We start from the raw sequence: 57,671 nt of genomic DNA, 5'->3' as shown, positions 1-57,671 counted from the left end.
ACTTTCCGGTAATCCTTGAGCCCAACCAATTCCAGCACGCGTTCGCCTTCTTCGTTGCGAGCCTTTTTCGGAACGCCGCGGAGGGTGAGCGGCATCGTCACGTTGTCCAGAAGCTTCGCCCAAGGCAGCAGGGTGTGCTCCTGGAACACAAAAGCGATTTCGTTCTGCTTCCGCGCTTCGCGCGGCGTCGTACCGAGGACCGAAAGCTGACCGGTCGACGGCTCGGTCAAGCCGGCAATCATGTTAAACATGGTCGATTTTCCACATCCCGACGGTCCGACAAAACAGAGGAACTCACCCTCCCCCGCTTGCAGATTGACCTGCTGAACGGCAATCGTTCCATTCGGGTATACCTTGCCGATCTGGTCCATGCCGACCAAAAGCTCGGGAGCGCCGGGACTTCCGGGCGGCTGCGGATTTGCTGCGGTTTGCTGTGCTGTATACATTTCCAGCCCTCCTCCAATCCTTTATGTAATAATAAATAACATCTATACCTATGCCGCTCAATGAATATCCGTTGTTTTTGTGGTTAATTACAATAAAACGTAATTCTTTTGGGTTCATTTACGAAAGAGTGCGATCATCAATGTCATGTTATCTAACACAAAAAAAGCCCGGAATTCATCCGGACTTTCATGAAATACCTCGGCAATCGATGCCACCCTCTGCCGTTACCGGTTATTTTAAAAAACTTTGGGCCTTCAGGGCCTCCGCGCACAGCGCCACGCGCCGTCCGAGCCGGCCGGCCATCACCAGTTCGCGTTCATCCGGCTTGAGGCTGCTGTCAGGACCCGCCAATGTGGAAGCTCCGTAAGGAGAGCAGCCGATCGGATCGGCGGTCAAGTATTCCGGATTTTCGGAATAGGGCAGCCCGACCATGATCATGCCGAAATGAAACAGCGGCACCATCGACGTCAGCACATTCGCTTCATGCCCGGTATGGATCGATCCGGTGCTCGTCAGCAGACCCGCCGGTTTGCCTTCCAGGCTCCCGTCGGCGCACAGGTCCCCGGCAAATTCCAGAAACAGTTTGACCTGCGCGGGCATGGAGCCGTAATACGTCGGAAATCCCCAGACGATGCCGTCCGCCCATCTTAAATCTTCGTTCGTCGCCACCGGTATGTCCTGCTGCCGTCGCATTGTTTCTTCGTATTTGGCGAAGCGGTCAACCGTCTTAAAACGGGTCTTCAGCTGCGAAGTTTCGCCTGGCTCCCCGGTGGAGTGCTTATCCTGATAAGGGGTACGGTTACGCTCTGATTCCAGCTCTGGGATACGGCAGATGCGGACATCAGCCCCCGCCCTGCGCGCTCCATCAGCGGCCGCCCGCGCCATGTCCAAAACATGGCCGTATGCGCTGTAATAAAGCACCAATGTGCGGCTCATCCTTATACCTCCTCATTGCTGCATGGTGGAAACGGAGCATGCCTTCAAACGGATCGAATCATAGCGTGAGCGCGCGTTTCTGGACAAAGTCGACTCGTTCGCACGAGTCTTCCCAATAGCCCTGTAACAATGTGGAGCTCCATTTCTCCTTCGCCGGGGCTGCTTTCAGGCAGCTGCCGCCGCGCCATACCCAGCGGCGTTCCGGCAGCATGGTCAGCAGTTCCTCCGGCGTCCTGGCATCGAGCGCCACAAAATGGGCCGGGTTCCCCGGCAGGATGCCGTAACCGTCAGCACCCGTTACCTTGGCCGGGTATTCGGTGATCATCCGCAGCACTTCGCGCATCTCGGCAGGACTGCCCATATGGGCGGCATAGGCAGTGACCAGGCCGATCAGCAGCAGGTCGCCCCTTCCGAATGGATGAAACGGGTCATGCATATTGTCTGAAGCCGCCGCCAGCGGAATGCCGGCCGCCAGCAGCTCCTTGACTCGGGTGACTCCCCTGCGCACTGGGAAGGCGTCATGCCGGCCTTGCAGGTACAGATTCGCGCCGGGAAGCGTAACGGCACCCATGCCTGCCTCGGCCATAAGTCCAATGATCATGGTGGCATCCTCGTCCTTCATGGCGGCTAAGGAGCATAAATGCCCTGCCGTGACCTTTCCCCTCCAGCCGTATTCCATCGCGCGCCGGGCGATATGGATTGCCGTCCGCTGGTTCGGATCGTCGCTCTCGTCCGTATGCAGATCAACCGGGCAGCCCAGCTTATCGGCCAAGGCGAACAGCCTGTCGATGTCGGGGGCCGGGTTGGGAGAAAGATGAGGGGCGCCGCCCAATCCCGTCACGCCCATCGCAACCGATTCCTCGGCCGTATCCAGCGCCGCTTCACTGAGCTCAAAATAAGGGAGCAGCGGGAACAGCTGCAGCTCAGCATACGGCTTCAGCTCCTCTTTGACTTCGAGCGCAGCTTCGATGGTACGCATCGCGACGTCTTTTCCATGCTTGATGTGAAAATCGAGATGGCTGCGCAGCACCACCGTTCCATAAGAAATGGACTGCAGCGCCGAGCGCATGATGCGTGCTTTGATCTCCTCCTTGGAAAACCTCGGGGCGGCTGCGGCGTAATTGACGACCGCTTCGCCAAGCGTGCCGGAGACATTCCCGACCTGCGGGAGCGAAAAAGCTTTATCCAGATGCATATGGGCATCCACGAAACCCGGCAGAACGATTTTTCCCTTTGCGTCGAGCAGCAGCCGCGCATCCGCAGAGGATCCGTTCCATTTGTCCAGGCACACCGCTTCAGGAGCCTCCACTTCACCGGTTTGGGCCGTCACCGACGTCCACTTTCCGCCGCCGATGGCCAGCGTGTACAGCGTCTCTTCCGATTGCAGCGGCAGGGAGGCGTTGAAGATCACCACTTCTTGTTCCATATCAATCCCGCTCCTTTCATCCGTCGGTATTTATGTTATCTACTTCTGCACTCTCGTGCGCCAGGCTCTGAGGACATAAAGGGCGTATGCGTTCGACCCGGCTGGGCAATAACCGTTTGAATGCAAGCTCCCGCTCCGTTTGTCACGCAATGGTTCATTTCATAGTCCGCTTTATTCCGAGGTGTCACCAAAAATCGGCAGCTGAAGCCACGAGGCGCCTCCACTGGCATCCACCGCCACTGTGGCAATCTGCAGCGCATCCGGCCCTTGGCTTGCGGCTTCCTGCAGCGGAATGCCGTTGGGGTGGCGAAGCAGCAGCGGGTATGCGCTGCCGCTCAGCTCCAGCCGGAGCATCGAACCGGCCGGGAGCTCGGCGGCCAGCGGCCGCATCCGGATCGTCGCCGTCTCCCAGCCGCTGATGCCACCGGATGCGCCGATCTCCGTGCGCCCCACGGACAGAAACCTCGCTTCGCCCGCTGGTGTGACCTGTGTGAGGATGGCGGTAAGGTCGGTAGGACCGTCCATTACCTGGCAGGAGACGGTTACCTCAGGGGCGCCGAGGATCCGCAGCGGCGCGCCGGCAGGCTCCCCGGTATACACCAGGATTTCGAAGCGGTCCTGCTGGGCGCTCCGGTCCTGCGGCAGCACCGAGCGAAGCGGCATCGGCAGGCGCGCGTCGTAGACGAACACGTCCGCCGCCCGGCCAGGCTCCACGCCTGCATCCGCAGCGAGCCGGCCGCCGCCGGAAGCCCCGTTCGCAGGCAGCCGCGTTCCGGTTAAATACCACCGGCTGTCGCCCTCCGCTCCGGCCGGATACGCTTCGGCTTCGACCCAAACGCCGCTGCCGGCTTCATAATAACGGACCGGCTGCCGCTCCTTCAGGGCTGATCCGCCTTCGCCCTTCAGCCAATAGTCGAACCAGGCAAGTTGTTCCAGGTGGATATTGCCGTCCGCCTTCGGTCCGTAGTCCGTTCCGCCGGCTTTGCGGCCCCACGGAATATGCGTCCATGGCCCGACCACCAAACGGTGGAAGCAGTCCGGCTTGCCCTCCTGTGCTTGAAGTGCATTGTAAGACTGCAGCGTACCTTCCAGCAGAAAATCGTACCAGCCCGCGATATGCAGCGCCGGAACCGGCTGTTCCTTGAAGGCGTCCAGCCAGTTCAGCCGGGACCAATACTCATCATACGCGGGATGGCCCAACCAATCGAAATAAGCGGGGAGGTAGGCTTCGAGCAGCGGGTGCCCCTGCGCCAACGGCAGTTGGGCCAGCACACCGGAAGGATCGCTCATCACGCGGGAACACGCCGCTTCGGCTTCCGTGTCGCCCTTCCTTCTCGCCGTATCCCTGGCCAGCTGATAGGCCCAGGGCAGGCAGCTCTGCAGATCGAAGCTGCCGAATGTGTACATCCAGCCGTGGTACAGGTCGGCCGCAGTCATCGCAGGCGCGATGGCAGCCAAATGCGGCGGATGCTGCGAAGCGGCAGCCCACTGCGTCGCTCCCTGGTAGGAAAAGCCGTACATGCCGACCTTTCCGCTGGCCCCTTCCAACCCGGCGGCCCATTCGACCGTATCATAGCCGTCTTCGGCTTCGCTCACGAATGGCGTGAACTCTCCCTCCGAATCCCCGCGTCCCCGTACGTCCTGAATGACGACGATATACCCCCGCGCAGCATACCAAACGGGATGGGCGTATGTAACCGTTGAGGCGATTTTCCGGCCGTACGGCTGCCGCATCAGCAGTACCGGGTATGTTCCTTCCTCCGCCGGACGGTAAACGTCGGCATACAGCGTGATGCCGTCCCGCATGACGCAGGCTGCTTTCCTCTCCACTTTCACATGTCCGAATTCCACGGCTGTCCCCCCATTGCGATTCTGTTTTTCGTTAGATGTTACATTTTATAACAGACAATACAGGAGTCTACAACGGTTCAGAAGGCATCTTTGTGACGAAGCACAATAAATAGGCCGATATTTGGACATCGGCCACAAGGAATCCGTTTATCTATGTCATATTTCATAACTTCTTTATGATATGGTGAATTACCAGCCGATCGCCGCTCCGTCGGAGCGGGGGTCCGAGCCGCCGATCCGAAAACCGTGAGCGTCCAGAAGGATCGCCTGCGCATGCCCGGTCAAGGCATCCCAGTCGCCGATTTTTCGAACCTCATGCCCCATGGCAGCTAGCCCGCCGAGCACCTGCTCCCCCACCCTGGCTTCCATCTTCAGTTCCGTGGAGGCTTCGCCCCATGTCCTTCCCCACACCCATCGAGGTTCGTTAATCGCTTCCTGAGGGTCCATTCGGTAATCGACGATCCGGGTCAGGAGCGCCGTCTGCGTCTGCGGCTGCCCCTCCCCTCCCATCGAGCCGTAGAGCAAATAAGGCTTCTCGTCCTTGAGCGCGAGGGCAGGCATCAGGGTATGAAACGTCCGTTTCCGCGGTTCAAGCCGGTTGGCGGAAGACTCGTCCAGGGAGAAAAACGAGCCGCGGTTCTGCAGCAGAATGCCCGTTTCCCCAGCCGTCACGCCCGATCCAAATTCAAAGTACAGACTTTGGATAAAAGAAACGGCGTTGCCGTCCCCGTCCACTACGGCGGCATACGCCGTATCGCTGCCGAGCGGTTCGGCGGTGAGCGGAGCGGCCGAATCGCGGTTTATGCGTCCCGCCAATTCCCTGCAGTAGGCCTTATCCAGAAAGCGCTCCACCGGAATATTTCGGAAATCCGGATCGGTGAGCTCGAGGTTGCGGTCGCGGAAAGCCAGCTTCACCGCCTCGACCAGTACGTGGTAAAATGCTACCGAACCGTGCGGAATACTGTTAAAATCAAAATGTTCGAGCATTTGGGCGATCACGATGCCCGTAAACCCTTGCGAATTCGGAGGAAGCTGATACAGCTCAAGATCCCGATAGGAACCGGTGAGCGGGGTAACCCAATTGCCCTCATGATCGGCGAAATCGTCCGCCAGCAGCAGCCCGCCGGACTTCCGGATGTATGACGTGATGTCCCGGGCTAATCCGCCCCGGTAAAATTCGTCCCGGCCATTCGACGCGATCCGGCGCAAACTTTGGGCCAATCCGCTTTGGATCCAGCGGGTGCCTGCCGGCGGGACACCGCCGCCTCGCAAATACGCTGCAGCCGAATAGGGATTCGCTGCCAGCAGCCCGGCGCACAGCTTCGTATTGGCGTACTGGCTGCGGGATACCGGATAGCCCGCTCCGGCGTAAGTCATTGCCGGCTCGAGGACGTCCCCAAGCGGCAGGGTACCATACTCGCGCAGAATAGCGCTCCAGCTGTCCACCATGCCGGGAACGGTCAGTACGCTGCGGATCCCCCGCGTCGGGATGGCCTGCTCGCCGGCATATGCTTCCGGCACTGCCCTATACCCTGAGCGGCCGCTTCCGTTGTAACCCCGGACTGCACCCTCTCCGGGACTGTACAACAGCCAGAATGAATCGCCGCCCAGCCCGGTCATATGCGGATACACGACCGCCAGGGTACTGCTGACGGCAACCGCAGCGTCGAAGGCATTCCCGCCCTTTTCCAGTATTCGGGCACCCGCGGCTGATGCCAGTGCATGGGGGCTGACCACCATCGTTTTCGTGCCGATTGAAGCCTGCCTCATCATTCATCCCTCCTGCATCCTTAAATTGTTAACTAAATTAACATGCATCAGGATTTTTTGGCAATAACTACTTTTCATCCTGAAGGAAAACCGTTATAGTGTAAATTTAAATAACATCAGTGCCGCACGGATGATCATCAGCATCGGAACGGTCCAGCTCCCTTTCCCATGATGCCAGAGCTGTGCCTATAGAATGCGACCCTCGCATCCTACCCGAATCCGAGATGAAATGTCAGAATAGTTGATAGACAAGGAAGGAAGTGCACCATGCTGAAAACATACGCAGAATTATCCCTCGCCATGTTCCGGACCGGAATTCTCGGGTATGGCGGCGGTCCGTCGACCGTCCCCCTCATCCGGCACGAGGCCGTCTCCCGGTACAGGTGGATGGCTGATGAGGAATTCGGGGAGGTGCTGGCCATCGCCAACACGCTGCCCGGTCCGATCGCGACCAAGTTGGCCGCCTATCTCGGCTACCGCCTGAAAGGGACGCTCGGTGCGCTGGTCGGGCTGCTCGCCCATATTCTACCCACTGCGGTTGCAATGATCGCCCTAGTCTCTTTTATCGACGTATTCAGTTCGTCCCGCATCATCCATGGCATGATCGAAGCGGTCGTTCCGGTCGTGGCCGTCATGCTGGGTCAAATGTGTTACGAGTTCGGCGAAAAGGCAGTCAAAGGCCTTGGCAAATATATGGCGCTCGCCTGCGGGGTCATCGCGTTTGTCCTGCTGGAGTGGGTGCAGCTGCACCCGGCGATCCTGATTGCGATCGCGCTGGCCTATGGCTCGGTACACTTTATAGTTATGGGCAAGCTGAAAGAAACCCGCAAGCGGAAGGAGGAACGCCGCCATGGAGACATGGATTGAACTCCTCATCGGCTTCTTTCTAGCCAACGTATTCGGCTACGGCGGCGGCCCCTCCTCCATCCCGCTCATGTACCGGGAGATCGTGCCGCATTACCACTGGCTTTCGGGCGCCGAATTTTCCAACATGCTCGCTCTCGGCAATTCGCTCCCCGGACCGATCGCGACGAAGATCGCCGCTTACGTGGGCTATGATGCGGCCGGATGGATGGGGGTGCTTGCCGCCGAAGCCGCCACCGTCGTGCCTTCCGCGGTCGCCTTGATCGTATTGATGCGAATTTTGCAGAAATACAAGCAGTCCCAGGCCGTCAAGGGCATGACGCTGCTCGTGCAGCCTGTCATCGCCGTCATGATGCTGCAGCTCACCATTCAAAGCTCCAAAGAGTCGATACTCTCCATCGGCTGGATCCAATTCGGCGCTATCGCCCTCATCTCGTACTGGCTGATGCAGCGCCGCAAAGTTCATCCCGCGCTCGTCATCGTGGGCGCTTTTGTTTACGGAGGCATCTTTCTGGGGAGATAGTCCTCCCCTCCGTAACCTGAGCGAACCCGGACGGCCGTCCGATTCTATCCCCTGTTGCAGTAACCGCCTTTCCCGATGATTGAATTCAATCCGGTACAGCCCTTCCCCAAGGGCTTACCTTGTACGTTTCGGGTTTCGACAGAGTTCAGTTGCGAAAGGATGATGACTGTATGTATTTGACCATCGAAGATGCACTCACCATTTACCCGCTTTCTGAAGGTAAACTGACCGCAGGCCGCAGTGGTTTGAACCGCATCGTCAAATCGGTCAACGTGATGGATGCACCCGATATTTCGGACTGGGTCCGGGAAGGGGATATCTTGTTCACGACGGCCTATTTGATCAAGGACAATCCCGCGGATGGGGTCCGCCTGCTGCAGAAGCTGGTTGACAAAGGGGCGGCGGGAATTGGTATCAAGCTTGGACGGTTCTGGGCTTCGGTCCCCGACGAAATGCTTCAGGAAGCAGACCGCCTCGGTTTTCCCCTTATCGAGCTTCCCTTTCCGTTTACGTTCTCGGATCAAATGAAAGGCTTGTTCAATGCCGAACTGCAAAAGAACACGCTCCTCCTGCAAAACGTCCTGGACAAACAAAAGGAGCTCATCCGCTTCGCCCTATCCCCTGTTGATACGGGCCGCCTGTTTGACCGGATCCGCGAGATTCTCGGCGTGCCTCTGGCCGTCACCGGCATGCGCGGCCAAACGCTCTTCAGCACCCTGACCACAGACGAAATGCAGCTGCTCAAAAAACGCCAGCTCAAAGATACGCCGCAGTGGCTCCGCTGCGAGCAGGGAAGACTGCTGTGCGTGCCCCTGAAAAGCCCCGGCCAGGACCATGATTTTAACAGCCGGGCGATTTTCCGGCTTCCTCCCGGCATTCCGATGAAGGAGGAGGAAGGGCTGTACCATCAGGCGGCCGAAATTATCGGCTACCATTTGAACGCGGTCGAACGCAACGATCTCACCCAATCCACCCAGAACGAATTTGCGGCAATGCTGAAAAACTACCTCAAGCAGCAAGTCTCCGCCGAAGAGCTCGTTGCCTGTGCTTCCAGCCACGGCATCCCTTTCGGCAGCGGTTCTTTCCAATGCGTGCTTACCACATGCGATCCCGAATACACCGGCCGGGCCGACCATCTGCTCAAGAGCGTCAAGCAGGAATTCCATTATCATCCGATGCTCAAGGATTTATCACCTTTGCATTTTCAACTCGAGGACACCATTCTCTCGATCTTTCCTTCTGAGCTCCCGCGAAGCTCCGGCAAGCTGCCTCAGCTGTTGACACGTGTCTTTTTCGAGCAGGCCGCCAAAGCCGGCAGGCATCTGCGCATGACGGTGAGCCATATCAAAACCCGGCCCGATCAGTTGGAAGCGGCTTACCGTGAATGCCAGAACGCCCGCGACACGGCCGCTCGGCTCAACCTGGACGCTTTTGTCGTCGAGTTTGCCAACGTGGAAATCTCTTATATTTTCCAATCCGTTCCGGTTCATAAAATGCGGCAGTTCGTCGAAATGGCATTGGTCCCGCTTCAGGACCGAGCCCCCGACTCCGCCCAAGAGCTGCTGCGAACGCTGGAGCTTTACATGGCGAACAACGGACAGATCCACGAAACCGCCAAGCAGCTGTTTATACACCGCAACACCGCCGCCTACCGGCTCGAGAAAATCAGTGAGCTGCTTCAGGTCGACTTCAAGGATTATCACCATCTACTGCGGCTGAAACTGGTCCTAATGTTCCGGGATATGCTGCGCACGTAAACGGAAGCGGGACGGTCCCGCTGCCCCACAAGCAAGCACGTTATAAATTCGCAACAAAGCATCCCCTTAGACCGGCCGCTCCGGTCAGGAGGATGCTTTTGCGATAAGGCGGTAAATATCAGGCGCCAGCCGCCTTTTTTTCCGGTATAGATCCGCAGAAATGATGTTTTAGGCAGGTATGGTCTAGATACGAATATGATCATGTTTACTATTGTGAATTTTTCATATATTGATTTTTTAATATATTTAATCCGGTTAGTCCTTAGTGATCGTCGCGTTCATGTGTCGGATCAAGCGGCTGAGCACGTTCACCGTTGTTTCGTATTCTTCCTTCGTGATCGGCGCCAAAGAAACATGACCGTTGTAGCTATCAGTAAATAAACCGGAGTATATAAGCTGAAAAAGGCAAGCGTATGAAATACGCTCGCCCCTTAAGCTGATATTGTTGTGAATTTTTCACATAATGCTATATTAACACCGTATCCAGCTGCGATCACTTTCCGATGCTTGATTCTGAATCTGTTTTTTTCATATCCTGACAGTTATCGGAGTCAAGCCTCACCGCTCAAACGCTTCCAATCGAAGCCGATTGCCTGCAGGAAGGCTCGTGCGATCAGCATGTGGCCGGTCAGGCTCGGATGCACTCGGTCCGATGCGATTGCAGTAGGATGTACGTAGCCCAACATCGGCTCAAACACCGCTTGTGTGTCCACGAATAACGCACCGACGCGCTCGGCAACCCTCTGGGCCGCCCGGCCGTACTCATCCATCCGCCGTCTCATCCCGTCTCCGGAGTTCGGTTCGATATAAAACGGAGTCATGATGACAAGCCCTTTGAGGCCTGGGAGCGCCTGCTCCGCCAATTCCACCAAAGTATGTTCATACTCTTCCAACAGCACATGCGATTCCGGAATCGCCGGCTGGTCGAACTGCCGCCACACGTCGTTGATACCGATCATAATGGACAGCCAATCCGGCTTTAGATCCAGTACGTCCGTCTGCCACCTTTCTTTCAAATCCCTGACCGTGTTGCCGCCGATTCCCATGTTCGTGACCCGCAGGTTCAGCTCCGGATACGCTGTCTGAAGCAAGGTGTCCACGAGCGACACATACCCTTTGCCTACGCCTTGAAACAACCCTTCCCCGTAAGGGAATTTACGCTCGCAGTCCGTAATCGAATCGCCGATCATGACCAGGCGCTGTCCTTTGTCCATCTTCATCTTCGCGCTTCCTCCCATCTTTTGTTTTCCTTTTACACCCTTTTCTACGCATCAAGCAGCACAAGCCGAATCGTTTTCACTTCAAAAGGGCGGAAATCCAGCTTCAGCTTCCCTTCAGCAACCGGCAGATCGGCCGTCACTTCCTCCAGCATATTGGTTTCGTACGCTGTTTTGACAGGGAGGTTAAAGGTGAATCCGCATGATACGGTGGCACCTTTGCACTCATAGGCCCGGATGATCCAGTCTCCCGATCCGTCTTCGGCAAGCTTGACCGTCTCTGTAATTACGCTGGCTTGATCCGTTTGCAGGAAAGATTTATGACCCGCCTGGTTTCCGCTGTGCACGAGGCTTACCGGATAGTTCAGCTCATACGCTTCCTGAACGACGGGGCTGTCCAGAAATGACCCATTCCATACAAAGAATCCGTACGTAAACTTGTGCGTTCCCTGATCCGACGTTTCGTCCGGATGCGTCGGCGAACGAAGCAGCGTCAAGCTCATCGTGTTGTCCTGCACGGCGATCCCGTACTTGCAATCGTTCAGCAGCGCAAAGCTGCGGTTACTCTCCGCAAGCACCGCCCACTTATGCTGGCATACTTCGAACCGGTCGGCATCGTGGGGCCTGGAAGCATGATTCGGCCGTTTGACGTAACCGAACTGAATTTCCTGTAACGATTCGTTCGCATGGACACGTACAGGAAAATCGACCCGCAGCATTTTGTTCTTCTCATGCCAATGTACCGTCGTATGAAACTCAATGCGGCGGCTGCCGGCCCGGATCCGGATATCCTGAATTAATTTGGATTGATGAAGCATGCGCTCAACGCGGATATTGGCAAACAGGGGCCCCTCAGCGGTGACATAGACTTCGGCCTTCTCATCCAACGCGACCGGAGCAGTCTGATAGCCGCGGTCGATCTCCCACGCATCGAACGCCGACGGCTGATCGCGGTACATCTTCATGGCGTTGCAATGTCCCGCCGTCCATTCCGTTCCGGTCTCCTTGTCCAGGATGCTGACGATCTCACCGTATTCATTTATCCCCATGGCTAAGTATTCGTTCTCAAGATGCGACTTCGTAGCCGTTAGGACAGCTTGTCCTGGCGCTTCCGGCGTTACGTCACCCGCAGTAACCGAGTATGCCGCCCATCCCGCAGACGGCGTCTCGACTTCGGCGTAACGTTTGCCGTCATGCCGCTGCACAGGGAGCGTTTTTCCGTCCCGGTCCGCGATACCTTCTACGCCTTCGGGCAGGACAACCAGCTCTTTCCTTGCCCAGGAGAGCGAGTTAAACACCGTAACACCGGAGCGTCCGCTACCCGCAAGCACCTCTCTTGAGCCGGAAGCCATCGCATCGACTTGCCCGTTCAATTCCGTCAACTCTGCCTGCGCTTCCTCATGGACGCGGTGAATGGACGTGCCCGGCAAAATATCATGGAACTGATGCAGCAGCAGCTTCTTCCACAACCGGTCCATCTTCTCGTACGGATAGGCCCGGTGCTGAAGCAGGCTGGCTGCGGCACCCCATATTTCAGCCTCGTGAAGCCCGACCTCCGCCTTCCGGTTTAGCCGCTTGATCTGAGCCTGCGTCGTATAGGTTCCCCGGTGCGCCGGATAGTACAGCTCCCCGACATATTTGGCATCCGGAACACCTCTTTCGATCTGATCCTCAAAATAGTCAATCGGCGAGCCGTGAACCATACGCGGCACGCCCTCCAAATTTTCAAGCCGGCGGAGGAATTCCAAGTCGTCCCGGTTCGCCCCGCCGCCGCCATCGCCGTGGCCGAACTGTACAAGTCTTGTCGCAATGCCGTCCTTCTGCACCCGATCATTCCATTGCCTGATGAGAAACGAAGGATTGACCCGAATCGGAAAATCGCCATAATCCAGCAGATGGGTCAGCACCTGCGAGCCGTCGATCCCTTCCCAAAGAAAGGTATTGTACGGAAACGGGTCCGACACGTTCTCGTACGTCTGGAACATTTTCACGGAAGCAAAGTACCGGAGCCCGCAGCCCTTCATAATTTGCGGCATGTTGCCGGAGTATCCGAACACGTCGGGAAGCCACAGCATTTCGTTTTCCTTGCCGAACTCCTCCTTGAAAAAGCGCTTGCCGTGAAGTATTTGCCGGATCAGGCTCTCCCCGCCGGGCAGATTCGTATCGGATTCCACCCACATGCCGCCTTCCGGAATGATCCGGCCCTCGTTCACCGCTTGTTGGATGCGCGCGTATAACTCGGGATACAGGTCCTTGGCAAGCTGGAACAAGTACGGCTGGCTCTGGACGTAGCGGTAATCGGGATATTCCTCCATGAGGGCAAGCTGATTGGACATCGTCCGGGCGATTTTCCGCTTCGTTTCCTCCATCGGCCACAACCAGGCGATATCGAGATGGGACTGCCCCATGAGGTACAGCAAAGGCGCCGTCGATCCGTTTACGCATTCCAGGAGCGGCGCCATCCGCTGCCGGCACTTGCGAACGTTATCCGTCAGCGCATCCTTCGCAAGCCCCCAGTCGATCGTCCGGACGACCTCCGTCAGCCCGCGGTCGATTTCCGCCGCGCGCAGCGAATCCGGATCGATATGATTTCTGACCTGAACCAAACATTCCAAATCGATATAAAATTGATAGATTTCCTCTTCAAAAAGGCAAAGCTGCGATTCCCCAAGCACCGGCTGGATGCCCGAATGGCCGGCATACGCCTCGGCAGCGACTTCAAACCGCTCGCCGGCCTTAGCGATGCGTGTTAACGTCACGTCATGGTGCTGAAGATCCAGCGCCCCCCGTACGATTCCGTTCACGTAGACCGTCGCCTCCGAACCGAAATCGGCCCGGATGACCAAACGTTTGCCCTCGGCTTCCATGGGAGCGGTAACGGAAGAGCGGAGCCATGCATACGTCCAGTCTCCGCCCCACCGGTCGCCCGGCTCGATCGCCTCAAATCGTTTACTCTCCATTTCCCTGCAGGATAGCCGCTCCTTCGTGACAAAGCAGGTAAAATCGACCGGCGAGACCACGGTATACATGTAACGGTTTTTATCCTTCAGCAGCTTCTCAACATGGTATAGAATCTCTTTTCTCATATCCAAATGACGGATCACATCCTATGAATTGATCTGGGTTGCAGCGGATGCCGCTGTACCGTAGCGTGGCGAGACCATGCTGCTGCAGCGACAGGTTCACACGAGAGGTCTGGTCAGGATCCAAGGGGCATATGCCCCTGAATCCCGCCATGGTATCCGTGTACAAAATACGATGTTACCGCCCGCTCCATCGGACTCATCTGCCTCCCGCACCGATTCCGGCAGCGGAGAATACGCGATCGAACCCGGCTTTGGAGCGGCGAATCAGCTGTTCCGGCGTGTCTTCCGGCATGGCCGGCGTCAGCACTTCCTGCGATACGATACCGTCATATCCGATGCGCTGCAGCCCTCTTAAAAAGCCCTCCAGGTCGATGACGCCTTCCCCAGGGTACAGACGCCCGTTATCCAGCACGGCCTCGACCGGCAGATCCGGTGCGTCGTTGATATGCACATGAACGATCTGCTGCGGCTGCAGCCGCTCGATGTCGTCTACGGAGAGACCGTTCGTATACCAATGATACGCATCCAGCAGCAGGCCGACATTCGGCTCACCGATCGCTTCGACCCAATCCAGCGTCTCTTCCATCGTCCAGATAAAAGGGTGTTTCCACGCCGTCCGCAGATGATGCGGACCAACGAATTCCAGTCCGAGCCTGATGCCATAGGCGCCGAGGATTTGGGCGCAGATGCGGAGGCGCCGGGTGGCGATCGCCATGAAGTGCGCCGGTTTGGCGTCGGTCGATGGCAGAATGTACGTGCAGCAGCGCGTACAGCCCAGCGCCCGGGCTGCGGCAGCAGCTTCCGTCAGGCCAGGCAGCCCGGCGAGGAACTCGTCCTCGCCCGCCCTCCATTCCACAGGCAGGCCGATCGCGCCGACGACGACTCTGTGCCGCTCAAGCTTAGCCGCAGCCCCCTCTGTTCCCAGCCGCTCGATCAATCCCCGGGCATCGATGTCAACCGCTTGAAAACCGCCCTCACCCGCCAATTCGATGAACCTCTCTTCACTTTCGACTGCTCCCAAACCGGCAAGCGTCAATCCCTTCAGCATGTGATATTCCTCCTCACTGTTGTTTGAAAAAAATCTCCATCCCAATGCAATCTGCCTGAGCAGCCCGGCGCTCTATGAACCACTCGTTCCCTGGACCGGCGTCAGCCCAAGCTTCGGATTGGCCAAGTCGAGCTTATACATGACCTGATTGTAGTTATAACGCGGCGTCGGGACATGATTGGTGAACGTATTCGTATACGTGCCCTCGAAGTAGATGATCCGGCCGCCCTCCTTATTGAAAAACTTATGCTGGGCCACGTTATAAAAAGTATAGTTGTTATGCGTGACGATCTTTTTAGCCGTGGTCCAAGGTCCTTGAGGCGCGGGAGCTTCCGCGTACCAGATTTCTCCGAGCACGGAGGACTTGCCTTGCATCTGCTGCCCGATCATCACGTAACGCTGCCGGTAATCGTTCCATTCGATGGAGCTTGAAGCGATTTGAACCTCTTCGCCGGTATCGGCGTCTTTTAATTGAAAGTAGGTCGGATCGTCCGCCTGAATCAGCCCGGCATCGATCAGCTCCTTCTCTTGAACCTGGGTGAGCGGCGGGGTGTTCTTTTTCCAGCCCCATACGAGCTTGCCGTCCGCGCCGCGTTCAAGGGATGTTTGGGCCCCGTTGTAAGTCGTTCCCGGCGTCAGGCACGTAAACGACTCGTATTGGGTATAGTCGGTGATGGCATCATAGCTTGCCGACACGCGCAGGTTCGGCATCCGGTGTTCGGTAAAGAGCCAGTAGCCCTTGCCGTCCTCCTCGTAATAAGCCGCCTGGCCGCCAGGATGGCGCCAATCGTCTTTGGAAGGGAACTGAACGACCTGCTCGAACTCCTTCTTCTCGTCGTTAAAGGCAAGAATGCCGAAGGCGCTGAGCTCGGGATTGTGCGTGCTGTAACCGGCGAGCAGGCGTTCCTGCCCGCTGCCGTCCTTGGCGGTCATCAAGCCGAACACCCAGGCGATGCCGGCACCGTCAGGCAGCTGGGGAACCAGGCTTTTAACGAAACCGTCCTCTTTCGTAAAGTAATCCAAATCGATGCCGGTATCGGGATCGAGACCGCCTTTTTCCGGCAGCTTCGAAGTGGCACCCGTCACACGAAAGTTCCCGAGGGGATAAGCGGGTCTGTCCGTATCGCCCCAGAACCAGTACAGCCGATTGCGGTACTTTATCGTTTGGACGGAGTCCTGACCCATCACGAGCCCGTTCAGGAGCGGCTCCTTGACCGGCGGCTTCTGGCCAAGCAGGACGCTGTCCCGGTAGATGCCTTGACCGGTGACCCGGTATAACCGCTCAGCAATGTTGACCCGGTCCATTTTCAGCGTCACGCTTCCACCGGGCGTCACTTCAACAGCCTGGCCGCGGTAACCGAACATGTCTGTCGGCACCTCATAGCCGTCGCTCGACATATGGAAAAAGACCGTTTGATCCATCAAGCCCGGCTCATTGAAAGCCACAACACCTGCGCTGTCCGTATAGTACAACATATTGTTCGTCGTCTTCAGCTCGACCAGCGGGATCCCCCGACCCGTCTCGGCGTCCACGACTTTGATCATAAACGGCTTCTGAACCACTTTCTTAGCGCTGCTTACATCCGGCATGGCGCTATTCCCTTCCGCCTGAGCCGCCATCGCGGCGCCGGGCGCCGTCATGACCGTCAGCATGACACAGGTCCAGATGCCCGCGCTTTTCCAAGGCTTCCATTTCATTTCGTTTACCTCCTGGGCGGAGTGCCCTATTGGGATCAGCGAATCATGTCCGCTTCCGCATCAGCCATCACTTGCGGTTCTGAACTGGCTCAAGACCCAGCCGCGGATCGTCAAGATTCAGCTTGTACATGACCTGGTTGTAGTTGTAGCGCGGTGTTGGAGTATGGTCTGTATACGTATTCGTATAGGTCGCCTCGAAGTAAATGACGCGTCCGCCGTCTTTGAAGAAGAACTTGTGCTGGGCCGGGTTATAGAAGGTATAGTTGTTATGCGTAATGATCTTCTTCGCCGTCGTCCAGGGGCCTTGGGGCGAGTCTGCTTCCGCGTACCACATTTCCCCGAGAACTGAAGTTTTGCCCATCACCTGCTGCCCGATCATCACGTAACGCTGCCGGTAATCGTTCCATTCGACGGAGCTTTGGGCCAGCGAAACCTCTTCGCCGGTATCGGCATCTTTCAGCTGATAGTAGCGCGGGTCGTCCGCCTTGATCAGGCCAAACCCGATCAATTCTTTTTCTTGATCCTGGGTCAGCACCGGGGTGTTCTTCTTCCAGCCCCATACCAACTTGCCGTTCTGGTCGCGCTCGAGAGACGTATTCGCGCCGTCATAAGCCGCTCCCGGCGTCAGGCACGTAAACGACTCGTATTGGGTATAGTCGGTGATGGCGTCGTAGCTGGCGGCCACACGTAAGTTCGGAATCCGGTGCTCGGTAAACAGCCAGTATCCCTTGCCGTTCTCCTCGTAATAGGTTGCCTGACCGCCCGGATGGCGCCAATCGTCCTTGGAAGGGAACTGGACGGCCTGTTCAAACTGCTCCGTCTGATCGTTGAAGACCAGGATGCCGCGCGCAACGATGTCGGGATTTAGCGTCGTGTATCCAGTTAGCAGACGCTCTTTTCCCGTGCTGTCCTTTGCCGTCATCAAACCGAAAATCCAAGCCATGTTTCCCCCGTCGGGAAGCGTCGGCACCATGCTCTTGGCAAATCCGTCCTCTTTGGTAAAATACTTCAGGTTCACACCGACATCCGGATCAAGTCCGCCGTTTTGCGGCAGCTCCGACGTCGCACCCGTCGTGCGGAAATTTCCCAGCGGGTACGCGGGTCTGTCCGTATCGCCCCAGAACCAGTACAGCTTCCCGTTGTATTCGATCGTCTGCACGGAATCCTGGCCCATAATCAGACCGTTGATGACGGGCTGTTGAATCGGCGTATTCAAACCGAGCAGCAGACTGTCACGGTAAATGCCCTGGCCGGTCACCCGGTACAGCCGCTCGGCGATGTTGACCCGGTTCATCTGCAGCGTGACACTGCCGCCAGGCGTAACCTCGACTACCTGCCCGCGGTTGCCGAACATGTCGGCGGGAATTTCGTAGCCGTCGCTGGACATATGGAAGAAGACCGTCGTATCCATCAACCCCGGTTCGTCGAATGCCACGACGCCTGCGCTGTCCGTATAATACAAAATGTTATTCGTCGTCTTCAGCTCCACAAGCGGAATGCCCCGGCCCGTCTCGGCATCCACGACCTTGATCATGAACGGCTCCTGTACCTCTTTCAACGTGCTGCCTGCTTTTTGCTCGGCGCTGTTTCCTGCAGCCTGGGCCGGCGTAACACCCGGTGCCATTGTAACTAACAGCAGCGCGGCGCAGGTCCATGCACCCGCCTGCTTCCACATTTTCATCTTCAATACCATCTCGGCTTCCTCCCGACTTCTTGTCGATTTGTCATTGGTGGAATGGTCTCGATGCTGTTGGTTAGGACGTTTTGGACAGGACTCTTTGGGCCGCATCGTTGTAAATTTTCAACACTTTATCGATATCGCCCATTTTTTTAACCTGATCGATAAATTTCGGCCAGTTGTCAAAGCTCTGCTTCCCGGCAACAAACTTTGCCTGCTCTTCCGTAACGAATGTTTTGATCGGATTCATGATCTCGGATATTTCCTGGCTTTCGTCCGGTGTGAACTGGATGGCCGGCTCGCTGTACCACGAAGGGACATAATCATTGTTCGGCATTGGCAGACTTGTCAGATAAGGCGACTTTTCAAGCGGGACTTCCTCATACTTGCCGTTAAATACGGTATAATCCGTTGCGGCAAAATCTACGAATGCTCTGGCATCGTTGACCATTTGCAAACCCGGGTTATAATTTTTGCTTGCCCGGATCCCGTACTTATCCCCTTCCAGCCATGGATCCTTCGCCGTTTTAAACGAATCCATAAAGGTCGGATTGCCGTCTTCTCCGATTTTGTAGGTCGTTCCTTCAATTCCCCAAGTCACGAGCCTGATGTTTTCGTCGGAATATTGTAAATCGATCAGCTTGATTAATTCTTCCGGATTTTTGGCTTTGGAGCTGATGCAGAACGTGGCCCAGCCCAGGTCAGGGGTATTTCCGTTCGTCGCTTCCTGCCACGCCTTTCCGTACTTCGGATTGTCCGGGTACAGCGAAACTGCAAATATTTTGCCGTCATCCGCGTTTCTTGTGTAATCTCCCGGCTCCGTAAACCACTGGGTCAGCCACATGAAAGTATCGCCATTCATCGCCTTCTTCCGGATCGTGTCGTCCGTATCGATCGTGTACTCGGGATCCAGCAGCTGCTCCGAATACAGCTTGTTCGCGAACTGAAGGGCGTCTTTATATCCTTCATTAAAAATGCCGTACACGTATTTGCTGCCATCCCAGTAAATGTCGTCCTTGATGTGATTCGCGGAGAAGAGCGATCTCAAACTGTTCCACTTCGTATCCACCGGGTACTTATCGGGATACAGCTGTTTCAGCTTTTTGGCCGCGTCATAAAATTCATCCAGCGTTTCCGGAATTTTGATGTTCTTCTCCTTGAATACATCGTATCTGTAGGCGGATACGTTTTGAATCAGCAAGCCTTTATCCTGAGGAAATCTGGGCGTCGAAGTTTCCTTGAAAGAGTACATTTTTCCTTCAGAGTTGGTCACACGCGCCATGCCGTTCTTCACCTTGCTGAGATAGTTCATATAGTTGGGCATTAAATCCTTATACTGGCTGAGCTCAAGAATTTGGCCTTGTTCAGCCATGTCCGTGATATCGTAAAATAATGGCGTGACGAAAAAATCCGTCAAATCGTCGCTCGCAATCATGAGCTTTACTTTTTCGTCATATTCCGATGACGGAATATAATTAAACTTAATATTCAGTTTTTTGCCCAGTTTGGCTTCCATCTGCTTTTTCCATTCCTTGCCGATCATGCTGTTCTCGTTGTCCACCCCGCTCGACGGAAGCGTTACGGAAAAAGATAACGTGTCGCCATCCGCAGAATCCTTGGAAGTCTCGTCGGACTTGGAGCAGGCCGTTACGGAAAAGGCCAGCATGCAAGCCAGGATCAGGCTGAGCATTTTTGCTTTTTTAACCATCCCAATTCCTCCTATAACATTGTTTATTAAATATGGCGTAAAAGAATCTTTCCTCTTACATCATGTTGAAAATATCTGTCAGCCCTTAATCGCTCCCACCAGCACCCCTTTCGTAAAGTGCTTTTGAAAGAATGGGTAAATCGCCATAATAGGGAACATCGTAATGATGATGACGCTCATTCGGATCGCTTTCGGATCAAGTGAGGAGCCCGATGAATTGATAGCCACGTTGCCGGCGCCCACCCTGCCTTGGATCGCGTTGGTATCCAGCGCAAACAAATAGTTTCGCAGAATCATCTGCAGCGGATACTTATCCTGATCCTTAAGATAGATGAGCGCTTCAAACCAGCTGTTCCAGCTTCCTACCAGACCAAACAAGGCAAATGTCGCAAGCAGTGCCTTCGACAAAGGCAGGACGATTCGGAACAGGACAACGACATCGTTGGCTCCATCCATGACCGCCGATTCTTTCAGCTCTGCCGGCACATTCGAAAAGAAGGTCCGGAACAAAAACACATTGTAAGCTCCAACCGCGCCGGGAAGGATCATCACCCACACCGTGTCAAGCAGATGCAGACTGCGCATCAGCAGGTAAGTAGGAATTAAGCCCCCGCTGAAAAACATCGTGATCATCAGAAAGATGGTGATAAATTTCTTTCCCGCAAATCCGGGAATGGTCAGCGGATAAGCCAGCAGCGAGGTAAACAGCAGCATAATACCGGTAGAACCTACCGCGTAAAGGATGGAATTCAGATACCCCTTATAAATGAGCGAGTCTTTAAATACGTCTGCGTAAGCCTGTACGGTAAAGCCTTTCGGCCAAATCGTAACGCTTCCCGAGGCGATGTACTTCCCGCTGCTGAAGGAGGTAGCGATAATATTCAGAATGGGGTACAGCACAACGACAAGGATCAACAGCATGATGAAAATATTAAAGGCGTCAAACACTCTGGAACCGAAGCTGATTTTTCTCAAGATTATCCCCCCTAAAACAAACTCGTCTCCGAGACTTTGCGGCTGACCCAATTGGAAATGTATAAAATGACAAAGGAGATGACCGACATAAATAATCCGATGGCCGTGGTATACTCGTATCTTGCGCCGAGGATCCCCTGACGGTATACATACGATCCAATGACGTCAGCCACGCTGTAAGTTTCAGGCGAATACAGCAGAATAATTTTCTGAAAATCGGATCCGAGAATTCCGCCCAAGGCGAAAATCAGCAGGATGATCGTCGTCGGTTTGATCGAGGGCCAGGTAATGTGCACGATCTTTTTCCACCGGCTCGCTCCGTCCACTTCCGCCACATCGTAATAGGTCGGATCGATCCCGCTCAAAGCGGCAAGGTAGATGATTGTTCCAAAGCCAACTCCCTGCCATACGCCGGAAGAGATGAAGATCGTTCGGAAATATCCCGGCTCCAGCAGAAACATGATCGGGGTGCCGCCGAAGTATGTAATGATTTGGTTGAAGAGGCCGTCTCTCGCCGTAAAGTCCTTCAGCATCCCTGCAACGATCACCACCGAAATAAAATGCGGGAAGTAAGAAACGGTTTGGACGAATTTTTTAAAATGCTTATTCCTCAGTTCGTTAAACAACAAAGCGAGGATAATAGGCGCAGGGAACGACCACAGCAGCGTATACAGCCCCAGAAGCAGCGTGTTTTTTAATACGCGGAAGGCCATCGGGTCATGAAAAAACGTGGTGAAATATTTAAAGCCGACCCAAGGGCTTCCCATGATCCCCTTTGATGCGTTGTAATCCTTGAAGGCGATGGTGATTCCATACATCGGAAAGTAGCTGAAGACCAGCACCGTGATCATACCGGGCAACACCATCAGGTACAGATATCGGTGTTTCCACAGTTTGGACCATCGCTTTTTATTGGTTGCCGCCAACATAAACACCCCTTTTCTAGTTACTTCAAATCATCGCTTGAACTCCGGCCGTTCTTCACCGAAAAACCGCATCGGATACGTTCATCTTTGAAAGCGCATTCAATACATGCTGTTAAATACCTACTCCCCGAGATCGAAACGCTTTCAATTAGGTGTGCAAGCTTGAGTCACTACAACGGTAAAGACGGTTAGACATAACTTAAACGTACTCATCAAGCAGGTAAAACCATATGCATTTTCCCCGGAGTTATTATGCTAAGCGAAGGATAACACATACTAATTTGGTCGTCAATATATAGATTTATGTTTTTAATACAACGTTGTTAGTATACTATCCATTCACACCAGTACAAATCTGATATTTCCGGATAAAATCAACAAATTTCAAGATAAATCGCATAGATACCCCATCTGCTTAACCCAGATTCATACAATAAAGTTGAGTTAGTACGCACTACTTGGTATACTATTTAACAAACAACGCACGATAAGTAAGTATATGTCTATATAAGAGGTGACCCTGCATGAGCAAGAACGATACAACATTGCCCAAGTACCAGCTGGTGAAAGATTATGTACTGTCGCAAATCGAGAATAACGAGCTTGGCAAGGATGACCGGATTCCGAGCGAATCGGAGTTCTCCAAGCTGCTGGATGTCAGCTCCATTACGGTAAGGAAAGCATTGGCGGAGCTCGTCAATGAAGGCGTCATCTACCGGATCAGGGGAAAAGGCAGCTTTGTCGCCAATCCGGCAGAACCAGTCAACCAAACGTCCAATTACGTGACCTTTATCATTTCCGGCAACGATATGTACGACAGTTCGTATATGAAGATTATCAAAGGCGTGCAATCCTTTCTGAACCAGCAGGGATGCAAACTTATCATTGAATTTGTGGAAAATGATGTCGAACAGGAGCGGGAGCTGATCCTGAAGCTGATTCAGTCCGAGAACCGCGGGCTGCTGATTTATTCCGCCAATCCCGACGCGGCAAGGGAGTACCTCAACGAAATCCGGAAGAAGTCGATCCCGTTCGTCATGCTCGACCGCTTTCCTGCCGGTTATCCGGTCAACTGCATTACATGCAATAACCATGACGGCGCTTATGAGGCTGTTGCGTATTTAATCGCCCAGGGCCACCGGAAGATCGGCTTCGCCGCATATGATTTTCATCTGAGCACCGAGGTCGAACGGTACAACGGATACCGCCATGCTATGGCAGACGCTTCGCTCGGGCCGGATGACGATGTCTTGTTTCTTCAGCGGGAATTAGATTATGCGAAGCTGCTGCGGCAAATTGAAAGAGGCGAGCTCACCGCCCTGTTTTGCGTCAACGACAGACGCGCGCTCGAAGTGATTGGGCAGCTTACGCAGCAAGGGGTCAGCATTCCGGAGCAAATATCGATCATGGGATTCGATGACGTAGAAAGCTCGAAATATGCCAAAGTATCTTTGAGCACCGTCAATCAACCCTTCGAGATGCTGGGCTATGAAGGGGCAAAACTGCTGTTTGAGAGCAGCAAAGACTTGTCCGGCGGATCCAAAAAAATATTGCTGTCCACAGAGCTCGTCATCCGCGAGTCGATCCAGTCCAACGTAGAGCCATGACGCTCTGCTTTTCTATTATGAATTTTTCACATAATGAATTGAGCCAACCATAAATTAAAAAGGGAACGGCCGCCTAAGGCCGTTCCCTTTTCCCGTTCAGAAGATGTCTTCCTACTCTATAAGATAAGTTCATATAATACTGTCTTTCTCGCAGGAATTAACTTTGTTCGCTTTAACCAAGCTTTGCCTGATCCGCCAGCGTGACGGACGGCTGCCGCGTACCGTGCAGCTCGAACAGTATGATTTCGTTCCGGCCTTCGCGCAGCAGCGGTGCCGGGATATACAGTGTGGACTGCGGCCCAACCTCCCAGTACCGGCCGAGGTTAAACCCGTTAATATAAGCGACGCCTTTTGTCCAGCCTGTGACGTCCAAGAAGGTATCGGCGGTTCCGCTTACCTCAAAGGTGCCTCTGTAAAATGTAGGGGTATTCTGGCTTGCAGCATCTAAGCCGGCGGCCTCTTCTTCCTTCAGATGCGGAACAAAGGCCAACTGGTCCAGGTTGTTCAGCGGAAGCGTGTGGATCGTCCATCCGAACAAAAACTGGTTGCCTAACCGGACCCCTTCGGTAATCCCTTTCGGGTCGTGCATGTACGGCCCGTAATTGACCCTTCCGAGGTTCTCCACCAAAATTTGCAGCTTCGCGCCGCCGGCCGGAATCGTCAGCTTCAGGCTGCGCTGCTCATCCCAGCGCTGCACGACGCCCCGGTACTCCCCGTCGACAAAAATGAGTGCACGGTCCCGCACCTCCTGCAGGATCAGGTCGGCTTCGCCGCGCGGCCCGGAGACGAAGGTCGTGTACAGGATAAAGCCGTAGTCCTGATCCAGCTGCTCCATCGTTTCCGGCACAGCCCGCTCCACCGCGTTCGACAGGTCGGAGAGCGAGTCGAATAAGCCGACCCGGTCGGTCAGGCGGACCTCGCCGTAGCTCTTCCGCTCGATCGGATCGGGAAGCTGCAGTTCCGGCAGGTCCACGTACTTCGATAGAACGTCCCGGACCGCATAAAATTTCTCTGTCGGCTCTCCCCATTCATTCAGCGGAGAATCATAATCATAGCTGGTGACGGTCGGCGCGTACCCTTCTTCCCCGCAGTTCGCGCCGTTGTAAAAGCCGAAGTTCGTCCCGCCGTGGAACATATAGAAGTTGACCGAAGCGCCGGCCGCCAGCATGTCCTCGAACACGCGCGCAGCATCCGCCGCATCGCGGGTATGATGCGGCTTGCCCCAATGGTCAAACCATCCGTTCCAGAACTCCATGCACATATACGGCTTGTCCGGCTGATAGGCTTCAAGTTCCTGAAAGGCTTCAACCGCACGGGACCCGAAGTTGACCGTCTCCAGCACACCCTCCACCATGCCGCCCTGCAGCATAAAATCTCCCGGCCCGTCCGAGGTGAACAGCAGCACGTCCACACCGCGGGATGTAAGCCCTTTCTTTAAATGGTTCAGGTACGCCTTGTCATTGCCGTAGCTGCCGTATTCGTTCTCGATCTGCATCGCAATGATCGGCCCGCCGTTCGTGCTGAGCAGCGGAACCAGCTTCGGAATCAGCACGTCATAATAAGCATCGACGTGGCTCAAATACCGGTGGTCATTGCAGCGCAGCCGGATACCCGGTTCCTTGAGCAGCCAGGCGGGCAGACCGCCGAACTCCCATTCGGCGCAAATATACGGGCTGGGTCTTACGATGACATGCAGGCCGAGTTCACCGGCCGTTTCGACGAAGCGGACGAGATCCGCCCCGTGATCGAACACGAACTCCCCTTTTCTGGGCTCATGGATATTCCAGGCCACATAGGTCTCCACCGTGTTAAAGCCGCAAGCCTTCAGCTTCGTTAACCGGTCCCGCCAATACTCGGGAACGACCCGAAAATAATGGATCGCCCCGGAAACCAGGCGGATGGGCTCGCCGTCCCACACAAACTGCTTGCCTTGAACGCTTAGTACACTCATCGTTTCGCCTCTCTCATGAATGGGATTTGGAGGTTACTTGCTTTCCATTTTTTTATGATAAGCCTCTGTCATCTCATCCGCAACCTGTTTCAGCGTCGGATCGCTTCGGAGCTGCTCGATGAGCTTGTCGTAGTTTTCGATCGTATCCTTGCCGATGATCACTTTGGTGCGCATATCGCTCACTTTTTTCGAAATTTCCGGATAGTATTTATTGTAGGCTTCGGAGTACAGCTCGTTGCCCGGGTTCGGTGTCTTGATTTGTTTGCGCTCATTGACGATTTCCACATTACGGTTGTATACGTCGTCCGGCATGCCGACCGCTCCGATCGACATATCGTCGCTGATGAGGTGGATCAGGTTGTTCATGTTGCCGTCGCCCACCTGGTCCTTGGCTGCCTGCGGCGTCGGGATTTTGCGGCCGTTCTCGACCGTGTAGTCGACGCCTTCAATGCCGTAAGTTGCCAGCTCATTGCCTTCCTTGCCGTAAGCGTAATCGAAAAATTCAAGGATTTTCTTCACCTTGGCTTCCGGCACTTTTTTCGGGATCAGGTACACGCCGTAATACGGCGATCCGGATGGCGTATATTTTTCCCCTTCCGCGTTTTGCAGATAGGTGATCGGCATGTAATCGGCCGTAGGCACCACTTCCCTGATTTTGGAGCCCGTCACCCAGGCGTGGTTCATCGACTGCGACGTGCCGCCCGATTTGCCGCCGCGGATCAGGTCGACCGTCTGGGAGTACTTCAGGATCGCGAAATCTTTCGGGAACAGTCCGGCGTCATACGCTTTTTTGATCCAGAGGAGCGCATCCCGCGACGCGTCTTCCGTAATCGTCGGCACCAGCTTGTCATCCTTCAGCTTCCAGGCACCCTGCACGCCGTTGAACACTCCATACACAAAGCCCATCGTATCGCTGTTGGCGGCATACGGAATTTCGTCCGCCTGGCCGTTTCCGTTCGGGTCCTTCTCCTTGAACGCCTTCAGCACGTCGAAAAATTGGTCCATGGTGGTCGGGGTTTGCAATCCCAGCTTGTCCATCCAGTCCTTGCGCAGAATCGGGAACGCCCCTCCTCCATAGCTCGGGTAATAGCGGGGAATGCTGTAATTTTTGCCGTCGACCTTCGAATCCGTCCACATTTCGGCGAGCGCGGGCTGGCTCAGATTCGGGTAATCCTTGATGAACGGGGTCAGATCCCAGAACACGCCTTGGCCTATCATTTTTTGCAGCTGCGGATTCAGCAGCGATTCCACGAACGTCACCTCCGGCAGATCGCCGGATGCCAGCATGACGTTGATCTTCTCCTCGGACGTTGTCGGCGACAGCCAGGTAATATCCAGCTGTGTGTTCGTGCGCTTCTCAAATTCCTTCCAGATCGGATTCGTATTGTCGATAAACTCCGTCGCGTAATTCAGCGTTTGCATCTGTATCTTGGTCGGGGCCGAAGAATCCGCCGAGCCGCTTTTACCCCCGCCGCCGCAGGCGGACAGCAGCAGGCTGGTGCCCACCGCCACAACGAGCGTTTTGATGAACCATTGCCTTGCTCTCTGTTCTGCTTGTCTTTTCATAGAGAATAACCTCCTTTGGATTTACCCTGTACTATATCTTCATTCCTTGACCGAGCCCACCATCGCCCCTTTGGCGAAGTGCTTCTGGAGGAACGGATATACGAGCATAATCGGAATCGTCGCAATGACCACCGCGGCCATTTTGAGCGTCTCCGTCGGCATCTGCCGGTTCATCGTAACGCTGATATTGGCGTTCTCGCCGCCGCCCATCGTCGTCGGATCGACGAGCATATTTTGCAGGAGCACCTGCAGCGGCCATTTGTTCTGCTCATTGATGAACATGATCGCGTTGAAATAGGTGTTCCAGTACCCCACCGCAAAAAACAGCCCGAAAGCGACCACCGCCGGCAGCGACAATGGAATGATAATCCGCCAGAACACGCTGATTTCGGTGCAGCCGTCGATCCGCGCGGCCTCTTCCAGGCTGTCCGGGATGCTGTCGAAAAAGCCTTTCATCAGCAGCACGTACCAGCCGCTCGTCAGCGACGGCAAAATCAGCGACCAGACGCTGTCAATCAGGCCGAGGTTTCGGACCACCATGTACAGCGGCACAAGTCCCGGCGTAAACAAAAACGTAATCAGGATCATGACCATCATCGTCTTGCGGAACCGGAGCCGGCGGACCGAGATGGCATAGGCCAGTCCCCCGGTCACCAGCAAGCTCAGCAGCGTGCCCACGGTCGCCAGAAACAGGCTGATCAGCACCGAATTGACGAACAAGCCGTTGCTCAGCAGATAGCGGTATGCATCCAGCGACCAGTGATGCGGCCACAAAATCAAATCCCTCGTATAATACTCCGTCGGATCCGTAAACGAAAGCACAATCGTATAATAAATCGGAAACACCATGGCCAGGCTGAACAAAATCAGCAGCCCGCCGTTGGACAGGCTGAACAGGCGGTCTTTCCAGGTCAGGGACAGTTCCATCCGCTGCAACTCTCCTTTCGAAGTTTTACCTTAGTACAAGCTGTCTTGACCCAGGCGTTTACCCGCCTTGTTCGCAAGGACGACCAGGATGACGCCGACGACCGATTTGAACAGGCCGATGGCCGTGCTGTAGCTGAACTCGCCTTGGCGGATGCCGACCCGGTATACATAGGTATCGAACACTTCGGCCACCTCCGTTACCGCCGCGTTCATCATCAGGTACACCTGCTCGAAGCCGGTATCCATAATCGTGCCGAGGCGCAAAATGAACAGGATCATAATGACATTGCGCATCGCGGGCAGCGTAATATGCCACATCCGGCGGAACCGCCCGGCACCGTCCATGACAGCTGCTTCATACTGCTGGGGATCGACGCCCGCGATCGCCGCGAGGAAGATGATCGTACCCCACCCTACTTCCTTCCAAATGGACTGAACCGTCAGCATGCCCCAGAAATAATGCGGATTCGATAAAATATCGACGGTGCTCCTCCCGCTTGCCTCCAGCAGCTTGTTGATCAGCCCTTCTGATTGGGAGAACATCAAATACGTCAGCCCGTAAATCAGCACCCAGGACAAAAAATGCGGAATATAGATCAGCGACTGAACCGACCGCTTCATGATCTGATTTCTCACCTCGTTCATCATCAGGGCCAGAATAATCGGAGCCGGGAAGAAAAACACCAGATTCATCAGACTGATGCCCAGCGTATTGCGGAGCAGCATCCAGAAATCGGGGTTGGAGAAAAAGCGGACAAAGTGCTCAAATCCGACCCACTTGCTGCCCATGATCCCAAGGTAAGGAGAATAATCCTGGAAGCCAATGACCAGATTCGTAATGGGGATGTACTTAAAAATAATGAAAAACAGCAGCCCCGGCATGGCCAGTAAATACAAATACTTGTCGCGCCGAAGATCCGGCCACAGCCTCCGCTTCTTCAGCGTGATCTCCCTTAGCGGAGCAGATTTCCCCGGGGCGGATCGCCGCTCGGACTGCCCGCCCATCGATGTTTCGCTCATCGCGCTCCCTCTCTTTCGTCATAAATGTCGGTCCCCTGCTAGCTGATCCGCGGCAATCGGGATGGCTGGCTGCTGCCCGGGTTGATATCCATCCGGTGGTTATGAGCCTGCCGCCCTGCGGCCGCTTATGTGAATCATGTTAGGGGACCGCCGGATTTCCGGCAATTCGATTTTCTTTCCCGTCAGAACAGGCGCCACACCCTTGGACATGTCCAATTCTTTAAGCGAAGCGGCTGAGGCCGCTTTTGATCAATCATTTCCGTGTGTCCGTTTCTGGGGATTGCACTTTTTTGACTGGCGGAAATTCATGGGTTACAGGTCTATTCAACCCCGCTGCCGTTCGTTATGATAGACATACTATCGTTATGATCAAGATTCAAAGCGGAAGCAAACGAGCGGGAGTGGTTACCATGTTGAGAGACTACTTGGCGAAAAGGTTCGCATCGAAAGGGACCGTATACTGGAGAAGCATCGCGCTTGCGATCCTGCTGACCTGTATTCCGATCACGATCGTCAGCTGCATTGGCGGGTATGTCGGCAACCGGTACCTGATCCAGCAGTATCAGCAAAATAACGAGATCATGCTGCGGGAATCGGTGCGCAGAATCGACGGCCAGTTCGCCCAGCTGGTACAGTACGCCCTGCACATGATGGCCAACCCCATCTTTAAGCCTGCGATCGCGGACATGAACTATGTCGATGAGTTCGAAAAGACCCAGGAACTGCTGGACACGATGTCGCTGATCGAAAACGGGGAATCGCTGATCGATCAGGCTTATTTGTACATACCGAAGCAGAATGTGCTGCTGCAGCCGGTCCTTGGCCTGCGCACGCTGGACGATCCGGCGGATCGTGCCGTTTGGAACAGTCTCATGAACGGGGATAAGGGCATTTTCTGGACGAATCATCTCACCCGGCCGTTTGGGCGCAGCGGCTCCAAGCATGCGATCGTCATGAAGCTGCCTTTTAACGGCCAAACCTCTTACGGGGCGCTCGTCCTGTACGTCAACCCGTCCATGCTCCAATTGAACGTGACCCCAGACCAGGCCGCTTATGTTCTCGATGGCAGCGACGTGGTCATTGGTCAGTCGGATGCCGCCAAGTCGTATCCCGAGCTGCTGCCGCGGATCATGGAACAGCTCGGCTCGACCAAGCGCACGTATGACAGCCAGTCGCGCTTTCAAATCCGTGCGGATCATGAGCAGTTCCTCATGAATGCGGTTTCTTTTGAGAAAATGAACCGGATCTGGACCTTTGTGACGGGTACCCCGTCATCCAAAGTCACCGCGCCCAACAGTGCCTATACGCATGTGGTGGTCGTCTACTGGGTTCTGTCTCTCATCGCCGCGCTCGGGCTGAGCTGGTTTGCGTCCAACCGCTTCTACCAGCCGTTCCGCAAAGTGATGGATCTGGTCAGGGACGGCAAAACGGATGAAGACGCCGACCCGTCCGACGAAATGGCCTACATTGAGGCAAAATGGCAGCAGTACCGGTTTGCCAACGAGTCGCTGCAGAGCCGGCTGGATCAATCCACTCCCAAAGTCAGGGAAGCGCTGATCAACCAGTTTGTCCTGGGACAAGCCGCTCATTTATCGGAGACGGAAATGATCGAAAAACTTCGCGCCCTGCAGCTCGACGTGACAGGCTGCCTGTTTTCGGTCGTGGTCTGCCAGCTGCACGGACTTGACGGTCACAAGGCCCCCCTGACAGAAAAGGACAGCCAGCTCATCACCTACGCGGCCATCAACATCGTCGGCGAAATGTCGGAGGCGTCGGCAACCTATGTGCATACGCTCGATTTGCTCGACGGTTCGATTGCCGCGGTGCTGATATTTCCGGAAACCTCCGCCATGGATGCCCGGGATGAACTGCTTCGGCTTGGCAGGGATATGCTCCGTGCGCTGGAGCATGTGCTGCGCATGCCGTCGACGATCGTCGTGAATGGCCCGGCGTCGCTGTGGATGGACATTCCTTACCTGCTGGAACAGTCGCGCAAAGCGCTCAGCTACCGCACGTTTACGTCGGAGAGCCAGCTGCTGGATGCAACCGCCGTGCTGGAGCAGGCGAATCCCGAAGTCGATTTTCCGTACGATCTGGAGCAGGAATTTACGCATACACTGAACCTCGGGCTGGAACGCGAGGCAGCGGACATCCTGGAGCGGTTCGTGACCGCGCTAAAAAATGAAGGCGCGCCCGAATGGGTCGTCCACCAGGGACTGATGCGCCTGAAGAGCAGCCTGTACCGGTCCATGCTGCAGTCGGGACATAACCCGTACGCCCTCTTTGACGGCGTCCAGCTGGAAGAAGAACTGAGGACGCTGAGGGACGCTGAGGCGTGTATCCAGTGGTTCGGCAAACGGGTAATTCGGCCGTACATCGACATGCTGTCCAAGAGCTACCAGCATGCCATGAAGGATATCGTCGATCAGGTGCTGGCAACCATTCACGACAATTACATGTGTGATATCTCCCTCGAGACGTTCGCCATGGAAGCCGGAGTCAGCGTGTCGCATCTCAGCAAGGCGTTCCGCCAAATGACCGGCTCGAATTACATTGATTATTTAACGGCGCTCAAAATCGGCCGCTGCAAAAAGCTTCTGCTGACGACCGACCTCAAAATGAACGAAATCGCCAAATCGGTAGGCTATCAGCCGCCGTATTTCAACCGGATGTTTAAAAAGCTTGAGGGAATGACGCCAGGGCAGTACCGTCTTCAATTTAGCGAAACGAAGCTCGGAAAGGCCGAATAAGAGTGGTTCTCCCGGTCTCCAGGCATGCAAAAAAGGCTCCCTTCCGGAACTTGAAGTGTTCCAAGGGAGCCTTCTCTATCGGGCAATTCATTAAGGTTAATTGCGCTTCGTCATGAGCCGTTTAGCCCCGGGACGCCTTACGTCAGGCCGATCTCTTACGTCAGACCCACCCAGTCCCGCGGGGCCACTTCCTTCCAGCGCGCCCGGATCTCCTGGTACTTGTCATGGCTCAGGCTCGTGCTTGCAAGCATCTCAGCGTTCTGCGACCAGCGCCCGGGCTTGTTCGTTCCCACGATCGCGGTATCCACCCCGGGCGTATCCAGCGTAAAATGAAGGGCATCCGCCACCGCCTGTTCGTTGTCCCTCAGAAAGTCATACTGCAGCTCCTTCAGCCGCTGCCAGTATTTATACGGGTAGGCGTTCTCGGGGAGCTTGTCGTAAGTCCAGGCTACGTTGGCGATCGGCCGCTTGGCGATGATCCCCATTCCCCGCTTGCGGGCTTCCGGTAGCGTCAGATCGATCACTTCCTGGTCGGCGATATTGAGCGACACCATCAAGCTGTCAAACACGCCGGTTTGCACCGCATACAATGCGTCAATCGAATCGCCGCTGTATCCGATAAACCGCGTCTTTCCCTGCTGCTTGGCCTTTTGCAGCACTTCGATCACCGCGCCCTGTCTCAGCACATCCTCCGAGCAGCTGTGCAGATGGATGCAGTCGACATAATCGGTCTGCAGCCGCTTCAGGCTGCGGTCGATGCTTTTCTCCAGCAGCTCAGGGTCCCAATCTTTATAATCCAAGCCGGAGGCATGTCCGCACTTGGTGAATAAATAATATTCGCTGCGGCGGTTCGCCATCGTTTTGCCGATCAGCTCCTCGCTGTCGCCGTAGCACTCCGCCGTATCGATCATGTTCAGGCCCGCATCAAGAGCGCTGCCCAGCAGCTGCTCGACTTTGGAAAGGTCCGTTTCCTTGCCGATCTCCGCTCCGCCAAAGCCCAAAATACTCACTTCCATGCCTGTCTTGCCGAATGCCCGTCTTTCCATAATGAAATCCTCCCTGGTTTCATAATTGGATACGTTCATAGATACGAAGTGACTTTTACGCAGTATATGAGATGTTTACCCAAAACGGAGGGCCGCCAAACCGCTGGCATGGACGGTTCTTCCTCCCCGGCCCGCTCCGATTCAAGAAATGCTCGCTTCCCAGTCAGCGAGAGCCTATGTATTCAGTTCCATCTATAAACTGCTAAAATATTGGCTGATATTGCCATACTGCGGGTGAACCTTTTCCGAATACCGCTCGTTCGTGTAGCTGCCGATCACTTTCCGCCAGAAGGCCTGAGCCGGCAGATTGTTTTTGATCTGGGTCACTTTCCATCTGCCCTTGAACCGATCGAACAGCGACTGCGCAGCCCAGGTTCCCATGCCGGTGCGGCGGTATTTTTGCATAATAAAAAACTCCGTCATGTAAAAGTCGCCTTCGACCGGGTCGTACAGCCGGTCCACCAGCGCAAAACCGGCCGGCACCTTATCGTACGAAATCAAAAAAGCATGCTTGCCGGTTCCCCTACGCCAGTACTCGTCGATTCCCGGGTACTCGGGAAATTTGCCGTTATCGTCCACCACGATATCCTGGTAGCGGGAAAAATCGTACATATACAGCTGCATCAAATTGTAGATCACTTGCCTGCGCTTGTGCGGAACCAGGTCCAGCCTGAACTCCATTAACTTCACCTTCCTATTTTCCTGTTCACGATCCTAAACTTCATTTCCACTATATAACTTTGTCAACGGACGGGCAAGGTTATACACGGACGGATTTCCTGACATATACGTAATTGAAGCGGACATCTGTTCGCCCATTGTGTTAATATAAAAAGATACGAAGAAAAGGAAAGATGAGGGATGACGATGAATGTTCAAAAGGAACAAGACCGGAAAAAGCTCGACGACAAAGTGCTGATCATGCCTTGGTACGTCCAGCAATTTATCGATTACAAGCTGCCTGATCTGTCGCCGTCCACTTTGCTTGAATATATCCGGGATTACGAAACGTTCTTCAACTGGCTCCGGGCCGAAGGATTGTCCGCTGCGCCGGACATCGGCAAGGTAACGCTGGAAGAGCTGGAGGTGCTGCGGATGGAAGACGTCGTCAGCTACCGCTTGTATTTAACGACCCGCCGGGAGAGTGCCAACTCCAAAATTACCGTCTCCCGCAAGCTTTCTTCCATGCGCTCCCTGTTTCATTACTTAAGCCAAATTGCCGAGGATGACAACTTTTATCCGCTCCTGAAGCGCAACATTATGGCGAAGGTGGAGATCAAACGGATCCACAAACCGAAAGACACGGCCGCCAAACTAAAAGGGAAGATCCTCGAGGAAGACGAGCTCCTGGAGTTTATTGGTTATATTATGGACGGCTACGCCAAGGATGTCGCCAATAACAAGCAGGCGCTCTACGCCCATGAGCTGAATAAGGAACGCGATGCCTGCATTGCCAGCCTGATTTTGAACTCGGGGCTTCGGGTGTCCGAGGTCGTTAACCTGAATGTCGATGATCTGGACATGAACAACAAGATGCTGTATGTGTACCGGAAGGGCAATAACGACGAGACGTTCAAGACCCCGGTCTATTTCCGCGAGCAGGCAAGGGATGATTTGGCCCAGTACCTTAACCTGCGTCAGTCCAGATACAAGGTGCCCAAGCGGGAAAAAGCGCTGTTTGCAGCGCTTCCGAACGGGCATCAGGAAGGCGGACGCATGACCAAGCGGGCGATCCAGGCGATGATCATCAAGTATGCCAAGCGCTTCGGCAAGCCTTATCTCACCGTACATAAGCTCCGGCATTCCTTTGCCACCGACTATTATTTGCAAAACGATATTTACAAAACGAAGGAACAGCTCGGCCACGCCTCAACCGAAACGACGGAGGTGTACGCCCATCTCACGGACAAAACGATGTCCGAGGCGATTGAGCGTAGGCTTGAACCGTAACGGCTTTAGGCGAGGCCACAATAAAAACAGCACTGCCGCATCCGGTATATCAGGAAGGGCGTGCTGTTTTTTATTGCAAAACGGTTAGTTTCCGTTCATTCCGTCGTACCGTGCTTACTATGGTGAAGCAGCCATTCCGTGATCCGGCCGGTGTCATTGACGCCAAATACCGGAACGGAACCCGGATGCACATCCATGTTCCCCCTCACCTTGTCATCGGTAAGCCAGGAGACGATCGCATTCACGGATGTTAATTCGGAAACGAGCGAATGATCTTCCTGGCTGCGGACCATCACGAGTTTGGGGTACTCCGCCTGCTTGAAGCCCTCCACTAAAATCATGTCGTATGCGGAAAACCGCTTGATGAGCTCGTCCAGCCCGGTTTCCGCTTCCTCGATCACGGCCGTACGCTGCGAGGACACAAGGGCGACTGCACCCGCCCCCGATTTCCGGTGCCGGTACGAGTCCGTTCCCGGATGATCGATGTCGAAATCGTGAGCGTCATGCTTAATCACCGCTGTCCGTATGCCTTTGGCCGCAAGCCTCTCGACGAGACTGCAGACTAGCGTCGTCTTGCCGCTGTTCTTATACCCGACGATTTGCCAGACGGGCGGTTTCACATCTTGCCGGCTCATCTCGATCCCTCTTTAAGCAGCAAAATTTGCACCTTGGATCCTGCCGGTGTGACTGCCTTGGCGGGCGGAATGACGATCAGGCAATCGCTGTCCTTGATCGTCACCATGACGCTCGATTCGTCCACCGCTGCCGGAACGGCATACACCAATCCATCGCGGACTTCCATTCTTCCGCGAACGTAGCGGGTAAAGGCGTTCACCTTCGTATAGTCGACGTCCAGGACGGCTGTCCACTCCTTAAGGTAGGCATCCTTTCTTCCCATCATGCCCTGGATTGTCGGCCGGACGAACAGCTCAAAGCCGACGAAGCAGGCGCCGGGATTGCCCGACAGCGCAAAGAGCAGTTTGCCGTCTTTTACGGCCGCCGTTGTGACGCTGCCGGGACGCATGGCGATTTTGTTATACAGCATCTCCACCCCGCCGCCGCGGACGAGGTCGCCCATAATGTCGTAGTCGCCGACTGACACACCGCCGCTGGTCACGACGGCATCATATTCCCGGAGAGCCGACTCGACCCGTGCTTGTGCCAGCTGCAAATCGTCCATAATGGCTTCCAAGATAAAGGGCTCGCCCCCCGCTTCCCGCACCTGGGCCGCGAGCATGTACGTGTTGCTGTTGCGGATTTTCCCCGGCTGCAGCGGCTCTTCGACGGACAGCAGCTCCGACCCCGTCGAGAAAATCGCGATCCGCGGCTTGCGGTACACCGGGACACGGTGAATGCCGAACGTCGCCAGCACCGAGATTTCCCCGGCCGAAATCCGGGTCCCCGGGCTCAGCAGCAGCTGTCCTTCCTGAACCTCCAGGCCGATCGGGGTTATGTTTTGCCCCTCCTGGATTTTTCGCTTCAGTCCAACCCGGGCACGTCCGTCCTTTTCCTGCTGCTCCGTCATCTCCAGCATGACGACGGCGTCCGCGCCGTCCGGCACTTCGGCGCCCGTCATGATCCGCGCAGCCGTCCCCGGACGGATCACTTGGCTGGACACGCTGCCGCAAGGAATCTCGTCGATGACTTCCAGCCAGACCGGATCGTCCGAGCTGCAAGAAGCGGTGTCGGCAGACCGAATCGCGTACCCGTCCATTCCGGAGCGGCGGAACCGCGGAAACGGATGCGGGGCGGTAACGGGCTCGGCCAGAAAGCGCCCGACGCTCTCCGCCAGCGGTACCGTTTCTACAGCGCCTGCCTCTACATACCCGGCGATCAGCCTTTGGGCATCCTTGACCTGCATCGGTTTCCGGTGAAATTTATCGTAATCGGTTCGTGTCTGATCCATTTATGTATCATCCTTCCGTTGCTGAATGTCTCCACTGTCTATCATGACACAAAAAAACGCACGAATCCATGCTTCGTGCGTTTTCGTCCGCCGTGAACACGGCATCAGGTTATTCGCTTGCGGCCAGCCGTCACCTGCGCCTTGTGATCTTGCCTGACCCGACGCGGGTTTTCGGCTTCGTATACGAACGCTTCGGTGCATCAAACAGGCCGGAGCCGCTGCTGCCGCCCCTTGAAATGCTGCCCCTGCTCGGAGTCTTGGTATCTTTCTTCCGGTCAAAAATGCTGCCTCCGGAACCGACGCTCGGATTCGTGTCGCTGTTTTTGCCGCGGCGGAGAATCGAGCCCTTCTTCTCAACCGTCAGCGGCGGCGCCACCTTTTTATCGTTGGTCGTCGGAGTATGGTACGTTCCCTGCTTCGGCTGATAAATGTCTCTGCTCGTATACCCCCGGTAAGAGCCTCCCCCGCCGAACGAATCAAAGAGTTGTCCGATGAGCGCGGCCGTCAGATAGCCCTGAAGAAAGCTTGAATCGTAATTCCGCTGCACATACTGCTGCGAGTCGATTTCGATCAGCGTATCGCTTGGCTTGGCGGTATCTTTCTGCAGATGGTACCATTCGTTACCGTACACCAGGAACATCCGGTCAGCATCTTCCGGCGACATCTGGTCGGGCTTCTTCTCGTCCGTCAGCTCCTTCGCAACCTCGGGAACCGTCTTGTCTGCGGCCCGATACACATACGACGTAGCGTTACCGTCGCGGTTCACCGACTCCAGCGGATAGGTCTCCTTGACGTTTGGCGAGCCGATGCCGCATCCGGTCAGCAGAGACAGCACAAGGCTGGCGACAAGCAGAAGCTTCAGGCCTAGAAACCTGCTTCTCTTCTTACCCATCATGTGCCCCACCTCTAATTGGCCCGGATGACTTTCACATCACCTGGGATTACTTTCTCTCCTTCATACAGCATAAAGCGTCCGTTCTGCCACTCGATCCGCAGCAGATGATAATCGTCGGATTGGTACTGCCATACGTGCTGCTCTCCCCCTTGCGTAAACGGGGTTTTGCCTTGAATTAACACATGACCGATGTATTCTTCTTCCATATAGTAAACCCGGTCGTCCAGGTCGATCTCGGTCGGTACTTCTGCAGGATTGTCAAGCCGGCCGTCGATCGGAGCGTACAATTCATACTCCACGGTCTCGCGCTCTTCAATATGAAGGTAAGCGATCGTGTTCCCGTCCCGGAGCGTGAGCAGAACGGCGTTTCTTCCGCGGTTGTGCACGCGTCCAATGACTTCGTACGTGACCAGCGATACCTCGCAAATATCTCCCGGCATGAGCGCCAGCATGCTTTTCTCCGGTTTCGGCGGTTCCGGCTTGGCAAACAGGTTGCCGATTCTTTTAAATACACTCATATGCTATAACTCCTTAGGTAATCAAACTTTAATATATATTGGGGTCGTGCTACAGGCAGGCGGTAATGATGAGGGCGCCAACCAAATGGATTGTACCGGCAAACAGGCCGTAACCCACTTTGCCCTGCTGTGTACCTGTATCCAGGTCAAGCTTTGCCCACCATCTCATCAAGACGCGCACGATCGCTTCCAGCACGAGTAAGATCAAGAAGGAGACGATCGATACGACAAGCGCTTCCAGCAGGTTATTCGAGGTCCGAATCGAAACGGACAGAATGTAACCCTGGGACAGCAGCTTGATGACCAGGCGCGAGGTGACCGCCATGTTGCCCGCCTTCACTTCTTCAAAATCTTTGTACTTGGTAAACAGCGAATCCACAAACATCAAAATAAAGAGCAGGATCGCCCCGGAACCTGTCCATACCAGAATCCCTTTAATGATATTAAAATCCATCTACCTTAGCCTCCACATCTTCTCAACGTCTCACTCATACATAATAAAAGCGAAGGAGAAATATGACAAATGTTCCCCTTCGCTATTCATCATACCCGGTTTATGGCAGATTATTTGTTCTCGTACTGCTTCATGAGCGCTGCCAGCTCATCTTCAACTTCTTTGTCCTTACCGAGCTGTTCGAACTCATCGTCGAGCGATTTGCCTTTGGCGGACATTTCGTTGCTGGCTTCGGCTTGCGCCTCCATCTGCAGCATCTTCTCTTCCATCCGCTTCATGCCGTTCGTCGCAGAATCCGTGCTGAAGCCGTTCATCGCCTTGTTGATTTCGGTTTGCGCTTTGGCCGCATTATAGCGGGCTACCAGCGTCTCTCTTTTGTTCTTCATTTCGGTGAGCTGCTTGCGCATTTCCTCAAGCTTGGCACGGAGATTGTCGGCCGAAGCCTTGTTCTGGTCGTAGCTTGCTTTGTATTCGTTCATTTTCTGCTCAGCCGATTTTTTCTCTTCCAGCGCACGGCGGGCCAGCTCAACGTTTTGTGCCTGGGCTGCGGTGTGTGCCTGCTGGGTACGCTTCTCAACGAGCGCCTGCTGCTCTTCGTACAGCTGCTTGAATTTTTTCTCGATGGCGATTTGAGCGGCTACAGCCTTCTCCGCGTCTTCCAAATCTTCGGTCATATCGCGGATGTATTGGTCCGTCATCTTGATCGGGTCTTCTGCCTTATCGATAATCGCATTAATATTGGACATTGTTAAATCGCGCAGTCTTTTGAAAATAGCCATGGTTTCTTGTTCCTCCTGAAAGGTTAATGTGTTCTTCTTGATACTCTTTTACGCAGCAGTTTTAGGACCGTTTCAAAAATCGCCAAAATTTTTTCGGCGTTTGTTCATCTTCCATAATATAGCAGCAAGGAGTCTTCATTCAAGGGTATGTTTACCGTTTAAAAAACGCGGGAGCCGATCCTACGGATCTGACTCCAGCGTTTTGTTGTGAATGCTTGATTAGCTTCATTTCCGCAATGCCTAGGTTAAAAAGCTCGCAAGTACTGTTTCGGGATCTTCTGTTCTCCGTTCAACTCTTGGGCCGCATGAAGCGCCCAGTAAGGATCCTTCAGCATGCCTCTGCCGACTGCGACCAGATCCGCCTTTCCTTCCAGCACCACCTGCTGCGCTTCCTCGTAATTTTCCAAGCGGCCGACAGCGATTACCGGTACATCCAGCTTTGCCTTCATTTGCTCCGCCAATTCCACCTGGTACCCCGAGCCGGCCTTCGGTCCGCCGTTCGATCCGATATGACCTTCACCGCCGGAGGAAATATGGAATACGTCCACGCCCGCATCCCGGTATCGTTGGCAGATTTCCGCGCAGTAATCGACGTCATAACCGCCGTCCACGTACTCCTTGGCTGACACTCTCATCAGAACAGGCATGTCTTCAGGGACCGCCTTCTTGACGGCTTTAACAACCTCTTCTCCGAACAAGGCCAGGTCTTTTCCATACGCATCGTCTCTTCGGTTGGTCAGCGGAGAATGGAACTGATGGATTAAATAGCCGTGAGCGCCGTGTATCTCCACGGTATCAAAGCCGGCTTCCACCGCGCGCCGGGCCGCTTCCCCATAGGCGGTAACCAGACTCTGGGCCTCTTCGGTGGACAAAGCTCTCGGAATTTTATATTTCTCGTCAAAACGGATGGCCGATGGGGCTACGGGCGGGTTCGCGTCCTCCGCCTTGCGGCCGGCATGGCCCAGCTGGATGCCGATCCTTGCGCCATGGGCGTGCACTTCGTCGACGATTTTGCGGTAAGCAGGGATCTGCCCGTCATCCCATATTCCCGTATCCCGGTTCGTAATCCGTCCGTCCGGGTGAACCCCCGTCATCTCTACGATAATCAATCCGGCTCCGCCGACTGCGCGGGATATATAATGGACATAATGCCAATTGTTAGGGATCCCGTCCTCAGCCTGTACCGAATATTGGCACATCGGAGGCATAACAATCCGGTTTTTCAGAGATAATCCTTTAAGTACATAAGGTGTAAATAGATCTGCCATTGCTTCGTGTCTCCTTTATGTTGTATGTGATTAAGCCTATATGACAACAGGGTTATATGATTGCAGCGCCGCCGTTTATCGTCCATACCTCGCGGTTACGGCCAACGTACAGCGACCGTAATCCATCAGTTCTATTATACACGCTTTGCCGAACGATATGAAAATGTGGCCAAGCAACTGATTTAAAGTAACATAATTGCATCAACATATGGACATAACAAGGATAAATCATGCTTTCGCTGTTTGTCCGCGGTGGAAAGGAGTCGAGACGGATGAAAAAGAAGCTGTTAAGCACATTGCTGTCTTCCCTGCTGATCTTGTTGTTGATCTGTCCTTGGCAGTCCGGGTGGCCGGCAGCCGCCGCTCAAGGCGGTGAACCCCCGGAACATCCGTCAGGTTCCGAACCTGCACGGGAAACCAGCAGCCGGGAGGCGAAAGAAAAGCGGAAGGAACAGCAGATCCTTACGCTCGGCCAGCTGATCAAAAAATATCCCGAAACGTTCAAAATTCACGGTCCGCGCGTCAAAGAGGTGGCCCTAACCTTTGATGACGTGCCGGATCCCAGATTTACTCCTCAGATCCTGGATGTGCTCAAAGCCCATCATATTAAAGCTACCTTTTTTGTGATGGGCAGCCGGGCGAAGAAGCATCCCGAGCTGGTCGAGCGCATCGTCCGTGAAGGACATGTGATCGGAAACCACTCCTATAATCATCCCGTGTTTCACAAATTAGAGATGGACGAATATGTAGCCGAGATTAAGCGGACGGAGAACACGCTTTACGGCATCGTCGGCTATAAGCCCAAGCTGATCAGGCCACCTTATGGAGACATCACGGAACGCCAACTGCGCTGGGCCAAGCAGCAGGGCTACAAAATCGTAAACTGGAACGTCGATTCGCTGGATTGGAAAGGAATCAGCAAGGAAGCGGTCAAGCGCAACGTGCTGTCCACCGTTGGGCAAGGCTCGATCATTCTTCAGCATGCGGGAGGCGGAACCACGTCCAATCTCAGCGGTACGATCGATGCCCTTCCGGACATTATTCAGACGTTGAAAAATAAAGGCTATTCATTCGTCACGCTGCCGAGGTTACTTCACGTTCCAAAAGACAAGTAACGCGCTGAGCGTACAAAAAAACCGGCTTGAGTACAAAAGCCGGTTTTTCCGTGTTATTATGAAAAGCTTGAACTATTTAATGAAGTACAGCTCAACGTCCTGGAACCCGAAGGCACTAACGCTTTCCGGGCTGCCCGGCACGAAAATGTCGATGCGTTTCCCCTTAATCGCACTGCCGGTATCCTTAGCTGTCGCTACGAAGGCTTTCTTCGGAAGGCCTTGGAAGCTGTGACCGGTAACCAGCACTTTCGTTCCCAACGGGATAACGGAAGGGTCAACCGCGATCGTTCCCAGCTTCAGCGGGTTGCCGAAGTAGTCCACTGCGCCCCACTTGCCGTTTTCGCTAGCGGCAGATGAATAAGCCGTAGCTCGGACGTCGAGTGTTTTGGAGTAATTGAAGGTTTTACCCCATGCTTCCACAACTTTGTCATCGCCGTTGACGTTCAGGGAAGCTGCTGTGATGATGGAGCCGCTGTCCTCTGCGGCAAATGCCTTGGCTGTGCTTGCTCCTGGAACGTTTAATTTCAGGCCTGGATAAATATTGGTTGCTTCTACGCTCGGATTTGCATTCATCAGCTGATTCAAATTAACGCCATATTGTTTAGATAATGTATAGAAGGTATCTCCATCCTTCGCTACATGGACCGAGTCCGCAAACGTGGGTACCGCTTGTACCGCCAGAGAAATGCCGATGATGGCTGCAAGTGTCTTGATTCCTTTAAATCTTTTCATGGTTCCTCCTTAAGTCGTGATGCCTGCGAAGTTAGCTGTCGGATTCGGATTGAGGAGACAACCCTACGCCCTATTGGTGCGATTCACCCCAAGCGTACTATGTACACAAATTACATCCCCCGCACTTTACCTTAGAAAAGTTTCGGCTCAACAAATATATCACAATTTTGTAACCTGTGCGCATGAAAATGTTACCAATCCAAAAGCCTTGAATTATCAGGCTTTATTTAGGGTTGTTAGCTGACTTAAGTAAGGGAGCAGCAGCTCAATTCCTTTTAAAATAGTTACAAAATCCTCATTCATTTTAACAATTTATTCATGAAAAGGTACATAAAAAGCCCTGGATGAGTAATATTCTCGTCCAGGGCTTTATCATTTTTATATGCAGGCACTTTGTCAAAGAACCTTGCTCAGAAAATCTTTCGTGCGGCTGTTTTGCGGGTTACCGAACACTTCCGCAGGCGTCCCCTGCTCGACGATTTGTCCGCCGTCCATAAAGACGATCCGGTCGCCGACTTCCCGGGCAAACCCCATTTCATGGGTTACGATAACCATCGTCATGCCGCCCTCCGCAAGCTTCTTCATGACCTCCAGCACTTCGCCGACCATTTCCGGGTCCAGGGCCGAAGTCGGCTCGTCAAAGAGCATGACGTGGGGCTGCATGGCCAGCGCCCGCGCGATGGCGATCCGCTGCTTCTGCCCGCCTGACAGCTGGGACGGATACGCATCCTTCTTGTCGGATAATCCGACCGTGCGCAGCAGGTCAAGGGCAATCCGTTCCGCCTCGGCCGGCGGCTGCTTTTTCACCTTAACCGGGGCCAGCATGAGGTTCTGCAGCACCGATTTATGCGGGAACAGATTGAAATGCTGGAACACCATGCCCATTTTTTCGCGGGTGGCATTGATGTTGTGGCGTTTGTCCGTAATCGGCTCGCCTTCAAACGTGATCTGCCCCCCTGTTGGCGTTTCGAGCAGATTCAGGCAGCGGAGAAAGGTACTTTTCCCCGAGCCGCTGGGGCCAATCACGACGAGGACCTCGCCTTTGGCGATGTCGATGTCGATCCCTTTCAGAATCTCCAGCTTGCCGAACGATTTGCGCAGATCTTTAACGCTGATCATCGGTATTCAACCTCCTTTCGAATACCCCCAGCAGCTTGGACAGGGTGAACGTCATAATGAAGTAGATGGCCGCAATGACCAGCAGCGGACTGAGGTAATCATACGTAATCCCTTGGATAGCCCCCGACTGGTACATCAAGTCGGTGACGCCGATAAACGATACGATGGATGATTCCTTGATAATCGTAATAAACTCATTGCCGATGGCCGGCAGCACGCTTTTTACAGCTTGGGGCAGCACGATGTACCGCATCGTCATGCTGCGCGTCATTCCCAGGGAACGGGCCGCTTCCGACTGGCCCCGGTCCACCCCCTGGATTCCGGCACGGAACACTTCCGCAAGGTACGCGGAGCTGTTAATGGACAACGTAATTGCACCGGACTCGATCGGCGTAAATTTGACCCCGAAGGCCACGAGGCCGTAGTGAATAATAAACAGCTGAACAACCATCGGGGTACCGCGGAGAACTTCCACCCATACCGAACCGATTAGCTTCGGCAGCCAAAAGCGGGACATCCGCATCAAGGATATAATAATGCCCAGCACGAAGCCGCAGATGACACCGATGGCCGCCAGGAGCAGTGTATACTGGATACCTGTCGCAAAATACGTCCGGTAATCCCAAAAAACGGAGAACATATTCATAAAGACCCAAGAACCTCCTTTGTCATCATACCTGCCTGTCCCATCCTTTCCCTGTATACAACAGATCGGGACATATTTGAAACAAGGTACCCATCATTGAACAGAAAAAATAGCGAATTCGCTTCGCTATTTTATCCGATGTATAAAATGAGAACAGACAGCTTAACCTCTATTTCTGTGCAGCCAAATCGCTCGCTTCGGCGACGTACTGCTCAATCTTGTTTTCGGATTTCAGACGGTCCAGCGTTTTATTGATTTGGTTCACGAGCTCGGTGTTGCCTTTTTTGATCCCGATCGCGTAGCCGTCTTCCTTATAATCAGGAACCGCATCCGCAATTACCAAACCTTTGACGTTCTTGATGTATGCTTCGGCAACCGGCTTCTCCATGATGGAGGCATCCACGCGGCTCGAATTCAGCTGCAGCACGATGTCGGAAATTTTGCCCAGGCCGGTGATCTTCGCCCCCGGAATCGTCTTGGCGATGTCCTCCTGGATCGAACCCTTCTGAATGCCGAGCGAAGCTCCTTCCAGAGCTTTCATCGTGCTGTATTTGTCTTTGTCAGCCTCTCTGACGACGACGGCCTGCTCTGCCTTATAGTAGTTGTTCGAAAAATCGATTTGTTTCTTGCGTTCTTCGTTTGGTGTAAGGCCTGAAATGACAAAATCTACGCGGCCGGTGGACAGCTCGCCGAGAAGCGCATCAAAGCTCATGTCCTTGACTTCAAGCTGCGCCCCCATGTCTTTGGCGATTTCCTTGGCGATTTCGATATCGAAGCCGACGATTTGGTCCTTGCCGTTCACCATTTTATGAAATTCGTACGGCGGGAAGTCCGCGCTAGTACCAAGCACGATCGTCTTGCCGCTGGCCGGCTGTTCGCCCGCTGCCTTGCCGCCCTCAGTCGAAGGTTTGCTTCCGCACCCGGCAAGCAGGGAGCCTGCCAGCAGAATGCATGCCGTTAGAATACCCCATTTTTTCATATCTATCTCTCCTGTCCATTTCAATGATACTTATTGTTGTTCAAAGGCATGATCCGTATCCGGCCCAGCCCGAAAAACCACGGTTCTAATCATACAATAAAAATGCATGATTATGCAATGACATTTTCATACAGTGGTCAATACATTTCAAAATAGCCAGAATAATGCGGATTATAGCTTTTTAATACCATTTATCCCCAGTTCTATTGTTTCTTTTAGTCACCTCCCCTTCTTTATCGGAATAAATATGTATTTACCGTTTCAAAGCCCGTCTCCTTCCTAATCCGATGCATAAATCCCTTCAAAAACCTGCACCCTTTGAAAGAAAAGCTTCTTATTATGTAATTACACGCAATGGGGACTCCTACGCAAAAAGTTCACCGAAACGTCAGATTAAGGCGGCAGCCATGGTTCATCATTCCGGGAATGAGGTATTAAATAGCTAGATATTTAGTGGAGGTGTAGTCATGCTGCTGGAAGCTTTATACCATGTCCCCCGGGACAAATGGGCCTATGCATACGATCCGAAGACGATACATCTGCGTGTCCGCACCAAACGAAACGACGTGGATACGGTGGTTGCGATGACCGGAGACAAATACGACTGGGATTCGACCTATTTTGAAATTACGATGGAAAAAGCCGCGACCGACGAGATGTTCGATTATTGGGAAGCTGCCGTGCTGCCTAAATACAAGCGTCTTAGCTATGCGTTCCGGATCACTTCCGGCAAAGAAACGATTTACTTGCTCGACAACGGGCTGTACCGAAATTGTCCGGCGCCGACGGGCGGCTATTACGAATTTTCTTACATACATGAGATCGACGTATTTAAGGTGCCGGATTGGGCAAAGGATGCTATTTTTTACCAAATTATGCCGGAACGTTTTGCGAACGGGGATCCAAGCAATGATCCGAAAGGGACACAGCCTTGGGGAGGACAGCCGACAACAGACAATTTCTTCGGCGGCGACCTGCAGGGCGTCCTGGATCATTTGGACGACCTACTCGATCTGGGCATTAATGCGATATATTTCACACCTTTGTTCACGTCGCCGTCGAACCATAAATACGACATCGTCGATTATAAGCAGGTTGATCCGCATTTTGGGGACAACGAGCTGCTCAAGCAGGTCGTGGAAGCCTGTCACAGCAAAGGGATCCGCGTCATGCTCGATGCCGTGTTCAACCACTGCAGCGAACTGTTTCCACCGTTCCAGGACGTCCTGAAGCATGGGGAAAAGTCCAAATACGCCGATTGGTTTCATATCAACCAGTTTCCGGCTCGGGTTGAGAACGGGATCGCCACGTATGACACGTTTGGTTTCTTCGGCAATATGCCCAAGTTCAACACGGCCAATCCCGAGGTGAAGCAGTATTTGCTGGACGTTGCCGAGTACTGGATTAAGGAAATCAAGCTGGACGGCTGGAGGCTGGACGTGGCGAACGAGGTCGACCACCATTTTTGGCGGGACTTCCGCATGGTCGTCAAAAACGCCAATCCGGACGCATATATCGTCGGAGAAGTGTGGAGCGATTCCCTCGCCTGGCTGGTGGGCGACCAGTTCGACTCTGTCATGAACTACCCTTTTGCCGACAAGGTGCTGGAGTTTTTCAACGGAGGCATGGACGGACTGACGTTCGCCAACAAAATGGGCACCATCCTGATGCGCTATCCGCAGCAGACGAACGAAGTGGTGTTCAACATGCTGTGCAGCCATGATACGCCGCGCCTCCTGACACGAGTCGGCAACGACAAGCGCCGGATGAAGCTGGCGGTCGTCTTCCTGTTCACGTTCATGGGGACGCCATGCATCTTCTATGGCGATGAGGTGGGCCTTACCGGAGGCGGCGATCCGGACTGCCGTAAATGCATGGAGTGGGATCCGAAGAAGCAGGACCGCGAGCTGTACGATTTTTACAAGCTGCTCATCGGTCTGCGCAAAAAAAACAAAGCGCTCCGCGAAGGCCGCTTCCGCTTTTTGAAGGCGGAACCGGGCAATCCCAACATTATTTACGAGCGCATGGACAGCCGGGTTCATTTCACCATCTGGATGAACAACACTGACAAGCCGCAAGTGCTGTCCCACCCGATGGTTACGAATGACTGGAAGGACGCCTTATCGGGCGACAATGTGCCTACACAGAACGGAACGATGAACGTCAGTCTGGACCCTTACGGGTACCGGATTTTGTACCGAAATCTCACCAAATAAATCGGTTTCTTCATAACGAAAGCCTTCCGGAGTTCCGGAAGGCTTTTTCCATATGGATTCTTAGCGGCTGTGAATATGACCACGGAGCCGGCCTGGACCAGCTCCGTTTGCTTTAAACGATGACGCGTTCATAAATGTCCATATACTCCTTGGCGGACATGTTCCAGCTGTAATCCCCGGCAAAGGCATTCTTGACGATTTTGCTCCAATGCTCCGGCTGTTGGTAAAACGCTGCTGCTCGGCGGATCGTATGCATCATGTCGTGGGCGTTGAACGCCGTGAAGCTGAAACCGTTGCCCTCGCCCGTAAACTCGTTGTAAGACTGCACGGTGTCGTTCAGCCCCCCGGTCTCGCGAACGATCGGGATGCTGCCGTACCGCAGCGCCAGCAGCTGGCTGATGCCGCATGGCTCGAACTTCGACGGCATGAGGAACATGTCGCTGCCTGCATATATTTTGCGTGACAGGGCGTCGCTGAACGTAATCTGCGCCGACATGTTGTCCGGATGCCGCCCTGCCGCTTCGCGGAACCAATGCTCGTAGGCGGAGTCGCCCGTGCCGAGCAAGACGAACTGGAAGTCGTCGTGATCCAGCATTTCGTCCAGCACCCGCGTCACGAGATCCAGTCCCTTGGACTCCACCAGCCGGGTCACCATTGCAATGAGCGGCACGTCCGGTTTAACCGGCAAGCCGAGCTCCTGCTGGAGCCCTGCTTTGTTTTCCCTCTTTTTCGTCAGGTTCGACCGGTATTTTACGTAGAGGCTCGTATCGTTAGCGGGATTGTAGCTCTTCGTGTCTACTCCGTTTACGATCCCGCTCAGCCGGTCACCGAGCGAATACAGCAGCCCTTCCAACCCATATCCGTAATGGGCCGTCTGAATCTCCCTGGCGTAGGTCGGACTTACCGTCGTCACGTGATCGGCGTAGACGATCCCGCCTTTCATAAAGTTGACATTTCCGTAAAACTCAAGGCCTTCTGGCGTAAAATATTGATGCCCCAGCTCCAGCAGTTCGCCAAGTACCTCGTAAGGGTAAATTCCCTGGTACAGCAAATTATGTATCGTAAACACGGTACGGATGTGCTGGTAGTACTCGTTATGGCGGTAGTGCGCCTGCAGCAACACCGGAATAAGCGCCGTATGCCAGTCATGGCAGTGGAGCACGTCCGGCTCGGAACCGATCAGCGGAAGCACTTCAAGCACAGCCCGGTTGAAAAAGGCGAAGCGTTCGCCGTCGTCCATGTATCCGTACACGCTATCCCGTCCGAAATAGTATTCGTTATCGAGAAAATATATTGGAATGCCGTCGTACACGAGCTTTTCGATGCCGCAGTATTGATTTCTCCAGCCGACTGGCACTTTGATTTCCGTGAGATGCTGCATTTCATCCCTAAATTGCTGTGGTATCCCTTTATGTTTGGGCAAAATGACCTGCACATCCGCGCCGCTTCGTTTGAGCGCTTTGGGCAGGGCGCCGATGACATCGGCAAGTCCCCCTGTTTTAATAAACGGTGTCGATTCCGCTGCTGCAAATATGACTTTCATCTCTCCTGCCTCCTATTCATTGATCCGCGGGCCGTCTTCCGTCACCGGTTTCCTTCCGGTGCCTCTGCCCGATCTTTTCTTTGTCTCTGCAGTAGGCATCTTTAACCCTTCCTTGGCTTTGGACGCCGACACCCGGGTGGTTTCACCGGATTTGCCGGACTTTGACGCGGCACTTCGCTTGCTTGGTTTACTCTCTTTACCCGGAACCGCCTTTTTCGTACGAGGCTGCTCCCTTTTATATATCAGCATACTGAGCGGCGGCAGCGTTAATTCCAGACTGCATGTTTGTTCATGCCAAGGAATCTTCTCCGTCTGCACGGGTTCGGCGTTAAACTCGCCGCTTCCGCCATATTGGGAATCCTCGCTGCAGAACACGGGCACGTACGTGCCGGCCTTGGCAATCCCGATCCGGTAATGCTCGCGCCGCACCGGTTGAAAATTAATAATGACGACAAGGGTGTCACCGGCTTTCTTCCCTTTTCTGAGGTACGAAATGACGCTTTGCGTGTTGTCATGCGGCGTGATCCATTGGTACCCTTCAAGCTCATGATCCCGCTCCCACAGCGCCGGTTCGTTCAGATACAGCCGGTTTAATTCCGCGGTATACCGATGCAAACTGCGGTGGCTCTCGTAATCCAGCAGCAGCCAGTCAAGCTGCTCCTGGTCCTTCCATTCGATAAATTGGCCAAACTCCCCGCCCATGAACAACAGCTTTTTCCCTGGGTGGGTCATCTGGTATCCAAGCAGCAGCCGAAGCCCGGCGAACTTCTGCCCGTAATCCCCTGGCATTTTGCTGAGCAGCGATTTTTTGCCGTGAACAACTTCATCATGGGATAAAGGCAGCGCGTAATTCTCAGAATAAGCATAAGCAATCGGGAATGTCAGCAGATGATGCCGCCCGGGCCGCTGTTCAAACGGCGTTTCCACATAATCCAGCGTGTCGTTCATCCAGCCCATGTTCCATTTGTAATTAAAGCCCAGCCCGCCTTCGTGCACGGATGCGGTAACCCCGGGCCAAGCGCTGGATTCTTCGGCCATCATCAGCGTATTCGGGAAATAGCTGAACACCACGGTGTTCAGCTGCTGCAGGAAAGCGATCGCCTCGGTGTTCTCGAGACCACCGTTCTCGTTGCGCTGGAACTGTCCTTCCTGCTTTTCGAAATCAAGCCGCAGCATGCTGGTGACCGCGTCAACCCGGAGCCCGTCAATGTGGAACACGTCCAGCCAGAACAACGCGTTGGAAATCAGAAACGAGCGGACCTCCGGTTTGCCGAAGTCAAAGCTGAGCGTGCCCCAGCCGGGTTTTTCTGCTTTATAGGCATCGCTGTATTCAAACAGCGGCGTCCCGTCAAACCGGCGGAGTCCGTGGGCATCCTTGGCGAAATGGGATGGCACCCAGTCCAGGATAACGCCGATATCGGCCTGGTGCAGGGCGTCGACCAAATACATAAAGTCATGTGGCGTCCCATAGCGGCTCGTCACGGCGAAATAGCCCGTTCCCTGATATCCCCAAGATAAATCGTATGGATGCTCCGCAAGCGGCATAAACTCGACATGGGTATAGTGCATTTCCTTCAAATAAGGAATAAGAAGATCAGCCATTTCCCGGTATGTATAAAAAGTCCCGTCCTCTTTCTGCCGCCACGTACCGAAATGGATCTCATATATGTTCAGCGGCTTGCGGTAAGGTGCTTTTCTCTTTCTACGCCAGGGGCCGTCATTCCATACATATCCGGCAAGATCCGTGACCACTGATGCGGTGGCCGGGCGCAGCTCCGACTGAAACGCATAAGGATCGGCCTTCAGAAACCGTTCTCCGCCAGGTCCGGTCATGTCATATTTGTAAAAAGTACCTGAACGGATTCCGGGGAAAAAGCGAGTCCAAAAACCTGAATCGGGTATCTTATATAACGAATCCTTTTCTCCGTTCCAGTTGTTCCAGTCTGCCGCCAAGCCTACAGCCTGGGCATGGGGCGCCCAGACGGTGAACCGGACGCCTTCCTCGCCTTCTTCCACAGCAGGATGAGCGCCCAACATCCTGTGACTGTGATAGGAGGTCCCTTCATGAAACAAATAGATGTCTTCCGCGGACAGCGGCTGACCCGGCGCCTTATTCATGTTCTCCAAATGATCACCTGCTTTAGGAATATAGTGCATGTAAACCATTACCCCATTGTAGCCAAAATGAAAATAAAAATGACCGCTGAAAGATAAAATTGTAATTTTTCAGTGATATTTCAATATAATCGTTTCAGATGGGCGATAGTCGTTTATTTATGTACTACATTTACAATTTTGAATGGGAGGAAACGACATGAAGAGAAAAGAATGCATCGCCATGTTGCTTGCCGGAGGTGAAGGGCGCAGATTATCACCTCTGACATCGAAACTGGCAAAGCCCGCTGTTCCGTTCGGCGGCCGTTACCGTATTATCGATTTTCCTCTCAGTAACTGCGTAAACTCAGGCATTGACACCATCGGTGTGCTGACGCAGTACGAGGCTGAATCGCTTCATCTGCATATCGGGGAAGGCGAACCATGGGGCCTCCAAAAAAATGGAGAGGACGGAATCACCCTGCTGCCTTCTTACAATACAGGATCCTCGGAATACTTGGGAACTGCTGATGCCATTTATAAAAATATCGAATATATTGACCGTCACCAGCCGGAACATGTACTGGTTTTGTCCGGTGACCATATTTACCACATGGATTATAATCAAATGCTTCAATTTCATCAAAAGAACGGCGCCAAAGCCACCATCTCTGTCATGGAGGTGCCTTGGGAGGAAGCCAGCCGTTTCGGGGTCATGAGCGTGGACGAATCGCTGCGCATCTCGGACTTTGCCGAGAAACCGGCCGAACCCGAAAGTAACCTGGCATCCATGGGCATCTATTTGTTTGAATGGGAGTACCTCCGCAGACATTTGATGGAGGACGCCGCGAATGATGCCTCAAGCCATGACTTCGGCAAGGATATTATTCCGAAGATGCTGGCGGATCAGGATGAACTGTTCGCGTATCGCTTTGACGGGTATTGGAGAGATGTCGGCACTGTTGCCAGCCTTTGGGAAGCACACATGGACCTCCTGTCCGACGATCTGGACTGGAAGCTGCATAACAGTGAATGGCCAATGTACACCCGTCCTTGGCGTACGAAGCTCGGATCGACACGGAACCGCAGCGTGATGGCGACCAACTGCCTGATCTCCGAAACGTGCACATTGGACGGGATAGCGCATCAATCCGTGATGTTCTGTGGTGTAGAAGTCGGCAAAATGTCCGAGATTAAGGACAGCGTCGTGATGCCGAACGTCCGGATCGGACGCAACGTGCAAATCGAGCATGCCATTATTGGCGAAGGAGCGATCATTAAAGACGGCGCGGTCATCAAAGGAACGCCGGGTCAGGTGACGGTAGTCGGCCCTTACGAAACCGTTATGCCGAAACCAAGCATTCGTACCCAGCCTTCCCGACTCCTGCAGGATGTATACGAGAAAACCGGACGCCTGCGTGCCGAAGGCTTATCCTCTTAATACAATATGTGTGAATATATAAAGAGCGAACCCCTTTTTTTCCGGGAGTTCGCTCTTTGATGTGTATGAACTTCATGAAAGCTTCTCGTCTACGGGAGGCAGCTCGGGTGCACCGTCCGTTTGAACGGTATTCTCCGGCAGCCGAGGCAGGGACACGACGATCGTCGTCCCCTCCCCTAACGTGCTCTGGATGAGCAAAATTCCTTTATGAAGCTCAACCAGCTGCTGGGAGATGGCAAGTCCAAGACCGGTGCCGCCGTTGAGCGGATCCACCTGAAAGAACCGGTCGCGCACTTTGACCAAGTGATCCTCGCTGATCCCGATCCCCGTATCCCTCACTTCGGTTACGACATTGTCGCCTTCAAAGTACACGACCAGATCGATTGCCGAATGCTCATGCGAAAATTTGATCGCATTGTCCACCAGGTTCAGGAACACCTGCTTCAAGCGGTTCGCGTCCCCGGCCACGAGCGGTCTGTCCTCGGACTTCAGCCGGAGCTCGATTTGCCTGCTCTCCGCCTTCGTCCACAGGTTCAACATGATTTCCTGGAGCAGCTCTTTGATGTCGACCCGGCCAATCGCAATCTTCATCTCATTCTGCTGCAGTTTGGAGAAGTCGAGGATTTCCTCAACGAGGCCAATCAGGCGCTCGGTCTCCTTTGTAATGATCTCCATGCCGATCCGGGTCTCCTCGGGATCATAGCCTCCCGAATTGATCGTTTCGCTCCACCCTTTAATACTCGTCAGCGGCGTCCGCAGCTCGTGCGAAATCGACGAAATGAAATCGTCCTTGACCTGATTGCTCCGGACGATCTCCTGGGCCATATAGTTCAGCGTGGATGCCAGCTCGCCAAGCTCGTACTTGTAGTCGCCCTTGATCCGCTGGTTGAACTTACCGCGGGCCATCTCGGCGGAGACGGCCGTAATCGTGTTCAGCGGCTGCACGATGGAGTTGGCAAGACCCATACTGAATACGAGCACGATGGCGAGTACAGCCGCTCCTACGCCCGTGGCCAGCATGGTTAGATTAAACAATTTATCGTTGACCGTTTCCAGCGAGGTGACATAACGGACGATATAGCCATCCTGCCCGCTGCTCTGCTCCAGCTTCGACACGGCCATGACATTCTCGCCGGTGCTGGCCTGACGCCCGACCCAACGGCCGACGTTGCCGGACAGCGCCTGGGAAATATCGGCCGTCTTCACAGACATATCGGGCTGAAACTCGGAAGAGTTGATCAGCACGTTACCCTGGGTATCCAGAATTTGCACATTGGCCGAGTTCAGATCGTAGTAGGTCAGCATGGAAGCCAGGTCGCGGTTCCCGTCAAGCCCCGGGTTGATCCGCTGGTAATAATAATCCTCCACATTGTCGATATGGTTTTTAATATGACTATAAATGCTGTCATAATAATACGTTCGTATGGCTAATAAAAAAATGACTTCCGCCAGCAGAAGCGCCGAGAACACTACGATAAAGTAGTGCAGGACAATCTGCCTGCGTATGCCTTTCTTGATCATTGTCCCTGACCCTTCCATTTATAACCGTGGCCCCATACGGTCTGTAAAAACTCGGGGTCCGACGGATTCTCCTCGATTTTTTGGCGGAGACGGCGGATATTCACGTCCACGATCTTAGGATCGCCCATATATTCTTTGCCCCATACATGATCGAGCAGTACGTCCCTGCTGAGAGGCGTATTTTCTTTTTCGAGGAAAAATTGGATCAGCGAAAATTCCGTCGGCGTCAGTTCGATCGCATGCCCGTTCTTCTTGAACTGCTTGGAGATCAGGTCCAGGCTGAATGGACCAGAGTGAAAGCTGACCTTCGCCGTCGTTTCGCGGTGAACGTTCACCCGGCGCAGCAGCGATTGAATCCGTGCGATTAGTTCGGTCGGACTGAACGGCTTGCTCACATGGTCGTCCGCGCCGACGGACAGAGCGTACACCTTGTCCTGCTCCTGCACTTTCGCTGTCAAAAAGATAATACCGATCCGTTCGTTCGTTTCCCGGATGCGGCGGCACACCTCAAAACCGTCGATCCCCGGAACCATAACGTCCAGCAGTGCGATATCGATATCGGGATTGGACGTCAATTTATCGAGCGCCTCGTTCCCGTTTGCCGCCTCCAGCACATCGAAGCCGTTGCGTTTCAAGTTGATCACAATAAAACTGCGGATGGAATCCTCGTCTTCCAAAATTAAAACTTTACTCACTGATCTTTTCCTTCCTTTCAATCGGGGGTACCTCGTTCTTCAGCTGCTTCTTGCTGTTATCGATATCAAAGTCCCCGTATTTCTTGTAGCCGATCACCTTGTCGTTCGTCCGGTACAGGTACTTCCATTCATCATGCTGTTTATCCCACTCGGCCAGGGTGAAAAATTTGATCTCGGCCACCGTTTTGCCGGTATCGACCATCACGAAGCGCAAATACTGGTTCTTGATTGACTTGGTGTCCACCGTCACCTTGTTATGCCACTCCGGCGGGAAGAAGCCCAGCTCGAAGCCGTTCTGTAAATCACGATATTGCTCGGCGACGAATTTTAGTCCTTGTTTGCCGTCCCACTGCGAATATACGAAGAAGTTCGGAATTTCATCGGGCTTGAAATAGTTCCAGCCGATCGGCGGCTCTACGGATCCGATTTCGATGATCCCGTCATTGTTCACGTCGCCGCTCTTGACCGGCAGATCCTTGAATGTGGTGTCCTGATTGCCTCCGAACACGGACTTCAGCTTCCCGTCCTCCATCACGATGATGTTGGAATAAGAGGCGTCTCCCCCGCCGATCGAGGTGTCGATCACAATGCCTTCCTTGGCTCTACCTTCTGGATCCTTATAGACATTACCTGCGACAATATTGTAATAATTCGAAACGTACGGATCCATATCCAGCTTGTCAATTTCGACATAGCTGCCTTCTTCATACTGGTATGTCGCCACAAAAGCCTGATCATTCTGCTTCAGGCTAATAATCGTCAGGTCGTTCTTTTTATCCCCGTTCAGGTCCATAATGACGAAATTGGTGTAATCCTGCATCAGGTCTTTCTTGATGCTGCCCTCCGCGTACGTATAGACGTACAAACGGTTCACAGGGTTTTCGTCCCTTCTGGAATATCCGGCGATAATATCCGGTTTGCCGTCATTGTTCAGGTCCTTGAACTGAAGAGATTCCAGTACCCTGCCCTCTCCGTCGAAAGATGTTACCTTCGTCCACGTTCCGTTGACCAGCTTGAAAATCATGCAGTGGATGACCACCTGCTGATCCGGCGTTTCGTAGAATACGACCGCCTCGTTGACCTTGTCTCCGTCCAGATCGACGAAATGGATCAGGTTGGTGTCGGTTTCTTCCCTCGAGCGGATGAGATCCGCTCCATCGGGAAGCTGCGCGTGGATGATCGAGCTCAGCGTCTCTTTATCCGCAGACAGCATCGGCGTCTTCATCAAGCTGACCGGGTCGCTGATAAACGTGCAGCCGCCCAGCACAAACGTCAGCAGGACCGCAGCTGCAGCACGTATCCAGTTTGTCTTCAACAAATGCATTGCATCACTCTTTTCTATACCAAGCCCGCAAGCGGGCGCAAAGTCTAAATCATATTCTTTTCCCTCATCGTCAGACGGCGGCCGCGGATGTCGAATGCGACCTCCCCGCCAGACAACCCGACGATACGGGTGGCAAATTTCTCGGCGAGCTCAATCGGAAGCACGGAAATAACGGTGACGCGCTCCTCCTCGCACAGATTTTTCAGCGTTTCCATGACGCTTTCCGCCGATTTCGGGTCAAGCCCGACCACCGGCTCATCGGCGAGAATAACCTTGGCCCCATGAACCAAAGCTCTTGCGATGGCGATGCGCTGCTTTTCACCGCCGCTCAGCGTGCCCGCCTTCATACGGGCTTTATCCAAGAGACCCATCTGCTCGATGACGTCCATCGCGCCCATATAATCGTCCGAGCGGACCATCCCCGTCACCATGCGCCAAAGCGGCGTCTGACTGGCTTGGCCGATCAGCACGTTCTTCAGTCCGGTCCGGTTCGGATAGAGCTGGGGATTCTGCTCTAAGTATGCCCATTCGCGTCTAATTTTTCGTTTTCCGCCGAGAGGTTCCTTCAGCACATCCTGGCCGTCGATGACAAACGTCCCTCCGTCCCATTTTTCCTTCAGTGCCAGGCACCGCAGCAGCATGCTCTTGCCGCTTCCGCTGGCACCGACAACGGCGATAAGCTCGCCCTTCTGGATATCAAGGGATACCCCTTTGAGTATCGGAATTCTGTCCACACCGACTGACTTGGTTAAATGCTGAATTCGTATCATGACATTTCTCCTCTTGTCCTGTGATCTCTATCTCTTCTTGGCTTTGAACAATACGTTTCTATTATATCGATTATATAGAGTTTTCGCACATTATTGAACCTTTTGGGAAAAACTATTCTATAGCGGCTCCTGACTGCGTCCACCCGAAGTCCGAAAGGCGGTCCCGACGGCGCCGAATAAGGCGAAGGCGAGGCCCATCACAACGAACACGCCTCCGTTCCACCCATACTGCATCAGGATCCCCCCGATGTTCGGCCCGGCGATACTGCCTATATTAAAATGAAAGGATGCGACGACATTCGCTGCGGGAAGCAGCGCCTTCGGGAGAATATCCGCCGCGTAGGCCAGGCCCAGCGAAAAAAACGAGCCGACCATGCCCCCCGCCACGCACAGGAGCAGAACGAGCCCGGCTGTCGCCGTTTCTGCCAGCGGCACGGCCATAAAAGCGGCGCCGCCGATGAGGCCGCAGGCGATAAGCACGTTTTTGCGGCCGAAGCGGTCGCTCAGCATGCCGAGCGGCAGCTGCAGAATCAATCCGCCGATGCCGATGAACGGAAGCAGGAACGCGATCTGGGACTCGCCCATCCCTGTTCGTAGCCCGTAGACCGGAAAATTGCTGTTAATCCCGGCTTCCATGTACCCGTACAGCAGTGCGGGTAGAAGGGCGTACCAGGCGAGTGCATAGCTTCGGCGGAAGCGCCGCGGAGGCTGCGCCTCCCCTTCCGTCCGCTCCGGGCGGAAATCGGGCAGCTTCGCCCAGACCAGCACAAGCACGAGCAGCATCAGCAGCGCCAGCACGATGAAGGGGACCGCATTTCCATACTTCAGGAGCTGGATACCCAGCGGCCCGAAGCTGAATCCCAGGCCATACGACATGCCGTACAGCGAGAGGTTTCGGCCCCGGTATTCGGCCGGCGTGACCATAAGCA

General features: G+C 54.1%; 45 protein-coding genes, 1 pseudogene and 1 riboswitch (2 of these 47 running past the window's edge). Of the genes and pseudogenes, 9 read left to right on the top strand and 37 right to left on the bottom strand.

Annotated elements, in window-relative coordinates:
* The 5 genes from K2F33_RS20120 to ggt form a co-directional block, all read right to left on the bottom strand.
* Positions 1 to 446, bottom strand: the 5' portion of a protein-coding gene (locus tag K2F33_RS20120) for an ABC transporter ATP-binding protein (protein ID WP_212984205.1). Its footprint begins 367 nt before the window's first position; only the first 446 of its 813 coding nucleotides appear in the window; the start codon lies at positions 444 to 446; its stop codon lies beyond the left edge, outside the window.
* Between the two features lie 232 nt (positions 447 to 678).
* Positions 679 to 1,383 carry an NAD(P)H:quinone oxidoreductase type IV gene (gene wrbA, locus K2F33_RS20115; protein ID WP_263878363.1) on the bottom strand — a complete coding sequence of 235 codons (705 nt, stop codon included), beginning with the start codon at positions 1,381 to 1,383 and terminating at the stop codon, positions 679 to 681.
* Positions 1,384 to 1,441: 58 nt separating this feature from the next.
* Positions 1,442 to 2,809, bottom strand: coding sequence for an amidohydrolase family protein (locus K2F33_RS20110; protein ID WP_263878362.1), 1,368 nt, complete (start codon positions 2,807 to 2,809; stop codon positions 1,442 to 1,444).
* A gap of 171 nt (positions 2,810 to 2,980) precedes the next feature.
* Positions 2,981 to 4,660: a CocE/NonD family hydrolase gene (locus K2F33_RS20105; protein WP_263878361.1), complete on the bottom strand. Its 1,680-nt coding sequence runs from the start codon at positions 4,658 to 4,660 to the stop codon at positions 2,981 to 2,983.
* A 189-nt stretch (positions 4,661 to 4,849) separates the two neighbouring features.
* Entirely contained in the window at positions 4,850 to 6,430 is a 1,581-nt protein-coding gene (gene ggt, locus K2F33_RS20100; protein ID WP_263882398.1) for a gamma-glutamyltransferase, read from the bottom strand.
* 267 nt (positions 6,431 to 6,697) lie between these two features.
* Between ggt and K2F33_RS20095 the strand changes: the two genes are divergently transcribed.
* From K2F33_RS20095 to K2F33_RS20085, 3 genes are all read left to right on the top strand, one after another.
* On the top strand, positions 6,698 to 7,297 hold the full coding sequence (locus tag K2F33_RS20095; protein ID WP_263878360.1) for a chromate efflux transporter ChrB: 600 nt from the start codon (positions 6,698 to 6,700) through the stop codon (positions 7,295 to 7,297).
* Entirely contained in the window at positions 7,281 to 7,817 is a 537-nt protein-coding gene (locus K2F33_RS20090; RefSeq protein ID WP_076171446.1) for a chromate efflux transporter ChrA, read from the top strand. Before K2F33_RS20095 ends, K2F33_RS20090 begins: the two co-directional genes overlap by 17 nt.
* 170 nt (positions 7,818 to 7,987) lie before the next feature.
* Positions 7,988 to 9,574: a PucR family transcriptional regulator gene (locus K2F33_RS20085; RefSeq protein WP_263878359.1), complete on the top strand. Its 1,587-nt coding sequence runs from the start codon at positions 7,988 to 7,990 to the stop codon at positions 9,572 to 9,574.
* 551 nt (positions 9,575 to 10,125) lie between these two features.
* Here K2F33_RS20085 and K2F33_RS20080 read toward each other — a convergent pair.
* From K2F33_RS20080 to K2F33_RS20045, 8 genes are all read right to left on the bottom strand, one after another.
* Positions 10,126 to 10,794: an SGNH/GDSL hydrolase family protein gene (locus tag K2F33_RS20080; protein WP_263878358.1), complete on the bottom strand. Its 669-nt coding sequence runs from the start codon at positions 10,792 to 10,794 to the stop codon at positions 10,126 to 10,128.
* A 44-nt stretch (positions 10,795 to 10,838) separates the two neighbouring features.
* Positions 10,839 to 13,877 (bottom strand): alpha-mannosidase, encoded by a 3,039-nt coding sequence (locus K2F33_RS20075; protein ID WP_263882397.1) that lies wholly within the window; start codon positions 13,875 to 13,877, stop codon positions 10,839 to 10,841.
* Positions 13,878 to 14,073: 196 nt separating this feature from the next.
* A complete protein-coding gene (locus K2F33_RS20070) occupies positions 14,074 to 14,925 on the bottom strand; it encodes a sugar phosphate isomerase/epimerase family protein (RefSeq protein WP_263878357.1) in 852 nt (283 codons plus the stop codon).
* A gap of 72 nt (positions 14,926 to 14,997) precedes the next feature.
* Complete coding sequence (locus K2F33_RS20065; protein WP_263878356.1) at positions 14,998 to 16,623, bottom strand: hypothetical protein; 1,626 nt, start codon at positions 16,621 to 16,623, stop codon at positions 14,998 to 15,000.
* 67 nt (positions 16,624 to 16,690) lie between these two features.
* Positions 16,691 to 18,316: a DUF4185 domain-containing protein gene (locus K2F33_RS20060; protein ID WP_263878355.1), complete on the bottom strand. Its 1,626-nt coding sequence runs from the start codon at positions 18,314 to 18,316 to the stop codon at positions 16,691 to 16,693.
* A 61-nt stretch (positions 18,317 to 18,377) separates the two neighbouring features.
* Positions 18,378 to 20,009 carry a type 2 periplasmic-binding domain-containing protein gene (locus tag K2F33_RS20055; RefSeq protein ID WP_263878354.1) on the bottom strand — a complete coding sequence of 544 codons (1,632 nt, stop codon included), beginning with the start codon at positions 20,007 to 20,009 and terminating at the stop codon, positions 18,378 to 18,380.
* 78 nt (positions 20,010 to 20,087) lie between these two features.
* The gene (locus K2F33_RS20050; RefSeq protein ID WP_089547852.1) at positions 20,088 to 20,984 is read right to left on the bottom strand and encodes a carbohydrate ABC transporter permease; all 897 of its coding nucleotides are present in this window, start codon (positions 20,982 to 20,984) and stop codon (positions 20,088 to 20,090) included.
* A gap of 11 nt (positions 20,985 to 20,995) precedes the next feature.
* Entirely contained in the window at positions 20,996 to 21,913 is a 918-nt protein-coding gene (locus tag K2F33_RS20045) for an ABC transporter permease (RefSeq protein ID WP_412973932.1), read from the bottom strand.
* Between the two features lie 521 nt (positions 21,914 to 22,434).
* Between K2F33_RS20045 and K2F33_RS20040 the strand changes: the two genes are divergently transcribed.
* Positions 22,435 to 23,517: a GntR family transcriptional regulator gene (locus tag K2F33_RS20040; protein ID WP_263878352.1), complete on the top strand. Its 1,083-nt coding sequence runs from the start codon at positions 22,435 to 22,437 to the stop codon at positions 23,515 to 23,517.
* Positions 23,518 to 23,689: 172 nt separating this feature from the next.
* Here K2F33_RS20040 and K2F33_RS20035 read toward each other — a convergent pair whose 3' ends face one another.
* The 4 genes from K2F33_RS20035 to K2F33_RS20020 are packed head-to-tail and all read right to left on the bottom strand — an operon-like array spanning position 23,690 to position 28,981.
* Positions 23,690 to 25,468 (bottom strand): glycoside hydrolase family 35 protein, encoded by a 1,779-nt coding sequence (locus K2F33_RS20035; RefSeq protein ID WP_212984217.1) that lies wholly within the window; start codon positions 25,466 to 25,468, stop codon positions 23,690 to 23,692.
* Positions 25,469 to 25,501: 33 nt separating this feature from the next.
* Complete coding sequence (locus K2F33_RS20030; RefSeq protein ID WP_084203935.1) at positions 25,502 to 27,034, bottom strand: extracellular solute-binding protein; 1,533 nt, start codon at positions 27,032 to 27,034, stop codon at positions 25,502 to 25,504.
* A 39-nt stretch (positions 27,035 to 27,073) separates the two neighbouring features.
* Positions 27,074 to 27,961 carry a carbohydrate ABC transporter permease gene (locus tag K2F33_RS20025; protein ID WP_263878351.1) on the bottom strand — a complete coding sequence of 296 codons (888 nt, stop codon included), beginning with the start codon at positions 27,959 to 27,961 and terminating at the stop codon, positions 27,074 to 27,076.
* A 30-nt stretch (positions 27,962 to 27,991) separates the two neighbouring features.
* Positions 27,992 to 28,981 carry an ABC transporter permease gene (locus K2F33_RS20020; protein WP_263878350.1) on the bottom strand — a complete coding sequence of 330 codons (990 nt, stop codon included), beginning with the start codon at positions 28,979 to 28,981 and terminating at the stop codon, positions 27,992 to 27,994.
* 410 nt (positions 28,982 to 29,391) lie between these two features.
* Here K2F33_RS20020 and K2F33_RS20015 point away from each other — a divergent pair, with 410 nt between their 5' ends.
* The gene (locus K2F33_RS20015) at positions 29,392 to 31,731 is read left to right on the top strand and encodes a helix-turn-helix transcriptional regulator (RefSeq protein WP_263878349.1); all 2,340 of its coding nucleotides are present in this window, start codon (positions 29,392 to 29,394) and stop codon (positions 31,729 to 31,731) included.
* 155 nt (positions 31,732 to 31,886) lie between these two features.
* On the opposite strand, the gene K2F33_RS20010 is transcribed toward K2F33_RS20015, so the two are convergent.
* Both K2F33_RS20010 and K2F33_RS20005 read right to left on the bottom strand, forming a co-directional pair.
* Entirely contained in the window at positions 31,887 to 32,777 is an 891-nt protein-coding gene (locus K2F33_RS20010) for an aldo/keto reductase (RefSeq protein WP_089547858.1), read from the bottom strand.
* 192 nt (positions 32,778 to 32,969) lie between these two features.
* Positions 32,970 to 33,458 carry a GNAT family N-acetyltransferase gene (locus K2F33_RS20005; protein WP_263878348.1) on the bottom strand — a complete coding sequence of 163 codons (489 nt, stop codon included), beginning with the start codon at positions 33,456 to 33,458 and terminating at the stop codon, positions 32,970 to 32,972.
* A 186-nt stretch (positions 33,459 to 33,644) separates the two neighbouring features.
* On the opposite strand from K2F33_RS20005, the gene xerS reads away from it, so the two are divergent.
* A complete protein-coding gene (gene xerS, locus K2F33_RS20000) occupies positions 33,645 to 34,727 on the top strand; it encodes a tyrosine recombinase XerS (RefSeq protein ID WP_263878347.1) in 1,083 nt (360 codons plus the stop codon).
* A gap of 95 nt (positions 34,728 to 34,822) precedes the next feature.
* On the opposite strand, the gene mobB is transcribed toward xerS, so the two are convergent.
* From mobB to K2F33_RS19965, 7 genes are all read right to left on the bottom strand, one after another.
* Positions 34,823 to 35,362, bottom strand: a complete 540-nt coding sequence (gene mobB, locus K2F33_RS19995; protein WP_089547859.1) for a molybdopterin-guanine dinucleotide biosynthesis protein B — start codon at positions 35,360 to 35,362, stop codon at positions 34,823 to 34,825.
* Positions 35,359 to 36,633, bottom strand: coding sequence for a molybdopterin molybdotransferase MoeA (gene glp, locus K2F33_RS19990; RefSeq protein ID WP_089547860.1), 1,275 nt, complete (start codon positions 36,631 to 36,633; stop codon positions 35,359 to 35,361). The genes mobB and glp overlap by 4 nt, the downstream gene beginning before the upstream one ends.
* A gap of 130 nt (positions 36,634 to 36,763) precedes the next feature.
* Positions 36,764 to 37,525: a DUF4247 domain-containing protein gene (locus K2F33_RS19985; protein WP_145132344.1), complete on the bottom strand. Its 762-nt coding sequence runs from the start codon at positions 37,523 to 37,525 to the stop codon at positions 36,764 to 36,766.
* Positions 37,526 to 37,539: 14 nt separating this feature from the next.
* Complete coding sequence (locus tag K2F33_RS19980) at positions 37,540 to 38,046, bottom strand: DUF4178 domain-containing protein (RefSeq protein ID WP_076171405.1); 507 nt, start codon at positions 38,044 to 38,046, stop codon at positions 37,540 to 37,542.
* Positions 38,047 to 38,095: 49 nt separating this feature from the next.
* Complete coding sequence (locus tag K2F33_RS19975) at positions 38,096 to 38,500, bottom strand: DUF350 domain-containing protein (RefSeq protein ID WP_076171403.1); 405 nt, start codon at positions 38,498 to 38,500, stop codon at positions 38,096 to 38,098.
* Between the two features lie 110 nt (positions 38,501 to 38,610).
* The gene (locus tag K2F33_RS19970; RefSeq protein WP_089547862.1) at positions 38,611 to 39,279 is read right to left on the bottom strand and encodes a PspA/IM30 family protein; all 669 of its coding nucleotides are present in this window, start codon (positions 39,277 to 39,279) and stop codon (positions 38,611 to 38,613) included.
* A 245-nt stretch (positions 39,280 to 39,524) separates the two neighbouring features.
* Positions 39,525 to 40,547 (bottom strand): NADH:flavin oxidoreductase/NADH oxidase, encoded by a 1,023-nt coding sequence (locus K2F33_RS19965; RefSeq protein ID WP_089547863.1) that lies wholly within the window; start codon positions 40,545 to 40,547, stop codon positions 39,525 to 39,527.
* A 272-nt stretch (positions 40,548 to 40,819) separates the two neighbouring features.
* Here K2F33_RS19965 and K2F33_RS19960 point away from each other — a divergent pair, with 272 nt between their 5' ends.
* On the top strand, positions 40,820 to 41,662 hold the full coding sequence (locus K2F33_RS19960) for a polysaccharide deacetylase family protein (RefSeq protein ID WP_263878346.1): 843 nt from the start codon (positions 40,820 to 40,822) through the stop codon (positions 41,660 to 41,662).
* Between the two features lie 72 nt (positions 41,663 to 41,734).
* Here the strand turns inward: K2F33_RS19960 and K2F33_RS19955 are convergent, their stop codons facing one another.
* The 4 genes and pseudogenes from K2F33_RS19955 to K2F33_RS19940 all read right to left on the bottom strand — a co-directional run bounded on the left by K2F33_RS19955 (position 41,735) and on the right by K2F33_RS19940 (position 45,138).
* Positions 41,735 to 42,394, bottom strand: a complete 660-nt coding sequence (locus tag K2F33_RS19955; RefSeq protein ID WP_089547865.1) for a 3D domain-containing protein — start codon at positions 42,392 to 42,394, stop codon at positions 41,735 to 41,737.
* Positions 42,395 to 42,397: 3 nt separating this feature from the next.
* Positions 42,398 to 42,552, bottom strand: a riboswitch (cyclic di-AMP (ydaO/yuaA leader).
* Between the two features lie 238 nt (positions 42,553 to 42,790).
* On the bottom strand, positions 42,791 to 43,513 hold the full coding sequence (locus K2F33_RS19950) for an amino acid ABC transporter ATP-binding protein (RefSeq protein WP_263878345.1): 723 nt from the start codon (positions 43,511 to 43,513) through the stop codon (positions 42,791 to 42,793).
* Positions 43,500 to 44,156: pseudogene (locus K2F33_RS19945) on the bottom strand (amino acid ABC transporter permease); the annotation flags it as partial. The gene K2F33_RS19950 and the pseudogene K2F33_RS19945, both read right to left, overlap by 14 nt.
* 172 nt (positions 44,157 to 44,328) lie before the next feature.
* Positions 44,329 to 45,138, bottom strand: coding sequence for a transporter substrate-binding domain-containing protein (locus K2F33_RS19940; protein ID WP_263878343.1), 810 nt, complete (start codon positions 45,136 to 45,138; stop codon positions 44,329 to 44,331).
* Between the two features lie 467 nt (positions 45,139 to 45,605).
* On the opposite strand from K2F33_RS19940, the gene K2F33_RS19935 reads away from it, so the two are divergent.
* The gene (locus K2F33_RS19935) at positions 45,606 to 47,354 is read left to right on the top strand and encodes an alpha-glycosidase (RefSeq protein ID WP_263878342.1); all 1,749 of its coding nucleotides are present in this window, start codon (positions 45,606 to 45,608) and stop codon (positions 47,352 to 47,354) included.
* Between the two features lie 112 nt (positions 47,355 to 47,466).
* On the opposite strand, the gene glgA is transcribed toward K2F33_RS19935, so the two are convergent.
* Both glgA and glgB read right to left on the bottom strand, forming a co-directional pair.
* Positions 47,467 to 48,897 (bottom strand): glycogen synthase GlgA, encoded by a 1,431-nt coding sequence (gene glgA, locus K2F33_RS19930; protein WP_263878341.1) that lies wholly within the window; start codon positions 48,895 to 48,897, stop codon positions 47,467 to 47,469.
* 12 nt (positions 48,898 to 48,909) lie between these two features.
* The gene (glgB, locus tag K2F33_RS19925) at positions 48,910 to 51,015 is read right to left on the bottom strand and encodes a 1,4-alpha-glucan branching protein GlgB (RefSeq protein WP_263882396.1); all 2,106 of its coding nucleotides are present in this window, start codon (positions 51,013 to 51,015) and stop codon (positions 48,910 to 48,912) included.
* A gap of 196 nt (positions 51,016 to 51,211) precedes the next feature.
* On the opposite strand from glgB, the gene K2F33_RS19920 reads away from it, so the two are divergent.
* Positions 51,212 to 52,432, top strand: coding sequence for a glucose-1-phosphate adenylyltransferase (locus tag K2F33_RS19920; protein WP_076171381.1), 1,221 nt, complete (start codon positions 51,212 to 51,214; stop codon positions 52,430 to 52,432).
* A gap of 72 nt (positions 52,433 to 52,504) precedes the next feature.
* On the opposite strand, the gene K2F33_RS19915 is transcribed toward K2F33_RS19920, so the two are convergent.
* The 5 genes from K2F33_RS19915 to K2F33_RS19895 form a co-directional block, all read right to left on the bottom strand.
* Positions 52,505 to 53,953 (bottom strand): sensor histidine kinase, encoded by a 1,449-nt coding sequence (locus K2F33_RS19915; protein WP_263878340.1) that lies wholly within the window; start codon positions 53,951 to 53,953, stop codon positions 52,505 to 52,507.
* Positions 53,950 to 54,648 carry a response regulator transcription factor gene (locus tag K2F33_RS19910; protein ID WP_076171376.1) on the bottom strand — a complete coding sequence of 233 codons (699 nt, stop codon included), beginning with the start codon at positions 54,646 to 54,648 and terminating at the stop codon, positions 53,950 to 53,952. The genes K2F33_RS19915 and K2F33_RS19910 overlap by 4 nt, the downstream gene beginning before the upstream one ends.
* Positions 54,641 to 55,972 carry an FG-GAP repeat domain-containing protein gene (locus tag K2F33_RS19905; RefSeq protein ID WP_089547871.1) on the bottom strand — a complete coding sequence of 444 codons (1,332 nt, stop codon included), beginning with the start codon at positions 55,970 to 55,972 and terminating at the stop codon, positions 54,641 to 54,643. Before K2F33_RS19905 ends, K2F33_RS19910 begins: the two co-directional genes overlap by 8 nt.
* Positions 55,973 to 56,016: 44 nt before the next feature.
* Positions 56,017 to 56,742 (bottom strand): phosphonate ABC transporter ATP-binding protein, encoded by a 726-nt coding sequence (locus K2F33_RS19900; protein WP_076171370.1) that lies wholly within the window; start codon positions 56,740 to 56,742, stop codon positions 56,017 to 56,019.
* A gap of 117 nt (positions 56,743 to 56,859) precedes the next feature.
* Positions 56,860 to 57,671: the 3' portion of an MFS transporter gene (locus K2F33_RS19895; RefSeq protein ID WP_263878339.1), read on the bottom strand. The gene runs 376 nt beyond the window's last position; the window shows 812 of its 1,188 coding nt (coding positions 377–1,188); the start codon falls outside the window, past its right edge — the gene reads right to left on this strand; the stop codon is at positions 56,860 to 56,862.

Origin of the sequence: Paenibacillus sp. PSB04, from assembly GCF_025809195.1 — a bacterium.
Taxonomy (GTDB): Bacteria; Bacillota; Bacilli; order Paenibacillales; family Paenibacillaceae; genus Paenibacillus_AQ; species Paenibacillus_AQ favisporus.
This window is presented reverse-complemented; position numbering and strand designations above follow the sequence as displayed.

Coding starts and splice junctions, on each gene's coding strand:
- wrbA (WP_263878363.1), bottom strand. CDS start 1,383: ATGAGCCGCACATTGGTGCTTTATTACAGCGCATACGGCCATGTTTTG.
- K2F33_RS20110 (WP_263878362.1), bottom strand. CDS start 2,809: ATGGAACAAGAAGTGGTGATCTTCAACGCCTCCCTGCCGCTGCAATCG.
- ggt (WP_263882398.1), bottom strand. CDS start 6,430: ATGAGGCAGGCTTCAATCGGCACGAAAACGATGGTGGTCAGCCCCCAT.
- K2F33_RS20095 (WP_263878360.1), top strand. CDS start 6,698: ATGCTGAAAACATACGCAGAATTATCCCTCGCCATGTTCCGGACCGGA.
- K2F33_RS20090 (WP_076171446.1), top strand. CDS start 7,281: ATGGAGACATGGATTGAACTCCTCATCGGCTTCTTTCTAGCCAACGTA.
- K2F33_RS20085 (WP_263878359.1), top strand. CDS start 7,988: ATGTATTTGACCATCGAAGATGCACTCACCATTTACCCGCTTTCTGAA.
- K2F33_RS20080 (WP_263878358.1), bottom strand. CDS start 10,794: ATGAAGATGGACAAAGGACAGCGCCTGGTCATGATCGGCGATTCGATT.
- K2F33_RS20075 (WP_263882397.1), bottom strand. CDS start 13,877: ATGAGAAAAGAGATTCTATACCATGTTGAGAAGCTGCTGAAGGATAAA.
- K2F33_RS20070 (WP_263878357.1), bottom strand. CDS start 14,925: ATGCTGAAGGGATTGACGCTTGCCGGTTTGGGAGCAGTCGAAAGTGAA.
- K2F33_RS20065 (WP_263878356.1), bottom strand. CDS start 16,623: ATGAAATGGAAGCCTTGGAAAAGCGCGGGCATCTGGACCTGTGTCATG.
- K2F33_RS20060 (WP_263878355.1), bottom strand. CDS start 18,316: ATGGTATTGAAGATGAAAATGTGGAAGCAGGCGGGTGCATGGACCTGC.
- K2F33_RS20055 (WP_263878354.1), bottom strand. CDS start 20,009: ATGGTTAAAAAAGCAAAAATGCTCAGCCTGATCCTGGCTTGCATGCTG.
- K2F33_RS20045 (WP_412973932.1), bottom strand. CDS start 21,913: ATGTTGGCGGCAACCAATAAAAAGCGATGGTCCAAACTGTGGAAACAC.
- K2F33_RS20040 (WP_263878352.1), top strand. CDS start 22,435: ATGAGCAAGAACGATACAACATTGCCCAAGTACCAGCTGGTGAAAGAT.
- K2F33_RS20035 (WP_212984217.1), bottom strand. CDS start 25,468: ATGAGTGTACTAAGCGTTCAAGGCAAGCAGTTTGTGTGGGACGGCGAG.
- K2F33_RS20030 (WP_084203935.1), bottom strand. CDS start 27,034: ATGAAAAGACAAGCAGAACAGAGAGCAAGGCAATGGTTCATCAAAACG.
- K2F33_RS20025 (WP_263878351.1), bottom strand. CDS start 27,961: ATGGAACTGTCCCTGACCTGGAAAGACCGCCTGTTCAGCCTGTCCAAC.
- K2F33_RS20020 (WP_263878350.1), bottom strand. CDS start 28,981: ATGAGCGAAACATCGATGGGCGGGCAGTCCGAGCGGCGATCCGCCCCG.
- K2F33_RS20015 (WP_263878349.1), top strand. CDS start 29,392: ATGTTGAGAGACTACTTGGCGAAAAGGTTCGCATCGAAAGGGACCGTA.
- K2F33_RS20010 (WP_089547858.1), bottom strand. CDS start 32,777: ATGGAAAGACGGGCATTCGGCAAGACAGGCATGGAAGTGAGTATTTTG.
- K2F33_RS20005 (WP_263878348.1), bottom strand. CDS start 33,458: ATGGAGTTCAGGCTGGACCTGGTTCCGCACAAGCGCAGGCAAGTGATC.
- xerS (WP_263878347.1), top strand. CDS start 33,645: ATGAATGTTCAAAAGGAACAAGACCGGAAAAAGCTCGACGACAAAGTG.
- mobB (WP_089547859.1), bottom strand. CDS start 35,362: ATGAGCCGGCAAGATGTGAAACCGCCCGTCTGGCAAATCGTCGGGTAT.
- glp (WP_089547860.1), bottom strand. CDS start 36,633: ATGGATCAGACACGAACCGATTACGATAAATTTCACCGGAAACCGATG.
- K2F33_RS19985 (WP_145132344.1), bottom strand. CDS start 37,525: ATGGGTAAGAAGAGAAGCAGGTTTCTAGGCCTGAAGCTTCTGCTTGTC.
- K2F33_RS19980 (WP_076171405.1), bottom strand. CDS start 38,046: ATGAGTGTATTTAAAAGAATCGGCAACCTGTTTGCCAAGCCGGAACCG.
- K2F33_RS19975 (WP_076171403.1), bottom strand. CDS start 38,500: ATGGATTTTAATATCATTAAAGGGATTCTGGTATGGACAGGTTCCGGG.
- K2F33_RS19970 (WP_089547862.1), bottom strand. CDS start 39,279: ATGGCTATTTTCAAAAGACTGCGCGATTTAACAATGTCCAATATTAAT.
- K2F33_RS19965 (WP_089547863.1), bottom strand. CDS start 40,547: ATGGCAGATCTATTTACACCTTATGTACTTAAAGGATTATCTCTGAAA.
- K2F33_RS19960 (WP_263878346.1), top strand. CDS start 40,820: ATGAAAAAGAAGCTGTTAAGCACATTGCTGTCTTCCCTGCTGATCTTG.
- K2F33_RS19955 (WP_089547865.1), bottom strand. CDS start 42,394: ATGAAAAGATTTAAAGGAATCAAGACACTTGCAGCCATCATCGGCATT.
- K2F33_RS19950 (WP_263878345.1), bottom strand. CDS start 43,513: ATGATCAGCGTTAAAGATCTGCGCAAATCGTTCGGCAAGCTGGAGATT.
- K2F33_RS19940 (WP_263878343.1), bottom strand. CDS start 45,138: ATGAAAAAATGGGGTATTCTAACGGCATGCATTCTGCTGGCAGGCTCC.
- K2F33_RS19935 (WP_263878342.1), top strand. CDS start 45,606: ATGCTGCTGGAAGCTTTATACCATGTCCCCCGGGACAAATGGGCCTAT.
- glgA (WP_263878341.1), bottom strand. CDS start 48,897: ATGAAAGTCATATTTGCAGCAGCGGAATCGACACCGTTTATTAAAACA.
- glgB (WP_263882396.1), bottom strand. CDS start 51,015: ATGAATAAGGCGCCGGGTCAGCCGCTGTCCGCGGAAGACATCTATTTG.
- K2F33_RS19920 (WP_076171381.1), top strand. CDS start 51,212: ATGAAGAGAAAAGAATGCATCGCCATGTTGCTTGCCGGAGGTGAAGGG.
- K2F33_RS19915 (WP_263878340.1), bottom strand. CDS start 53,953: ATGATCAAGAAAGGCATACGCAGGCAGATTGTCCTGCACTACTTTATC.
- K2F33_RS19905 (WP_089547871.1), bottom strand. CDS start 55,972: ATGCATTTGTTGAAGACAAACTGGATACGTGCTGCAGCTGCGGTCCTG.
- K2F33_RS19900 (WP_076171370.1), bottom strand. CDS start 56,742: ATGATACGAATTCAGCATTTAACCAAGTCAGTCGGTGTGGACAGAATT.